Here is a 57,671-nt window from a genome sequence, read left to right as displayed (position 1 = left end):
CCCTGCACCTGGTCGGAGCCGGCCTGGACGACAACGTGCGCGGGCTGGCCGCCTGGCGGCACTACGACCGCGGCCGCATGAGGTATCCGCCGGTACGGGCGACTGGTCTGCACCGGGTGCGCGCGTCCGCCCTTCGGGACGATGGCCGAGCGGCTGGTCGCTCCCTTCCGGGCGGGGGTTCCGGCGGCGGGGGCGGAACCACTCGCGATCGCCGCGGGAGCGACGACCGTGTCGCCGGCCCAGGACGGGCCCGGCACCCGGGCTGCCCTCGCCGCGCTGGGGCGCAACGCGAGGACACCGAGGCGAACACGGCCTACGTGTAGGTCGGTTCGCTCGCGGGCCTGGAGGCGTCGCTGCCCGCGGACCTGCTGCGCAGCCGGCGAATCCGGATCACCGGGAGCGGCGTCGGATCGCGGTCAGCCGGGGAGACGCTCGCCGAGGCGCCCGAAGCCATGGCCCGCTTCGCCGACGGGTCCCTGCAACTGCCCTGCACCGCGTTCCCGCTGAGCCCGGTCGGTGAGGCACGGGCACACACCGGCCGCAGCCGCGCCGTCGTCGTGCCGGATCGAGTCATCCATCTGTCAGAACGTGATCGGAGAAAGGTAAGCCATGCAGAAGAGGGCACTAGTGGTGGGGCTCGGGATCGCGGGGATGTCCGCGGCGATCGGGCTGCGCCGGGCCGGTTGGACGCCGGTGATCGTCGAACGGGCACCCGAGCGACGTACCGGGGGCTACTTCATCTTCATGTTCCCGCAGGGTGTGCAGGCCGCGGCCGACCTGGGGATCGCCGACCACCTGCACACCCGCAACCCGGAATGGCGACCGGGCGGGAACTCGTGGTCGGTGGATCGCCGGGGCAGGCGGAAGCCGGTGCTGGGATTGCTGGACGCGCCCAGCGGGCTGGCAGCGGTGCTGCGCAGCGACATCGAGGCCGCGTTATGGCAGGGCATCACCGGCGACGGGACCGAGGACGCGGTCGAGGTGCGGTTCGCGACCACTCCGGTCGAGATCACCGAGGGCGCCGGCGGGGTGCGGGTCCTGCTCGAGGACGCCGGCACCGGGAAGCAGTACCGCGAGGACTTCGATCTCGTGGTCGGCGCGGACGGGATGCGTTCGAGCGTGCGCCGGATGGTGTTCGGTCCGGACGAGGACTACCTGACGAACTGGAAGGCGATGATCTGCGCGTTCCAGATGAAGGAGCAGGTGCCCACCTACGAGGCGAGCGACAGCATCATCGTCTCGCGCCCCAAGCGTGCGATGTGGGTGTTCGGACTCGCCGACCACGCGCCCTGCGCGTGGCTGACCTACCGCACCGAGGGCATCCCGGACCGGTTCGCCGGGCCGTCGATCGAGCAGGTGCGCGCGGCCTTCTCCGGGATGGACGACGACCCCGTGGTGCGCCACGTCCTGGACTCCCTCGAGCAGGCCCCTGACCACGTGTTCGACTCGATCCACCAGGTGAAGCTGGACCGGTGGAGCAAGGGGCGGGTCGTGCTGGTGGGGGACGCGGCCTGGTGCATGAACACCTACTCGGCCATGGGCTCCTCGTCCTCGCTGCGCGGCGGCGCCGCACTGGGCGTGGCCCTGCGGGAGCACCCCGGCGACCTCGCCGCCGCTCTGGACGCCTGGGAGTCCGGCCTGCGTCCCTACATCACCAGCCAGCGGCGCTCCGCACGGATCAAGCAACAGCGGTTCGTACCGTCCAGCCGCCCGGTCCAGGTGCTGGTTTCGGGCGTTCTCGATGTGATCCGCAGGGTCGTCCATCGCCGGCTGGCTGCGGAATTCACCGCGGCGGCGGCCGCTGCCCCGTCCGGCACGGCGCGGTGACGGCCATGCGGAAGAGGGCGTTGGTGGTGGGGCTCGGGATCGCGGGGATGTCCGCGGCGATCGGGCTGCGCCGGGCCGGCTGGACGCCGGTGATCGTCGAACGGGCGCCCGAGCGGCGCACCGGGGGCTACTTCGTCGGGCTGTTCCCGGAGGGTGTGCAGGCCGCGGTCGACCTGGGGATCGCCGACCACCTGCACACCCGCAACCCGGAACGGGCGGCCGGCACGAATGTGTGGTCGGTGGACCGCCGGGGCAGGCGCGGGCCGGCTCTGGGGTTCCTGGACCAGCCCGGAGGGCCGGCAGCGGTGCTGCGCGGCGACATCGAGGCCGCGCTGTGGCAGAGCATCACGGGTGTCGAGGTGCGGTTCGCGACCACTCCGGTCGCGATCACCGAGGGTCCCGCCGAGGTGCGGGTCCTGCTCGAGAACGCCGACACCGGTGCCCGGTACCGCGAGAGCTTCGACCTGGTGGTCGGCGCGGACGGGATGCGCTCGAGCGTGCGCCGGATCGTGTTCGGTCCGCACGAGGACCACCTGACCACGTGGAACGCGATGATCTGCGCCTTCCAGTTGAAGGAGCAGGTGCCCACGTACGAGGCGAGCGACAGCGTCATCATCGCGCGCGCCAAGCGGGCGGTGTGGGTGTTCGGGCTCGCCGACCACGCGCCCACCGCGCTGCTGACCTACCGGACGAGGGACATCCAGAAGCAGTTCAGCGGGTCGCGGGTCGAGCGGCTGCGCGCGGTCTTCTCCGGGATGGACGACCCCGTGGTGCGCCACGTCCTGGACTCCCTGGAAGAGGCCCCTGACCACGTGTTCGACTCGGTGCACCAGGTGCGGATGGCGCGGTGGAGTACGGGGCGGGTCGTGCTGGTGGGGGACGCGGCCTGGTGCATGAACCTCTACTCGGGCATGGGCGCCACGTCCTCGCTGCGCGGCGGTGCCGCACTGGGCGCGGCCCTGCGGGAGCACCCCGACGACCTCGCCGCCGCCCTGGACGCCTGGGAGTCCGGGCTGCGCCCGTTCATCACCAAGCACCAGCGCACCGCGCGGCTCAAGCAGCAGATGTTCGTCCCGTCCAGCCGTCGGGCCGAGGCGCTGCGCTCGGTCCTCGTCGGTCTGGCCCGCAGGATCCGTGGCCGCCGGCCGGCGACGGAGGCGGGCGGGCCGCAGGCCATGGCGCGGTCCGGCACGTCGCGGTGACGACGGTGCCCGCACCGACGAGGGACGATGCGTGTCGCCGGAGCCTGGTGCGCTGCGGGCACCGTGGTGGCCGGGGGGGGGGGGCTCGCGCCCCTGCTCGTGACGGATCCGGCCCCGCCGATGATGCCGGGGAGGCTCGGTCTGATCCTCTTCCTGCTCGTGGGCGTCCGGCCCACGGTGCCGCCCTGGCCGTCGCGCTCGGCGGTGCCTGCCTGGCCGATGTCGGCCTGCCGCGGGCCGGGCCGGGGTGTTCGGTCCGGTGGCCTTGGACCCGACCGTCTCCCGTCCCATCGGCACACCCGCCGTCCCGCAGAAATCGGACCAGCATGACGAGGAGACATCCGTATCGGCGTCAGCAGCCGTAAATTATTTACGCTCACTCTTATGCACGGTCTCGCACCTCAGGCCTGCGCGCCCTTATTTCCTGTCCCCCCGATCATTTCCCCGAGGGAAGAGGGTAGTTCCCGGGGCGACGCGTATCGAGAAATGAAAAGAACAAGCCAAGCGTAGGTCGCCGGGTGGCGTCATTTTCACGCGGCGTGCACCGGTCGGCCGTACCGGCCCCGACGCGCAAAATGCCGGGGTCATACAGGCCACCGGTGACTCCGGCGCGGCCTCGGCGCAACCCCAATGCCATTGCGGAAAACCGCCGTTGACAATCTCGGGGCCATGCTTTTAGCGTGAATATCGCATACCGGCAGGCGAAACGCCCGTCAATTTTGATGCGCCACGGCAAGTCCTCGTCGGCCGGCCGGTACCCCCCCCAAAAAGAGGAGTCAGAGAATGCTGTCCAGGAAACTGCGTATCGCCCTTCCGGTAGCCGCGGCCGCAGTCATGGCCGCCGTCATACCGACCGGAGCAGCACACGCCATCGACAAGGTCAACTGCGGCCCGTCCGACTATCTGCGAGCCGATGTGCACGGCCAGACCTGGGACGGCGGATCCTTCGACTTGAGTTTCTGCTTCGCCAACAAGGGCACCTACAACTTCGAAGAGAGCGGGCCGGGCGTCGCCGTGTGGGTCGACAAGATCTCCACCGGAAACAACAGGGTCAAGTACCACGATGTGAACGGGGCAACCGTCACCTACCCCAAGCACTACGTCATCACCTTCCCCAACAGGCCGCCCCACGTCGACTGGATCGAAATCCTGTAACGGAGTGGCCTGTCGCTGCCGGCTTCGCTCACCCGCTACCCGGCAGCGGTACCCGTTCAGTGTGAAGTCGTGCGACACCGGGCCGCCTTGGCCTCGCGCTTTCGCGAGTGCGCCTTCATGGAACACGCGCGCCGTCGATGGGCGCTGAAGAACCCCCTGATCGCTGGAAAGAGCGAGGAACTCCTCCTGTGCATGCCCAGTCGGCATGCACAGGGTTGGTTGACATCACCGTCGCGTCATCGGGCGGGCTGATGCGGCAGCCGAACCGGACGGTGCCGGAGACCTCCCGGAACGAGGGAACGGCCGGACATCCGGCTACGAGAAGCACGACGCCCCGCCAGAGGGGGTCGGCCGGCAACGTCCGTAACAGAGCGCGACGCAAGGCTGTGCTCACCGAGTATTGATCGACCCGAACTGATGACAACCCAGGTGTGCCGCCGAATCGAGGACGGTACTGCGGCACGCTCATCGAGAAACGAGGAGAAATTGCTGAAATCGATGGTGCGCAAGAACCTGGCCATTGGGCTGGTGATCACGGCCGTCATCACGACGCTGTCGGTGGTCATGGCGGACGACGGCAGCAAGATGGAAGAATTCAGGATGTCGCTGATGGTGGGCTTTTTGGTGACGGGGGCGGTGACCGGGGGTACCTGGTTGCTGCAGCGGAAACGTTCGGCACCGTGACGGGCGTTGGAGCACCGGCCCCGCACCTGCCGGCGCTCCAACGGCATCACCTTGTCAGTGAACCTCCTTCATTCTGTGGTGACCGGTGAAACAGGCTGGTCAGCGACTGTGATGACGAAGCAGGCTCACGTCCCTTCCGGTGGTGCAGGCGATCCATTCGTTGTGGAGTTCGGCGAGGACCGCGGTCGCGAGGCGAAGGACGTTGTCGACCGGACGATCGACGTGTCTGCCGTCGGTCGGCACACTGGCTTCAGGACCTGGTCCTGGAGGTGGTCGTGGGACGTCGAGCGAGCGCGTTCGTCCGGCCGGCGAGTATGGAGGAAGGCCGCGAGCCGCAGCGGATCAACAAGCCTCTGAGGTGATCAACCGCTTGAGGCAGTCACGGCCGACATGCGGAACGCGGCCACCAGCCGGCTGCTGTCCGCGGCCCGGGTTGCCACGACGACGTGGCTCGGTTCGACGCCGTGCAGCGGGACGGTGGTGAGGTCGGGTCGGGTGCCGCCGGTGTGCAGGGCGGCCGGGACGATGGCCACGGCCTGCCCGGCGGCGATGTGTTCGAGCTTGTCCTCGATGGTCTCGACCGAGGGCCCGTCGGGTGCGGGGCGGCCTCCCGGCCGCGGGTCGACGCGCCAGTACGCGTCCCATTCCGGATCCGGGAAGCGGGGGATCGGCTCGCCCTCGATGTCGTCGAGCGTGACCGACTCCTTGCCCGCCAGCCGGTGTCCGACCGGTACGAGCAGCAGCTTCGGCTCGTCGTAGAGGACCGTCACGTCCAGGCCGTCGGTCTGCAGCGGTAGCCGGGTGATCGCCGCGTCGACCCGCCGGTCGAGCAGGGCCTGGCGCGGCTCGTTCCACTTCAGGTGCAGCGTGCGTACATCGGCGTCGGGGTGTCTGTGCCGCAGGTTCCGCACCACCGGGGTGACGATCAGGCCCGCGGTGTAGCCGACGGTGATCCGGGTAGGCCGCGCGGCGGCCCGGGCGGCGGCCGTGGCCTGCTGGGCCGAGCGCACCAAGGCGCGTGCGTGGGGGAGGAACGCCTCTCCCGCTTCGGTGAGCCGCGTGCCTTGTCGCGTGCGGTCGAAAAGCCGCGCACCCACCTGGGCCTCGAGCCGGCTGATCTGCCGGCTCAGCGACGGCTGCGCGATGTGCAGTTCGGCCGCGGCCCGGCCGTAGTGCAGATGTGACGCGACGGTGGTGAAGTAGCGCACCAGCCGAAGGTCGAGATCCGTCATGCCTGAATGCTATGACGTGATCCGGAACAGGTCTTTGATGACCGAGAACCTGTGTCCCTACCGTGAGACACATGGCAAACGACGATGAAATCGCGGTCCGGCGCTTCTACGAGGCACTCTCCACCGGTGACAGCACCCTGGCCGACGATGCCCTCGCCGCCGGCTGGGAGGCCGTCCCGCCCCTGCGCACCGGGGGCGGCCCAGAGGGATGGAAGGCGAGCATCGCCCACCTCCGTGGGGTGTTCGGTGACCTGACTGTCGAGATCGAGCACGTCGTCGTGAACGGGGACATGGTCGCAGTGCGGGCGGTCAGCCGCGGGAAGCACACCGGCGAGCTGCTCGGCGTCGAGGGCACCGGCCGCGAGGTCGAGTTCCGGGCGGCCGACTTCCACCAGGTGGTCGATGGCCGCATCGTGCGGACCTGGCACCTGGAGGACTACTTCTCGATCGCCACCCAGATCGGACTGGAGTTCACCCGTGGCGCTTGACGGAAAGACGGCGGTGGTGACCGGGGCGGCCCGGGGCATCGGATACGCATACTGCCGACGGCTCGCCGCGGACGGCGCGCACGTGGTCGCCGTCGACATCGACGACCCGGTGAACGCCGTGACCCGCACGGTCCCCGACCGGTACGGGCGCTGCGACATCCTCGTCAACCATGCCGGCATCTTCCCCTTCACCGACCTCGAACACTTGTCGATCGAGCTGTGGCGCAAGGCGCAGGCGGTCAACGTCGAGTCGATCCTGCTCTTCGCTCGGGCGTTCGCGCCGGGGACGCGGGCCGCGGGGTGGGGGCGCATCGTCAATACCGGCTCGGGCATCACCCTGACCCGGAACCGCGACCTGGCGTACATGACCAGCAAGGGCACCGTGCACGTGCTGACCCGGGCGCTCGCCGACGAACTCGGCGACAGCGGCATCACGGTCAACGCGACAGCACCCGGCCTGGTGGCGACCCAGGGCTTCCTGGCCCGGGCCCAACGGCCCGACCACCGATGAGGTGTTCGCCCGTGTGACGGCCTCGCAGACCATCAAGCGCCGGTCGGTCGCGGCGGACCTCGGCAACGCCCTGGGCTTCCTGGTCTCCGACGACGCCGACTTCATCACGGGCCAGATCCTGCACGTCGACGGCGGCGTGACACGTACGGGAGCCTGACATGCTCGAAGCCATCGCACGGGCGGCTCCCCTGACAGCCGCGACGGCCGGCGTGCCAGGTCCGGTAAGGCCGGCGGCGGGGTCGTACGTGAAGGGGCCCGCCCTCTGGAGCGGATGACGTACGGGGGCCACGACGCGTCGTCAGCGAAGACGCCGAGGGCGGCGCGGGCGCGCGTGTACGGCCGCCGGGCAGCTCCCGGCCTTCGACGGGGCGAGGAAGGCCGCGTGATACGCCTCGGCGTCGCCATCCACGAGTGCCTGTCGAACCGGGCCCGGGTCACGCACGTCAGCTACGCCGCGAGGACATTCGCCCGGCTCCCGGGAACTGCATACGCCGGCGCAGACGCCTGTCGGCCGGCCTGCTCCGCCGGCGGGTCCGTACCGGCGACTCCGCCTGAACCGGCTGCTCGCCCACTGGTCCGACGGCTTCCCCCTCGACCTTGGCCGAAGCCGTACGCGGCCCTTGGCGCGGGGCGGGGTCCGACCAGCTTCTCGCCGACAGGCCAGGACGGCGGGGAATGAACCCGGTCGGCTCATGGTTGCCGTAACCGAATCCGATTCGGATAGTGGAAGGACAACCATGACCGACTCCTCGCGGCGGGACGCACTCCTGGAAGCCCGCTACGGACAGCAGGCGACGCCGGTGAACATCATCTGGAACGAGCAGATCGAAGCGCTGCTCGCGCACCGCTCGGTGCGCGCGTTCACCGACGAACCGCTGCCCGAAGGCGCTCTGGAGACGGTGGTGGCGGCCGCCCAGTCGGCGTCCACGTCGTCGAACCTTCACCAGTGGAGTCTCGTGGCCGTCTCGGACCCGGAGACGAAGGCCGAGCTCGCGAGGCTGACACACGGTGTGGAGTTCACCGGGTTCGACTTCGTCGCCCAGGCCCCCAGCGTGCTGCTGTGGGTGGCGGACATGTCGCGCAGCCACGCGATCAGCGTCGAGCAGGGCGCCGAGCCCGTCGTCACCGACTACGTCGACGCCTTCCTGATGGCGTCGATCGACGCGGCCCTGGCCGCCCAGAACGGTCTCGTCGCGGCAGAGGCGATCGGCCTGGGAGGCGTGTACCTGGGCTCGCTGCGCAACCACGCCAAGGAGCTCGCCGACCTGATCGGACTTCCCGCGTACGCCTACGTCGTATTCGGCATGGCCATCGGCACCCCGGACCCGCACCGCCCCAGCGCGGTGCATCCCCGCCCGGCGCAGGACGTCGTGCTGCACCGCGAGCGCTACCGGACACGGCCGACCAAGGAGTGGATCGAGGACTACGAGACCGCGTTCAAGGACTTCCGCGCCGAGTACGGACTGCGTGACAAGACGTGGAGCCACTCCGTCGTGGTGGGCACAAGCCTGGATTACATGGACGGGCGTGAGAACCTGCGTCGTACGCTGGAGGAGCGCGGCTACCTGCTGCGCTGAAGGGCATTCGACGGGAAGTGGGGGCGCCGGGCGTGGCCAGGCCGAAGACGCCGCTGTTGTCCGCCGCACGGATCGCGGACGGCGCGATCGAACTCGCCGACCGCACCGGTGACATCCAGATGACTCAGCTGGCCCGGCACCTCGGCGTCGCCCCGTCCTCCCTCTACTCCCACGTCACAGGCCGGGCGAAGGTCATCGACCTCGCCCGGCTGCGGATGCTGGAACGCATGGAACCCCTCGGCCCCGCGCACGACTGGCGCGAAGCCGTGGCCAACCTCCTGCGCCGGCTCACCACCCTGTACGCCAGACACCGGCGCATCCTGCCGCTCCTGTCCACCACCGCAATGGCCTGCGACCGTTCCCTCGCGGTTTACGAGCCGATGTTCGCCGCACTGATCGAAGGGGGCTTCCGGCGAGACCAGCTGCGCCTGGTCGTCGCCATGGTCGAGTTCCAGGCGTTCGGTCTCGCCCAGGGACTGCCGGCACCGGCCATGTCCGACCACATCCGCGAGACCCTTCCCGCCTACACCGCATCAGTGGACCACTCGCGCTACGACCTGGCCACCGCGACCGAGTTCTCCGTGGCCATGGTCATCGGCGGGCTGGAAGCGATCCGGGCCCACCCCGACGGGCCGTGACACACTCCGGCACACGACGGACGAGCTCCTTGGGCGGCCCTCCCCGCAGGCACTGAGGGAGGCTTCTCGGGCTGTCCGACGTCGCCGAGGGCTGTGGTCCGACGCGGGTGCACAAGACGGTCTGGGCCCGCGGCTTCCACCGTGCGGCGCGGGCAGCTGCGCTGGGGGCGCGGTTGCCGGGCGTGGCCGGCGAGACCGGCCAGTTGAGGTCCGCGCCGGTGACGGGCAGCGAGACGAGGCCGGCGTCGGGCTCGATACCGCCCCGGGGCGACAGAGCGACGCCCAGGCCGTGACGGACGAAGTCGGCACCGGCACCGATGGCGGTGATCTCGATGGTGACGTGGCGTCGAAGCCCGGCCGCGGTGAACGCGCGATCCGTCACCCTCGTTGAGCTGAAGCTGTTCACTCTGCACACCGCCGAAGACCATGGCGCCGAGCCTGCCGTTGCCGATCGGCAGCGCCCGGAGCCATTCGCTCGCCGCGCTCGTGTACCACAGGCGCAGCGGGCCCGCGGCCAGGGGCCGGTCCGCCTCGGCCGGGGCGTCGGCAGGAGAGGCGGCGTGCGCGGTCGTGGCGGAGCCGGCGCCGGTGAGGGCACCAGCGGCCACGCCCGTGGCGGAGAGGGCCAGGAAATGTCCGCGATTCGTATGAGGAGTCATGGTGCGCTCCTGGGTCGGGACGCCGCAGAACGGCGCCGGGAAGAGGGGGGACCGGGTCGCCCGAGTTCCGGTCGGCTGCCGTGGACGGGGCGTCGGGGAAGAGGTGTCCGCGAAGAGGCGTGCCCGTCCGTTGCGCGAGAAGCTGTTGTCCCACTCCGCTCCAGGGCCCGAAGCGGAGTGGGACAACAACTTCTGAGCACGCGTATGACGGATCGCCCGCGGGGGTTCGCGCTCCTCGTCCGCGGCCGGTCAGACGTTGATGAGGTCGAACGACTCGGAGGGGCCGATCGTTGTGCGGTTGGCGATGAGCGGGGCGGTTCCGGCGTTCCCGGCGCTGACGTACAGGTTGTTGGCCTGTGCGCGCAGGCTGGTGGTGCCGTCGGTGTTGTTCACGCGCTGGAAGGTCTCCCAGGGGCCGACGGCGGTGCGGTTGGCGATGAGCGCGTTGGCACCGGCGTTCTCGGCGCAGACGTATCGGCCGTTGACGCGGGCGCGCAGTGCGACGGCGCCTCCGCCGAGGTCGAGCAGGTCGAATCGTTCCCAGTCGCCGATGGCGGTGCGGTTGGCGATGAGTGGGTCGGCTCCGGCGTTCTCCGCGCAGACGTACTGGTTGTCGGCCCGGGAGCGGAGGCTGACGATCCGCCCGGTGGGGAGGGGGGTGAGGACGGCTTCCCAGGTGGTGGTGCTGGTGTTGGAGGTGGCGTCGGCGGGGAGGCGGTCGCGGGCGGCGGTGTCGGCGTAGAGACTCCAGCGCATCCAGTCCACGTAGGTGGCGACGGTCTGGGTGTGGTTGTAGCCGCTCCATATGTACTGGTCGTGGCCCGTGCCGCGGTGGGTGAGGAACGCCTTGGGCGCGGGCAGTTCCCCGTAGGCCTGGCGCGCGGAGGAGTACTGGCAGATGGGGTCCTGATCGCCGTGGACGAACAGGACGTTGGCCGTGACCGTGGTGCTGGGGTTGCCCATGTCGACACAGGCGAAGGGCGCGGCGGCGACTATCCGGCTGTCCGGCCAGGCGGTCAGCAGCCCGTGGGTGGTCATGCCACCCAGCGAGTGACCCGCGACGCCGACGCCGGTGGTGGTGTCGAGGTGCCCGGCGAACGGGTCGCCGGCCGTGGTGTTGAGGGCGAGGGTGTTGGTGATGACCTGGGAGACATCCATGGACTGGTTTCCGTTGTAGACGTCCTGGATGTTGCCCGAGGTGCCGCTGGAGGTGGTGGGGAAGACGGGTGCGGGGACGACGAATCCGGCCTCGGCCAGGGGCCGGACCAGCGGTGCGTAGCTCTCCGGGTTGCCGCCGAGGCCGTGGCTGAACTCGCAGATGGGGAAGACGCCGCCCGCGATGGGGGCGTTGACGACGGGATTGCCGCCCGGGGTGCCGGTGGCGGGGTAGAAGATCCGGGTGGTCAGCCGACGGCTGCCGCGGCTCCAGGCGTACTCCCTCACCCCGATGGCGAAGCGCTGGGTCGGCGCGGCTGTCGGGGCGAGCGAGGATGCCGTTGCCGCGGTGGTGCCGTACGCATGGACGGCGGCCACGGCTCCGGCTGCGCCCAGTCCCAGGAAGGTACGCCTGTTCATGGCCATGTTGTGCTCCTTGTCGGATGGTGCGGGTGGACAGGGGAGTTCCGGGGCGGCGGGTCTGCCAGGAGGCGAGTGGGCCCGCGGGCCCGCGGGGTTGAAGCCCTCGTCGGTGGAAATGCGCCGGCTTCCACCAACGGAGAGCGGAGCCGCCCGGCCGATCGCGTCTGCTCTCACAGGCGGGTAGCCGTATCGGGCGACCGTTTCCAGCAGGGAGAGCAGGTGGTGGCGAGGCCGGGACGGCAGGGGAGTCGGGCGTAGTCGCCGCCGTCCGGGTTTCAGACCCGGGTAAAGGAGCTGGACGTTCAGGGGCCGATGGTCATGGTCCGGTCGGTGAAGCCGGTGTACGCCGGACTCCGTGCGCCGGCGGCGCCGACGAGGTGGAGAGCGCCATGACGCGCCACGTTGGCCGTGTGCGCGGTCCGGGCGGCGATGACATCGTGTGACGGCGTGTGATGTTACCCATGGGATTCCTCTTCTGTGTTCGCGCTGGCGCTGAAGTGCGGAAGGCGGCGATCAGTGGAGGTGTACGGGCGGGCGACGCGTGCTGGTGGACCACGGCCCGGAGTCCAGCCGTGTCGGGGGCGGCTCTTGACCGACGCTGGAACCGATGTGAGCGATCGTCTCTTGGGACGTCCCACCGGCCCGCCTGACGATTGTTCGATATATCGTTCAATGTTCGCCGACCTGAACGGAGAGTAGGTTGGGGCTGACGAGGTGTCAATCGCGGGATGTGGCGCCTTACGGTCACATTTTGCGCGGCTCTGAGGCGACGTTCGAATAGACCGCTCTTGAGCGGAGCGTGAGGAGCTACGAAATACCAACGAAATCCGAAGCGGGAGCCGACGATGCGGGAGATGGTCACCGGTTCATCGGCGCTCCCGCAGGGTGTCACTTCCGAAACTCAACGAAATCGACCTTCCCGCTCGCTGTCCGAAACTGTTCCACGCCAGGAAGGGGAGGCTCCGGACCGCTCTGCGGTCGGCTGCGGCGATCGGCTGATCCGGAACGAGGGATTGCGCCTGCCGCCTGCTGCGGCTGCCCACCATACGAGCCCGGGCCGCCGGCACGATCGTCCGGGCCGAACGCGAGGGCCTTGTCCTGCACGGGTTTTCTCGCCGAGTCGCTGATGGCCGAGTGCGAGGACCGGGATCGGTGTCGGGCCGAACACCGCATCCGGGCGGCTCACTTCCCCCGCGAGAAGTCGCTGCGGGAGTCCGACTGCAGCGTCAATCCGAACGTTGATCCTGCGGTCATCCGCAATCCCGCCACCTGCGAGTGGATCGCCAAGGGTCACCCGCTGTGTCTGATCGGGGACTCCGGCACGGGCAAGTCGCACCTGTTGATCGCGCTGGGCGCCGCGGCCGACATGACGGCTCACGGTCTCGTAATGCGCACGTCTCGCTACCTGACCACGTGCACCGACGCACTCCACGCCCTGAGGTGTCCCAAGGGCCTGGTCTTCCGGCGGGCGGCCAAGCCCAATTCCCAAGAGTGAGGCGTGGCAGGGACATCTTCTCGAGCCTGTTCCAGGGGCGTTCCGCCGCGTAAGCAGGGAAGGCCCTGGCAGCGCTGAAAGTTACGAGCTCGCTGGTCGGGGCCCACTTTCCTGGTACTCGATGATGTTGACCGCGAGCCCGCCGCGTTTGGTCTCCTTGTGCTTGACCCTCATGTCGGCGTGGTCCATGCCGTTCGAGTGAGAGGGCGCAGGCATCGCTCTCACGGCAATGGTCAAACGGGTCCGTTTGCATGTTGAGGTGTCGTGCCCCTTGCCTCCAAGGGGCACGACACCACGACGGTCAGATGTCCCGGAAGGGAGCAGCGGACGCTGTGACCTGCGGTGTCTGGCCGTCGCAAGTCGTTGACCTGTGCGAATGCCTTTTCGGTTGTTTCAGGCTCGTACTGGCTCATGCGGCCGGAAGTCCCAGGAAAGTCCCAGAGGACTCCCACGGGCAGGAGCCGCTCTTTCGACATCTGTACAGGCATGCGAGTGCGCTGTGGGCCGGTGATCGTGGATCGGCGGTCTGACCCGAATGGACGCTGGGGTTGAAAGGGTGGGCTGACAGCGGGCGTTGATGGTGCTGCATCCTCGTCATGAGGTACGCGGACGGCGCAGCGCCGCCGCCACCGCCTCCCGTGCCGTGGCGGCCCGCGCGAGAACGCCTCCGCCCGTGAAACCTGCGCCGACCGTGTACCGGCCGGTGTCGTGCGAGGACGGGGAAACCGTCCTTTACCGCCACGGCTCGGAGCACCACGGTGAGGGCGCCTCAAGTCGTGATGCCGGGACACGGAACGACCGAACCAGGGTGCGCAGCCACACCTTCCGATGGCGCCGTGGTCACCGGAGGACGGCGGACCTCTGCCCTCGTCGGTGTTCCACCCTCAAGGCCCGGTCTCCGGCGCCCGGACCGGAATCTCTCGATCGCAGGGCCAAGGGCCTCGGACACTGGCATAGTTGGGGCCATGGGGGATTTTGTGGAGTTCACCTTCGACGACGGCCAGACGGTGCTGCTGGAAGTCTTTCCCAGTCCGCTGGCCGACTCCGGCGCGGCCGGTGCGACGCCCGGTTCCGCGCCGCTCGTGCCCGTCGCGGGTGCGGGCAGCGGGCGAGTGGCGCGGGCGGCCCGCGGGGCGCTGCGGCAGGTCCTGCAGCCGCTGGTCCCGGTGCTGCAGTCGGTGCACGAGACGGTGTCCGCCATGGACCGACGGCCCCACCAGCTCACCGTGGACCTGGGCGTCAAGGTGGGTAATGACCTGACGCTCGGCATCGTCGCCAACAAGGGCGAGGCGAGCCTCACCGTGTCCGCGACCTGGAACCTCGAAGCCCCCGCGCCGACGGAGTAACCGTGCGCCGGCAGCAGGACGACGATCCGGACGGGTGTGTCCGCCGGGCCTGGGTCACCGTCCACGCCCGGGGTGCGTCCAGGACGGGCCTGGGGGCGGGCGTGGTCGTCGCTGACGGGTTCCTGCTGACCTGCGCCCATGTGGTCAACGCGGCTCTCGGCAGGGACAAGTGGGAGTCCGCCGTGCCGACGGCGGCGGAGATGCTCTGGGTCACGGTGTCCTTCCCGTGCCTCGGCAGCGATCAGCACCCGGTGGAACTGGTCAGCTGGCTGGCTCCCGAGCCTTCGGACGGGCACTGGTGGGAAGGCGACCTCGCCCTGCTGAGGGTCGATCTCCGGGACCCGGGGCTCAGCCCGGCGCCCGTGCGCGAAACACCCGGCCGGTGGCTGTCGACCTGGTACGCCAACGGGGCTCCACGCTCGCTCGTGGACGTCTATGTGCAGGCGAGCATGGGGCCCTGGTACATGCTGGACCCGGGCTACGCTCCGCTGGAGATCGAGCCGGGTCATAGCGGAGCACCCCTGTGGGACCGGGAACGCGGCTGCGTGACGGGCCTGGTGGTGTCCACCGAACCCGACCGACCCCGCTCGTATGCCATCAAGGCATCCCGGATGGTGGAGCTGCTCCACTCCACGGGTGTATTCCCTGCAGGGACTACGGCACCGTCCGACCCCAGGACACGAGCCCGGCGCCGTGAGATGGCCGATGCCCTCGACGGACTCCCCGACGGCAAGCTGGAGCGTTGCGCCGTCCGCGTCGGCAACGCCCTCGGCCTCTCTTGGACCCCGGGAACCGGTGCTGAACTCGCCGATGCGGCCCTGGGCCACCCCCGGGGGATACCGGCCCTGCTCAGTACGCTCACCTCGTTCGAGGCAGTGGCCCTGCGGGTCCGGGAGGCCGCCGCGAAGCTCGGCCCCGTGCGCCTGCTCACTCAGGAGGAATACGACGACCTCGAGGACCTGCTCGGCCCGGCCGCGTATCCGGAGACGTGCGCGGCGGCCCGCCGTGCCGTGCCGCACCTGTCGTTCACCCATGCAGGGCAGGCCGGCGTCGGGGCGCTGGTGGAGGACTTGGAGGACCGCGCGAGCGAACCCGGCGTCGTGCCGCCTCTGATCCAGGTGATCGAGGAGGTGGCCGCGTCCCGGCGGGACGGCGGGGACCTCCTGCGGGAATGGTCGCAGAGCGTCATCACCCGCCTGGGCGTCAGCCCGGACGCCATGGCGCAGTGCCGCTGGTCCGCCAAGTCCCGTGCCGCCTCCCGGACCGCACGGCCGGTGCTGCGGGTGTGGCTGTGGCCGCAGCCCGACGCCGACGCCTTCCACTACGACATCCGCCTCTACGACCACGACGCGCACGAGGAGCCGGCGAGGACCTGGACGGACGGGGACGCCCTACGCGACCGCGACGAACTGTGTGCCGCGCTCTCCGACGCCGTCGACGACCTCGACCAGTACGAGGATTCGACAGGCGTGGAGTTCCTGCTGGAGGAAGGCTTCTTCCACCTGGCGGTGGATCGCCTGCCGACCCGCGCGGGATCCCTGGGGACGCGCCCCATCGGGCTGGACCGGGCGGTGGTTCTGCGCGGGCAGAACGTATCGCGCAGTGGTGCCCGGAAGACCCGCTGGGAGCACGGCCGCAGCACCGTGGCGGAACCCTACGTCCTGCACGAGCTGCACTCGGCGAACGGCACCCTGTCGAAGCGGAGCGAGATCGCCTGCGTCATCGCCTGCTGTCCGCCCGACCAGCGCGACGGCACGTTGGCCCTGTGCCGCTACCTGGGCGTTCCCGTGGTCCTGTGGCACCGGGCCGCCCACGGTCCGGACACGGCCGAGGCGCTGCGGGCCGTCGTCCACGACGACTGGCCGCACAGCCTCCGTGAACAGGTCAGACAGCAGCGCGCCGAAGCACTGCACGACACCCTGCACATGGGCGCTCATCTGGCCCTGCTGTGGGAGGACCCGAGCTGGTCGCCGCCCCGGCGGAGGCTGGCCAACCCGACCAGGCGGGAAGGAGGCGCCGCGTGAACAGCGGACGCCCGCAGGAACGGCTCTTCCGCGGCGACGGCGGCACGTACGACGACTCCGTACGGCTGCCCGAACCCCCGCCGTGGCGACGGCCGCGGCAGGACGGCGAGGCCGAGCGGACGCGGCCGTATCTCATCGGCGACGAAGAGGTAGAGGTGGTCAACGCCGCTCTGCGGCTGCGCCGCCCCCTGCTGGTCAGCGGCTCTCCCGGCACCGGCAAGTCGTCGCTCGCCCACGCCGTGGCGGCGGAACTCGGACTCGGGCCGGTCCTGGTCTGGCCGGTGAACACCCGCTCCACGCTCACGGACTCCCTCTACCGCTACGACGCGATCGGACGGCTGCGCGAGCAGCGCGACGGTACGGACGACATCGGCAGCTTCGTACGCCTGGGGCCCCTGGGGACCGCGCTGGCCACCCAGCACGAGGGGCGACCGCGGCTGCTGCTGATCGACGAGTTGGACAAGAGCGACCTGGACCTGCCCAACGACCTGCTGTTCGTCCTGGAGGAAGGCGAGTTCACCGTTCCCGAGCTGGCCCGCCTGCCCGAGGACCAGGCCGAGGTCGCCGTCCATGTGCAGGGCTCGCAGAAGAAGGTGTGGGTGCGGCAGGGCGCCGTCCGCTGCCGGGACTTCCCCTTCGTCGTGATCACCAGCAACGGCGAACGGGAGTTCCCGGCGGCCTTCCTGCGCCGCTGCGTCCGGCTGAAACTGCCGGAGCCCAGTCCCGAACAGCTCGAAGACATCGTACGGGCGCACTTCGCCCAGGACCTGCCGCAACTCCAGGCACAGTGGCCGCGGGTGCGGGAACTCATCCGGACCTTCACCGACCGGCGCAGCATCGGCGGCCTCGCCACCGACCAACTGCTGCACGCCGTCCACCTGCTCCAGCAGGGCGTCCATCCCGAATCGGAGCACCTCAGGGAGGCGGTGCTGCGTGAGCTCAGGAGTGGCGGGGTCCGGTGAGCCGGACGGACTCCGGGTCGCACACCTGTACGCCGCGCTGTGCGGCGCCGGAGTGGAGCTCTCGCCCAGAGAACTGAGCGACGCGCTCTGGCTCGCCCTGCACACACCGCCGAGCCCGGCCGGGGCCGGGACAGCGGAGTCAGCTCCGGTGCCCCGGCCCGCACCCGCCTCCGTCCCGCGGCCGGAGCCGCGGGAACCGGATGCCGGCCGGGCCGCCCCGGGCGCATCCCGGCGCCCGGTCCACGCGTTCACCCGCGCCCGCGGCGGCGGTGCCCCCGGCGCGCCCCTCCGCATCCCCGGAGTCCGGGGCCTGCGCCATCCGCTGGGCGTCGTCCGGGGTCTGCGCGCCCTCAAGCGAAGAGTGCCGTCCCCGCACCGGCAGGAGCTGGACGAGACCGCCACTGCCGAGGCCATCGCCGACAGCGGCGTCCTCGACGCCGTGCTCCGCCCCGCTCGAGACCGCTGGCTCCACCTCCTGCTGGCCGTGGACGACGGCCCGTCCCTGCGGGTGTGGCGCGACACGGTCGGTGAACTGGCCGACGCGCTCACCGGCTCAGGCATCTTCCGGTCCGTCCGCGTGAGCCCGCTCGACGCGTCCGCCCTCCTCACCGGCGACCCGACTGCCGTGCTGGCCGTGACCGACGGGGTCGCCGACCACTGGTACGACGGATCCGCCCACCGGCGGCTCGCCGCCCTGGCCCGCAGGGCACCGACCGCCGTGCTCCACCTGCTCCCGACCCGGTTGTGGAACGGGACCGGGCTGGCGGCCGAACCCGCGATCGTCCGGACGACCGGTCCCGCACCGCCCAACAGTCTGCTCGCCATGTACGAGCTGCCGCTCCCGGACGATTCGGGCCCCCGGCCCGGACTCCCCGTGCCCGTGCTCGAACTGGAGGAGCTGAGCCTGCGGCCCTGGGCCGACCTGATCGCCTCGCACGGTGGTATGGCCGCACTGCGCGTCATCGACGCGGAGAGCCCTCCCGGGCCCGACGGCGACGGCTGCGCCGGCATCACCGCCGGCACCGCCACTGATCGCGTACGGACGTTCCGGGCGACGGCCTCGCCGTCCGCCTACGAACTGGCCGGCCACCTGGCGGCCGTCGATCCGCTGACACTCCCCGTCATGCGGCTGGTCCAGGCCGCCGCCCTGCCCGACAGCAACCCGGTCTGTCTGGCCGAGGTCATGCTGAGCGGCCTCCTGCATGTGGACGCTCCGCTGAACGGCCACGACGTTTTCGCCTTCGCGCCGGAGGTCCGCGGGGTGCTCCGCACAGTGGTCAGGGCCGGTTCGGCACAGCGCACGGTCGACGCGGTGAGCGACTTCATCGTCCCGCGGCTCGGCCGCACCCCGGACTTCCCCGCGGTCATCGCGGACCGGACGGGCACGCTCAGTCTGCCGAGGGGCGGGAATCCGCTCGCGGAGCTGGCGTCCACGGGCGAGCCGTACGGCGGAGGCGGCCCGGGGGACGGGGGCCGGGGCACGGAGCCGTTGCCACGGGGCACGCACAACCTGCCCGAGCGCCGTACCGTGCGGTGGGTCCCCGACCTCCAACGCGATGTGGACTGGGTGGAAGAGACACTGGCCGGCCAAAGCGGTTCCAGGGCGGCGGCGCTCTGCGGGCCCGCCGGGTCGGACAAGACCACCGTCGCGCTGGAGTACGCCCACCGTCACCTGCGGGACCACACCCTGGTGTGGTGGATCGACGCACGCGAGCCGGGCGGTGTGGAGAGCGGCGTCGCGGGCATCACGCACGCCCTGTTCCCGGAGTCCGCCTCCGGCCCGGCGGGCACCGACGCCACCGACCGGGCCCTGCGGTGGCTCGAGTCCCACCCCGGCTGGCTGCTCGTCCTCGACCACGTCACGGACCCCGGAAAGGTGACGGAACTCCAAGGCCGCGTCGGGGCGTACGGGCATCTTCTGGTGACCGCCCGCACCTACGCCCGGCAATGGGCGGCGCTTCCGGTACGCGACCTGACGTCCGCCCACCGCGGCCGGCACGACCCCCTCACCGGTCTGAGGGACGAACCCACGCTTCGTGCGCAGCTGTCCGGCCTGCTGTGCGCCGATCCGGGTGCGGACGACGGCGGACCCGACCACGCACACCTGCGTGCTCCCTCGGAGGATCCGGACACCGAGCAGCGGGGGCTGGCCGTCGTCCTCTGCTCCCTCGACGGTCTGAAGAATGTAAACGACCGGTTCGGTCGTGCCGCCGGTGACGCCGTTCTCGTCGAGATGGCCCGTCGGCTGCGCGACGCCGTACGGGACGACGACACCGTCGCCCGGGTCGGCGGCGACGTGTTCGCGGTCCTCGCGGGCGGGCTGGACCGGTCCGGAGCCACGAACCTCGCCGTACGTCTGCGCGGTGAGGTCCTTCCGCCGATCCGGGTGGATGGACAGGCCGTCAGGGTCGGTGCCTCCACCGCCGTCGTATGGGCGCAGTGCGGCTCGGCACCGGAGCGGATCATCGACTCCGCCCGCGGGGAAATCCTCGCACGCGCCCGAGGACTGAGCCTGTTGCTGCGCCTGACCGAAGTCCTGTGCGCCTTGACGTGCATGAAGGAGGCCCGGGGCCGGGCGTTGTTCGCTCGTGTCCTCGCGGATCAGCTGGGCCGCCCGATCCACCTGCGGGGCCTGAGGCAGCGCGAGGACGTCGTGGCTCTGGTGCGCGCCGCGTTGGCGGTGGCGGGCGGGGAGAACCTCCTCGTCGCCGCCGTACGGATCTTCGAAGGGGATGCGCCCGGTCGCGAGGTGCAGCGACTGTTCGACGAAACCGGCGGCCCGCCTCCGGACGTGTCACGGACGGAGACGGGCGGACCGGGACGCGCACAGGACTCCCTCGCGCTTGTGGCGGACCTGGTCACCGCCCTGTGCGAACTGACGTGCACGCAGGGCGTGGAAGAACGGGCGCAGTTCGCCGCTCTGCTGGGTGACCTGCTGGGCCGCCCGGTGGAGGTACTGGGTGTCAGGCAGCGTGAGGACGTCGTGGCCCTGGTGCATGCAGCGCTGAGTACGGCGGGCGGGGGACACACCCTGGCCGACGTGGTGCGGATCCTTGAGGGGGTGCCGGCGGCCGACGAGGTTGCACGCCGGATCACCGCCGCACCCGACCCCCCGGTCCCCAGGATGCTCTCGGCCCCGGAGGAGGACGGGGCACGGGCCCTCCTGCGGGCAGCCACCGCCGAACTGCCCGCGGCCCGCCTGCGAGACGTACTCGTCCACGACCTGAGCGGTCTCCGCCTGCCCGTCGGCCTTTCCCCCGAGCAGCTCTTCGCGTACACGCTGGAGCTGACCGCACAACCGGACGGCCTGCCCCCCGCCGTGCTGCTCGTCGAGTGCGCGGCCAGGCTCGCCCCATCGCCGGAACACCGCTCCGCCCTGGCGGCCTGGACCGGTACCTGGGCCGCGAACGCGGGACTGTCCGAGGCCCTGCGGCGCCGTCGGGCGGCGGCGAACCGTGCCTGACCGCTTCCGCCCGGAGGCGCCGCTGCGCACCGGATGTCGGCAAGTCGCCTGTCGGCTCGCGGCCGGCGTGCTAGCTTCACTCGCCGGACAGGTGTACCGGCTCCGCGGGGAAGGTCGGTGAAGTCGTCGGCAGCATGGAGGAGTTCGAGAGCAGGACGGGTCTGGCCCTGCTGTCCGGTCTGGCCGAGGCACTGGGCGACCTTCCATGTCTGGAGGACGCACCGGGACGGCGGATGTTCGCCGAGGTGCTCGCGCAGCAGCTGGGCGTCGGCATCGACCTCCGCGGCATGAAGTTGCGTGAGGACGTCGTCTCGCTGGTCCGGACCGCGTTGAGCGTGCCCGGGGGCGAGCGGGTGCTCGTGTCGGTGGTGCAGGTCTTCGAGGGAACAGCGACCGCGGACGCATTGGATCGGCTGATCGAGCCCGTGGCCGGTCCGGCCGACCCGGCGCCGCACCGGTACGGACCCTTGTTCCCCCGAGACGTGGCGACCGCCCGTGCCCTCCTGGACGAGGTGATGGACGAGTTGTCGTGGACCGGCCTTCGCGACGGGCTCGCGGGTGAGACGGGCCTCGACCTCCCCACCGGTCTGTCCCCCGCACAACTCCTGTCCCTCCTGCTGGAGTGGAACACGCAGCCCGACGGTCTGCCCCCCGCCGTCCTGCTCATGGAGCACGCGGCTGCGTCGGTGCGTTCCCCGGACCGCCGCGGGGCCCTGTCCGCCTGGGCGGAGGACTGGGCGAGCCGGACTGGCCTGCTCCGTGAACTCGAACACCGGCGGACCGTTCGCGCCGGCACCCGGGGCGACCCCTCCATCCCCCGGTGCCTCCTCCTGGCGGTCGAGCCCGCCCGTGACGGCACGGGAGATGTCGTCGTCCGCCCCTGGGTCAACACGGTCCCCGGTCGCTGGAACCCCCTGCCCGCCGAGCCGGTGACGACCACCCTCGACGGCCTCGGCCCGGCGGTCGAACTGGCGCTGCGACACATGGCACGCCTTTCACCCCTCTCGCAGGAGCCGTCCACCGGCTTCGCGTCACCGCCGCCGTACGTCGAGTTCGTCCTTCCGTACGACCTGCTCAACCACGATGTGGCCGGGCTGGCGTTCCGTACCGGAGGCGGCAGGCCGCTGCCCCTCGGGGTGGAGTACGGCGTGCACCTGCGCAGCCTGGAGCGCATGCGCACTGACGACGTCCTGGTGCGGCGCCAGTGGCGCGAACGGTGGCGCGCCCTGCAGACGCACGGAGTCAGTGTGTACGAATGGCAGGAGGCCGACGCCCGGCGACAGGACGAATGGCAAGCCGGTCTGGCAAGCGAGCCCAGTCACACCGCGGCCGTACTCGACGCACCGGGCTCGCCCTCCGCGATGGCCGCTCTCAAGGCGGCCATCGCGGAGGGCATCGGAGTCGCGCTCTGGGACCGCCGGGGGCATTTCCCACCCGAGCGCAGGGAGGTGGTCACGGCCGTCTTCGCCGCCGTCCCGACGCCCGCCCAGGTCCCCGTGGCCATTCACCGCCTCAGACGGCAGGCCGAACTCCGCCGTGACGGCCCGCTCCTGATGGGCAGGAGCATCGCCTTCTTCTGGGACGATCCCAACCGGCTCGTCGATATCTACGAGACCGAGGCGGGCGTCGACATGGACATCATCGACAGCGAGGAGAGCGAGGCATGAGCGGGACGACATCGACGGACGGGCGGGCCTGGCGGGTGTTCCACGCCACCGGCTCCGCCCCTGCCGGCCCGGCTCGCGTCCTGCCGGACGCACCGCCCTGGCGCAGGTTCCGCGGCGGGCCGCTGCTTCCTTCGCCTCCTGACGACGAGGAGGCCGCACGCCGCCGTCTCGGGCATGTGGACCCCGTGTCACAGCTCGACGAGGAGACCATCGACGTCGTCAACGCGGCCCTCCTGCTGCGCCGCCCCCTGCTCGTCACCGGCCCGCCCGGGGTCGGCAAGTCCACTCTGGGCTACCTGATCGCCCGTGAACTGGGTCTTGGACGGGTGCTGGAGTGGAGCATCGTCAGCCGCACCACTCTGCGCGGCGGCCTGTACGAGCACGACGCCCTGGGCCGTGCTCAGGCCATCGCCGCCTGGCGGGCCGGCCACCAGCTGCCCCTGGGACCCGCGGGGCCCGATCCGGGCGACGACGGCCAGTCGCTGCCGGCTCTGGGCGACTTCATCACCCTGGGGCCGTTGGGAACCGCACTCCTGCCCTACGGACGCCCGCGTGTCCTGCTCGTCGACGAACTCGACAAGAGCGATATCGACCTGCCCAACGACCTGTTGCACGTGCTGGAGAACGGCAGTTACGAGATTCCGGAACTGGTGCGCCATCCGGACGCCCTCGCGCGGGTGCACACCAGCGACCCGGGGCTGCACGCCGAGGTGAGGAACGGGCGGGTCGAGTGCCGGGAATTCCCCGTCGTGGTGATCACCAGCAACGGCGAGCGCGAGTTCCCGGCGGCCTTCCGCCGGCGCTGCCTCCCCCTGGAGATGAGGACTCCCTCCCGGGAGCAGCTGCTCGCCATGGTGGAGAGCCACTTCAGGGCACTGCCGTCGGACGCCGAGGACCTGATCGACCTCTTCGTCCAACGGGTCCGGTCGGGTGGGACGCACTCGTTGGACCAGTTGCTCAACGCGGTCCAACTGACCACGGAAGGCGCCCTCCAAGGAGACGGCACGCGACGCCATCTCGTCGAGATGCTGCTGCGGGACCTGACGAAAGGCCGATGAATGAACGGCCTTCCACGCGAGCGCGCGCCAGGTCCGGAGGAAGAGGAACCGGCCGGGGCGGCAGCCGCCGAGCAGCCGCTTGGGCAGCCGGCGCCTTCCGAGGGGGACCTGCCGGGTGCCGCTCCGCACTGGCACGAGCTGGCCGACGCCCTCTGGCTGGCCGCCCAGTGGAGCCGTGCCGGGCGCACCGCTCCGGAATCGTCCGCGCCGGTGGACGACGACTGGGCGGCCGACGCGCCGCCGCCGGCCGCCGTCCCGCCGCCCGATGCCGGGCGGCAGCCCGTGAGCGACGACTCCGCTCCCGGCGCCGCGCCCACCAGGCCGGTCCTCGCCCCGGAAGGCCGGGGCCCCCTCCTCGTCGAGTCCCCCCTCCTGCCCGGAGCGGGGTTCTCGGAGTCCGATCGGCCGGCCCGGCGTTCCGCGCTGTTGTCCCGCTCCTTGCACCGGCTCGGGCGACGGGTGGAGTCCCGCCACGAGCTGCTGCTGGACGAGGAACTCACCGCCGAGCGGATGGTCGCCGACGAGCTGTGGATACCGTCGCTCAGGCCGGGACGGGCCAGGGCCTTCCACCTGGTCGTCCTCGTCGATGACGGCCCCACGATGGCCATCTGGCAGCAGGAGACGGCTGCCCTGTCGACCGCCGCCGAGCACAGCGGGGCCTTCCGCTCCCTGCGCACCGTCCGACTGAACGTGCCCGGGGCCGGCGCACCGACGCTGCGCTGGAGCGCGGCAGGAAGGACCGCGGACCTGGGGGAGATCGTCAACGGCAGGCAGGACCGGATGTTCCTGATCGTCACCGACGGCCTCGGACCCGGCTGGGCCGCTCCGTCCGCCGACCACCTGCTCCGGCTCCTGGGCCACGCGGGCCCCACCGCCCTGCTCCACCTGCTGCCTCCGCACCTGCGGCGCCGCTCCTCCCTTCATCCTCATGACGCGGTTCTGGAATCAGGGGGATTCGGCGCCACGAACCGGGGCCTTTTCCTCGGACCGCCGCCCAGCGGACCGGATCCGCTACGGCCTCTGCCGCAGGTCGGCGGCGAGGCCCTGGTCGTACCCGTCCTGTCCATGAAGCCCGGTTCCCTTGCTGCATGGGCCGACCTGGTCGTCGGGGAACGGGGCGTACGCCGTGCCCTTCCCGCTGTCGTGGCCGGATCGCTGCACAAGGGGAAACCCGCTCCCGGGCTGCGGCCCCCGCGGTTCCCCCGCGCCGCGCACGACGCCGTGCGCACCTTCCTCACACTGGCTACGCCGTCCGCCCGCCGGCTCGCCGCCCACCTGGCGGCGGTCCCTTTCGAGTTCGACCTGATCCAGCAGCTGCGCGGCCGGATGATGCCGGACACCACGGCGGAGCACCTTGCGGAGATCCTCATGGGCGGGCTGATCGACTGGAACGACGCCGACGCGGGTCGGCCCGAGTTCGCCGACGGTGTGCGCCAGGCGTTGCTCGCCACGACGACGCGCACGCAACTGGCCAGAGTCGTCGGCACCCTCGCAGAACTTCCCGCGGCAGGAGAGCAGGGGGCCGCCTTGCGCGCGGCCCTGTACGACCCGTCGGGAGCCGCGCTGCCCGATCCGGGCGCCCGGGGATGGCGCCAGTCGGAACTCGCGGTGATGCGGGCGCTGGGAGGCGTACACGCGCAGCGGGCCCGCCGGATCCAGGCCGCCGGTGCCACCGACGCAGTCGCGGGGGCGGCGGCAGGGGCGGTCGTGGGTTCACCGCCGCCCGCGGAGCGACTCCGTACGGACGCGTTCTCGGAGCTTGGGGAGCCGGCCGACGAGGCCGCGGTGATGTCGTCGGGCACCGAGGAGACCGAGCGGTCACCGGCGCCCGCCGTCACGGTGAACATCCCCCTGCGGAACCTGGGGTTCGTGGGCCGGGCGGCCCAGCTCCGGGCGCTGGCGGACCGGCTCGCGACGCAGGACACCGTGTGCCTGCTCCCGGACGCCGTCCACGGGTCCGGTGCCGTGGGCACCTCCGAGCTGGCCCTCGAATACGTCTACCGGCATCTGCCCGAATACGACCTCGTCTGCTGGATCCCTGCCCAGCGGGACGGCCTCGTCCTGACGGCTTTCGCCGATCTGGCGGCCGTGCTGGGTGTCGACGAGGCGGACCGCGGCGCTCTTTCCGTCGACTCGACCGTGCCCGCCGTGCTCCGGGCACTGCGCACCGGCACTCCGTACCACCGTTGGCTGCTGGTCTTCGACAACGCCGAGGACGTCGAGGCGGTACGCCGTCACCTGCCCGCCGACGGACGCGGAAAGGTACTCGTCACCTCCCGTGACCGCGAGTGGGAGCGGGTGGCCGCCCCGGTGACGTTGAGCGTCTTCGAGCGCGAGGAGTCGGTCGCACTGCTCCGGAACCACGTGCCCGCACTCCCGGCCGAGGACGCCGACCGCCTCGCCGAGGCCCTGGGCGATCAGCCCCTCGCCCTGGAACAGGCGGGCGCCTGGCTGGAGGACACCGGGCTGGGGGCTGACGTCTACCTCGGGCTGTTCCAGCGGCACCTCGTGGCCGTCGGTGCGCTCGATCCGGATCCCGACCGGCCATCCGCCCCGGCCGCGGCCTGGAACGCGTCACTGGAGTGGCTCGGGGAGACGCACCCGGACGCGCGTCGGCTGCTCGACCGCTGCGCGGTCATGGCTCCCGAACCGATCCCGCTGGGCCTGCTGCACGCGGGCCGGCCCGTCGGCGCCACGCCGGAGGACGACCGGCCGGGCGACCCGGTGGGGCAGGTCCGTGCCGTCCGCGCACTGGGCAGGCTCGCCCTGGTCAAGGTCGACCATCGGACCCACACCCTGCGGCTGCACCGGCTCCTGCACACGCTGCTGCTGGCCCGGATGACCACCGAGCAGCGCGAGCGGACGCGCGAGACCGCTCACCGGCTGCTGGCGGCGGCCAGGCCCGGCCACTACGCCACGCCGCAGGAATGGCCCGCCTACCGGTCATTGCTGCCACACCTACTCGCCTCGCAGGCGGTGACCAGCACCGACCCGCGGGTTCGGGCCTTCGTCCACGACACCGTGCGGTTCCTGCACCACCGCGGTGACCTCAAGGGTGCCACCGCCCTCGGTGAGCAGGCCCGGACCGCCTGGCCGACGGCCTCCGGCGAGGAGAACGGCGAGGTCGTACGCATGACGAAGACCTACGCGATGCTGCTGCGGCGGGCCGGCCGGATCGCCGAGTCTGCGCCGCTCACCGAGAACGCGCTGGAGGTGTCGCGCCGGATCGCGGCGGACTCCGAGGAACTGGTCGACTCCCTGTGCGAACTGGCCGACACCCGGCGCCACCAGGGCCGGTTCCGGGAGGCACGGGACCTCGGTGAGGAGGCCACCGAACTGGCCCGGTCCCTGTTCGGCGACGAGGCTCCCCTCGCGCTGCGGGCCACCCACGACTGGGGCATCGGCCTGCGGCTGTGCGGACAGTACGCCCAAGCCCTGCCGTTGGACCAGGAGAACGCCCGGCGATGCGGACTGCTCTTCCGGTCCAGCGACCCCCTCACCTTCGAGAGCCTCAACGCGGTCGCCGCCGACATGCGGGAGAGCGGCGACTACCCCGGCGCCCGCGCCTTCCAGGAGGGCCTCTACCGCTGGGCGCGCTCCGAACTCGGCGAGGAACACCCGCTCGCCCTGCGCACCGCCGGCCACCTCGCGGTCTGCCGGCGTCGGGACGGCGCACTCGCCGAGGCCGCCCTGCTCTCCGAGGAGACACTGGGACGCTGCACCGACCGCTACGGCCCCGATCACCCTGAGTCGCTCTCGGCCGCGATCGGCGCGGCCGTCGACAGACGTCTCGCCGGAGACCTCGACCGGTCCCGCCGACTGGACGAGACGACCGCACAGCGCCTCGCCGCACGCTTGGGTGAGGATCACCTGTGCACCCTGGTGGCGCGAGCCCATCTGGCGGCCGGTATGCGTGCGCTCGGCCTCGTCGACCAGGCCCGGGAAATGGAGGACGACGTCTCACACCGGCTGGAGACGACACTGGGTCCCCGCCACACGGCGACGCTGACCCTCGCGATCGGCAGGTCCAACACCGCCTACACGAACCTGGAGTTCGAGCGGGCGCGCGAGATCGATGAGGTCAACCTGCGGCTGCTGGCCGAGGTCGCGGGCGAACGACACCCGTTGACGCTGTCCTGCACTACCAACCTCGCCCTCGACCTCCGAGGGCTGGGCCGGGGCGCCGAGGCCGACGAGCTGCAACGCACGGCCATGGAGGGATTCAGCGCTGTCGTCCGGGCAGACCACCCCTGGCTCACGGCGGCCCGGCAGCGGCGACGCATCGAGTGCGACCTGGCCTACATACCCTTGTAGCCCGGTTCCTCCCGGCATCAGGTGACCGTCCGGTACCCGTGCCCGCCGCAACGCCGGCGGACACGGCAGGGCACGGCTGGCGGCGGCGTGGCGGGCCGGCCCGCCCTCGGTATCGGCTGTTCTCCCACCGCTGTGGCCGCCGCCCGCCAGGAGCATGCCGCCCCCGGCCCCCGCGTCTGCGCCTTCGTCCGGGGAAGCTGTCCGGCCCGGGTGGCCCCGAGGTGGTCAGGAAGCCGCCACGACGCGGAAGGCGAGGCACACGACGGGAGTGTCGTCCTCGACCGGCATGCCTTCGCGCTCCCAGAAGCGGCGGTGGCCGTCGCGCCACTCATCGAGGGAGGCATCGCCCTCGTCCTCGGCGGCAGCGTGTTCCCACGTGACCTCGGTGAAAGACGTCTGCTCCATCCCCGTGATCTCTACGGTGGCGATCGCGCGGCCGTCGTTGTCGAGGAGGGCCATCCGCTCGCCGACGAATTCGAGGCCCTCGGTCTCCTCGACGTACTCGTCCAGAAGCCCCGTCGTGACGGTCTTCCGTCCGGCCAGGACCAGGGAGTTCAGCCGAACCCGCAGTTCGTCCGGGGTACCGAGTTCCATCGCGCGTATGCCGTCGACTCGCGGCCACATCGCTCATCGCCCCACTCGGTCGTCCGCACGCCGGGCGTGGGTCGCTTCGAATTGATCATTATGCGCCTCCGGCGAACCGCCCAGCCTCCCATGCCTCGTGGAGCGCATGGGGCGCGGGCACCGCACCGTCTCCGCGCGACCTGCTCGGCCACGTGGTGGCGTGCCCACGTCCCGACGAGCCAGGGGATCGAGCCGCCGAACCGGCCCTGGTAGTGCTTGGTCAGGTGGATTCGCCGGTGGCGTGTCCGTTTGGCCGGGTGTCTGAGCGTGACGGCAAGGCAGTAAGCCGAGAACCCGGCCCGACCTGTCCTCGTCCATGAGTTGCTCAGGTCGACACCCGTCCGGGAACCCACCACACGCAGTGACGGGCAATCCGTCCCCCGGTTCCTGAGACCGGCAGTCTCCCGACTTGGCCCAAAAGTTCCTGAGAAGTCCCACAGACGAAGCCGAGTCCCCTCCTGGCTGGCATACGTGCAGGTCAGAAGGGGATTCGCGCTACCTTTTCTTAGAGCTTTCAGATGTCCCGGAAGATCTCGATCTGCGCCCCGATCGAGTTCAGCCGCTCCGCCAGGTCCTCGTACCCGCGGTTGATGACGTACACGTTGCGCAGGACCGACGTGCCCTCCGCCGCCATCATCGCCAGCAGGACCACCACGGCCGGGCGCAGCGCCGGCGGGCACATCATCTCGGCGGCGCGCCAGCGGGTCGGGCCCTCGACCAGGACGCGGTGCGGGTCGAGGAGCTGGAGGCGGCCGCCGAGGCGGTTGAGGTCGGTCAGGTAGATGGCGCGGTTGTCGTAGACCCAGTCGTGGATGAGGGTCTGACCCTGGGCCACCGCCGCGATCGCCGCGAAGAACGGGACGTTGTCGATGTTCAGGCCCGGGAACGGCATCGGGTGGATCTTGTCGATCGGCGCCTCCAGCTTGGAGGGGCGGACGGTGAGGTCCACCAGGCGCGTACGGCCGTTGTCGGCGAAGTACTCCGGCGTGCGGTCGTGGTCGAGGCCCATCTCCTCCAGGACCGCCAGCTCGATCTCCAGGAACTCGATGGGGACCCGGCGGACCGTCAGTTCCGACTCCGTCACCACGGCCGCGGCCACCAGGCTCATCGCCTCGACCGGGTCCTCGGAGGGGGAGTAGTCCACGTCGGCGTCGATGGTGGGCACGCCGTGCACGGTGAGCGTGGTGGTGCCGATGCCGTCGACCTTGACGCCCAGCGCCTCCAGGAAGAAGCACAGGTCCTGGACCATGTAGTTGGAGGACGCGTTGCGGATGACGGTGGTGCCGTCGTGCCGGGCGGCGGCGAGCAGCGCGTTCTCGGTGACGGTGTCCCCGCGCTCGGTCAGCACGATCGGGCGGCCGGGGGCGACGGAGCGGTCGACCACCGCGTGGTACTGGCCCTCCGTCGCGGCGATGTCCAGGCCGAACCGGCGCAGCGCGATCATGTGCGGCTCGACGGTGCGCGTCCCGAGGTCGCAGCCGCCGGCGTACGGCAGCATGAAGCGGTCCAGGCGGTGCAGCAGCGGGCCGAGGAACATGATGATGGAGCGGGTGCGACGGGCGGCGTCCGCGTCGATGGACGCGAGGTCCAGCTCGGCCGGCGGCACGATCTCCAGGTCGACGCCGTCGTTGATCCAGCGGGTGCGTACGCCGATGGAGTTCAGCACCTCCAGGAGGCGGTAGACCTCCTCGATGCGGGCGACGCGGCGCAGCACGGTGCGCCCCTTGTTGAGCAGCGAGGCGCACAGCAGTGCCACGCACGCGTTCTTGCTCGTCTTGACGTCGATGGCGCCGGAGAGCCGGCGGCCGCCCACCACGCGCAGGTGCATCGGCCCGGCGTAGCCCAGCGAGACGATCTCGCTGTCCAGGGCCTCGCCGATCCGGGCGATCATCTCAAGGCTGATGTTCTGGTTGCCGCGCTCGATCCGATTGACGGCGCTCTGGCTGGTGTTGAGCGCCTCGGCGAGCTGGGCCTGTGTCCACCCGCGGTGCTGCCGGGCGTCACGGATGAGCTTGCCGATGCGTACGAGGTAGTCGTCTGACATGAGGATGAGGTTATCTCAGATATGAGATGGCACCTCTTGGGGGGTCCGTTCGGGTGATGGTCGGGTGATGTGACGTCAGTATCCCCTGGTGCGGCGGGTCCGGCGGGTCCGGCGCCATCCGAAAGGTCCGGGCAAATCCATCGATGTCGTACGACGTCCCGTACTGCTGCGGGTGTACCGGGGGCCGTTCCTGCCGCCGGTGGTGATGGACCACGACCGCTTGTTGATGTTCAGCCGTACCCCCGGGAGGATCCGAAAGCTCTTGCGAAACGTGAGCGGCATTCCTGTGCCCTTTCCTTCCCGTCCCGAACTGACTCCGTCTCAGTCGGTTACCCCGTCCGGGCGCAAAGATGGCGCCGGACCGCGGGGCGGCGGAGGGTGGGGGTGGCGCACCGGGCCGAGTCCGGCGAGCCGGGCGCGCCGGGCCGGGCGGGCCGGGCCCGGGCATGACCATTCGGCCCTTGTGTACTAGAGTTATCTCGACATCGAGATATCTGCCGAGGCGCACCGCAGCCGCCACCCTGGTAAGGGCTACCTAACTTAGCCTTACCTTAGCGGATAGGCCAGGGCGGCGTGGCGGCAGGATGCGGTGGTACGCGCACATCAATGAAGGAGACTGTCGTGTCGGCGAACAGCTTCGACGCCCGCAGCACGCTGCAGGTGGGCGACGAGTCGTACGAGATCTTCCGGCTGGACAAGGTCGAGGGCTCCGCGCGCCTTCCCTACAGCCTGAAGGTGCTGCTGGAGAACCTGCTCCGCACCGAGGACGGCGCGAACATCACCGCCGACCACATCCGCGCCCTGGGCGGCTGGGACTCCCAGGCCCAGCCGTCGCAGGAGATCCAGTTCACGCCGGCCCGCGTGATCATGCAGGACTTCACCGGCGTGCCCTGCGTCGTGGACCTCGCCACCATGCGTGAGGCCGTCAAGGAGCTGGGCGGCGACCCGAACAAGATCAACCCGCTCTCCCCGGCCGAGATGGTCATCGACCACTCCGTCATCGCCGACAAGTTCGGCACCAACGACGCCTTCAAGCAGAACGTCGACCTGGAGTACGGCCGCAACCGCGAGCGCTACCAGTTCCTGCGCTGGGGCCAGACCGCCTTCGACGACTTCAAGGTCGTCCCGCCCGGCACCGGCATCGTCCACCAGGTGAACATCGAGCACCTGGCCCGTGTCGTCATGGTCCGTGACGGCAAGGCCTACCCCGACACCCTGGTCGGCACCGACTCGCACACCACCATGGTCAACGGCCTCGGCGTCCTCGGCTGGGGCGTCGGCGGCATCGAGGCCGAGGCCGCCATGCTCGGCCAGCCGGTCTCCATGCTGATCCCGCGCGTCGTCGGCTTCAAGCTCACCGGCGAGCTCAAGCCCGGCACCACCGCCACCGACCTCGTGCTCACCATCACCGAGATGCTGCGCAAGCACGGCGTCGTCGGCAAGTTCGTCGAGTTCTACGGCGAGGGCGTGGCGGCCACGAGCCTCGCCAACCGCGCCACCATCGGCAACATGTCGCCGGAGTTCGGCTCCACCGCCGCGATCTTCCCGATCGACGACGAGACCCTGAACTACATGCGCCTGACCGGCCGCAGCGACCAGCAGGTCGCGCTGGTCGAGGCGTACGCCAAGGAGCAGGGCCTCTGGCTGGACCCGCAGGCCGAGCCGGACTTCTCCGAGAAGCTGGAGCTCGACCTCTCCACGGTCGTGCCCTCCATCGCCGGTCCCAAGCGCCCGCAGGACCGCATCGTCCTCGCCGACGCCAAGGCCCAGTTCGCCCAGGACGTGCGCAACTACGTCAAGGACGGCGGCGACGTCGACGAGGCGAGCAAGGAGTCCTTCCCGGCCTCCGACGCCCCGGCCATCTCCAACGGCGCCCCCTCCCACCCGGTCGAGGTCACCGCCGCCGACGGCACGACCTACACGCTCGACCACGGCGCCGTGACCGTCGCCGCGATCACCTCCTGCACCAACACCTCCAACCCGTACGTCATGGTCGCCGCCGCCCTGGTGGCCAAGAAGGCGGTGGAGAAGGGCCTGACCCGCAAGCCGTGGGTCAAGACCACCCTCGCCCCGGGCTCCAAGGTCGTCACCGACTACTTCGAGAAGGCGGGCCTGACCCCGTACCTCGACAAGGTCGGCTTCAACCTGGTCGGTTACGGCTGCACCACCTGCATCGGCAACTCCGGCCCGCTGCCGGAGGAGGTCTCCAAGGCGGTCAACGAGCACGACCTCGCGGTCACCTCGGTGCTCTCCGGCAACCGCAACTTCGAGGGCCGGATCAACCCCGACGTCAAGATGAACTACCTGGCGTCCCCGCCGCTGGTGGTCGCCTACGCGATCGCCGGTTCCATGAAGGTGGACATCACCCGCGAGGCCCTCGGGTACGACCAGGACAACAACCCGGTCTTCCTGAAGGACATCTGGCCCTCCGAGGCCGAGGTCAACGACGTCGTCGCCAACGCGATCGGCGAGGACATGTTCTCCAAGTCCTACGCCGACGTCTTCGCCGGTGACGCCCAGTGGCAGGCGCTGCCCATCCCGACCGGCGACACCTTCGAGTGGGACGGCGAGTCCACCTACGTGCGCAAGCCCCCGTACTTCGAGGGCATGGGCATGGAGCCGGCCCCGGTCGAGGACATCGCCGGCGCCCGTGTGCTCGCCAAGCTGGGCGACTCGGTCACCACCGACCACATCTCCCCGGCCGGCGCCATCAAGGCCGACACCCCGGCCGGCAAGTACCTCACGGAGCACGGCATCGAGCGCCGCGACTTCAACAGCTACGGCTCGCGCCGCGGCAACCACGAGGTCATGATCCGCGGCACGTTCGCCAACATCCGCCTGCGCAACCAGATCGCGCCGGGCACCGAGGGCGGCTACACCCGCGACTTCACGCAGGCGGACGGCCCGGTGTCGTTCATCTACGACGCCTCCCGCAACTACATCGAGCAGGGCATCCCGCTGGTCGTCCTGGCCGGCAAGGAGTACGGCTCCGGCTCGTCCCGCGACTGGGCCGCCAAGGGCACCGCGCTGCTCGGCGTCAAGGCCGTCATCGCCGAGTCCTACGAGCGCATCCACCGCTCGAACCTCATCGGCATGGGCGTCCTGCCGCTCCAGTTCCCGGAGGGCCACACCGCCGAGTCCCTCGGCCTGACCGGCGAGGAGACCCTCTCCGTCTCCGGCGTCACCGAGCTGAACGACGGCACCACCCCGCGCACGGTGAAGGTCACCACCGACACGGGCGTCGAGTTCGACGCGGTCGTCCGCATCGACACCCCCGGTGAGGCCGACTACTACCGCAACGGCGGCATCCTGCAGTACGTGCTTCGCCAGCTTGTCGGCTCTTGACCTGACGTGAACGAGCGCCCTGCCCCTGCATCTCGCGGGGAGCGGGGCACTCGCGCTCGACGGGGCGGGAAGACGCGTCCGCGACCGTGATCGCACGCGATCTCTTCCCGGAAGCGGAGCCGCGCGTCCTACGACGACGAAGAACCCCGCCCCTGGTACCAGGGGCGGGGTTCTTCTGTCCTTGCGAGCGTATGGCGAACGAGCGCCGCCAGGCGCACACGGGTGTGGTGGGAGCCCCCTCACGAGCGGGCGACCTGCCCGTTGCCCTTCATGGGCAGGGACTCCCACCACGAACAGCCCCGGTCGGCTCATGGCGTTCGTTGCCTTCGAGTGTCGGGGTTTCGTGCCGACCTCGTGGTGTGCGGGCCGGCTGTATGTCTCGCCGGTGGCGAGGATTCTGCCGACAGGGACGCGCCGGGTCGCGCGGGCGGCACCGCGCGGTCCTTCCAGCCGGGCATCCGTGTCGCGGTACCGGAGGCGTCCTCGCGGATGCGCCACAGGGCGCGCTGCCCGGCCGGATCGGTGACGATCCTCGCGTCCAGGGCGTCGGCGACCCGGACGGTCCGCTCCACCACGAGCACGGCCTCGCGTCCGCGGCGTCCCGAGGGGCCCACGATCCCGACGGGCACCCGCCGGTGGTCGGAGGCGTCCATGGTGAACAACGTCCGCATACCGCGATCGAAACCGACATCACCTTGCACGGACGGCGCCATGCAGCGCTCCCTCCAACTCCTGGGCGTCCATGGGGTCAGGGTGCCCGGGAGTTGGAGGGAGCGCTGCATGGCGTGCTGTGCGATACGGGCTACTTGCTCTCGTAGCCCGTATCGCCTGCGAGACGCTCGATGTCTTCTCTCGCCTTCTCCATCTCGTCCGCGATGGCGTCGTCGGCGCTCTCGGAGAAGATCCGGTCGCGTTCCTTCACAGGAAGGCCCTGGCAGTGCGGCGGGAGGCTGGTGCTGAGTTCGGTGCCGTCGGCAACGGCGGCCTCGACCTGCGCCGTCGACTCCTCGCGGCACTTGGCCGCGTCCGGGCGGACGGGGCCGGTGCTGAGGAAGTACGCGGCCAGGGCGACGGCGACGAGCAGGGCGGCGGCCACCGCGCCCGCTGTCTTCGGGTGGGTTCGGACGGTCTGTGTCAGGGAGTGCATGGCGTCCTCGGTCAGGTGAAGCTGAGGAACGGATTCAGGTCGCCGTTCCAGACGATGCTGACGTAGGCGTTGGTATTGGTCTTGCTGGGGTTGTAGAGCCGCATGTTCCCGGTGGCTGTCTCACGTGCCCACATGTCGGGGATGCCGTCGCCGCTGGTGTCGGGGATGACCACGATGCTGTTGATGTTGGCCTCGGTCCAGCCGGTGCCGAACAGGGCGTCGGCGCCGTCGCGCGAGTTGGCACCCAGCGCGAGGGAGACCGGGGCGACGGAGCCTTCGCCGGCCGTACCGGGCTTGCCGTGCCGCAGGTAGATGTTGCCGCTGGACAAGTTGCGCCACAGCAGGTCCGGGGTCTTGTCCAGGTCGAAGTCGGCGACGGCGAGCACGTCACGCGTGGACCAGCCGGAGTCGCTGGTGAGCTGGATCGCGTCGGTGAAGGCGCCGGCGGTGTATCCGCCCAGGAACCACAGCTGTCCGCCGTCGGTGACGACCATCAGATCGGGTTCGCCGTCCCCCGTGACGTCTCCTGCGGTGCGCATCTCACCCCAGGTGGCGGGATCGGGAGCGTTGTCGGGCAGGAGCACGCGGATGCGTTCGTCGATGTTGACGGCGCCGTACCCGTCGCCCTGGTAGATCCAGAGCTTGCCGTCGGGCGTACGGGCGACGATGTCGGTGAGGCCGTCACCAGGGTAGTAGTCGTCCCACTTGGAGATCAGGGCGTGCTTCTTGCTGGTGGCGGTGGAGTTCGGGTCGTAGAAGTGGCCGGACGGGTTCTGCTCGCCCTTACCGTTGTACGAGGCGGCCATGTTGGTGTAGAGGTCACCGGCGGCTTCGCCCGGGTAGGTCCACAGGCTGCCGTTGCTCCACAGACCGACCAGATCGGGATAGGTGTCGCCGGTGAGGTCGCCAGGGGCGTCGGCGGAGCGGCCGGAAGGTATGTACGTCTTGATTTCCGAAGCCTTCGAGAAGTTGCCGACCGCGTCGCGGGCGTAACCCTTCAGGAAGATCGGTCCGGCCGAGGGCGACTTGAGGGTGACGGTGATGGGTTCGCCCTTGGAGGCCCGGGTGACCGATTCGATGAGGTGGCCTTCGACGGCGTCCCGGTCGATGCGGAAGGTCTGTCCGCTGGCCGGGTCATCGAGGTAGATGTAGGTGAAGTTCCCGCTGTTGAAGCTGATGACGTAGCCGGTGGTGGACGGGCCGGAGCTGAGGGTGACGGTGCCGGAGGTGCCGTGTGGAGCGTTGACCGCCCAGTTGGTGCCGGCGGCGTTGGCCTGCGGGAAGTCGGTGGAGGTCATCGTGGGTGCCGCGGGTGCGGTGTTGTCGACCGTGAAGCGGCAGGGCTCGGTGCCGTTCGGCCAGAAGGTGGACACGGCGCCTTCGGTGTCCTCGGCGCGGACGTCCCAGGAGTATGTCTTGCCGTCGGCGAGTTGCGTCGAGGGCACGGTGACGGACGCGGTCTGGGTTCTGCTGCCTCCGGTGCCCGTGACGACCCTGTCGAGAATCTTCGTGGTGGCGCCGGTCTCCCACAGGCGGAAGCGCATGCCCTTGAGGTTGCTGTCGTAGTCGGTGGCCTCGGCCCTGAGCACGACATCGGTCAGGCCGATGACCTCCTCGCCGATGACGGTGTTGCACACGCCGGGCGTGATGTCGCCGTCGACCGGCTGGTTGGGCGGCCGGTTGAAGCTGATCGTCAGGACCGCGCTGCTGGCGCTGTACTTGCGCCAGGTGTACGTGGAGGTCTCGGTGCTCGCGCGAAGCCCCAGGGTGAGCGAGCCCCACTTCTTGTTCGCCGCGTCCTGCGCTCCGGACTTGACGTCGTAGCCGACGTAGGCGTCGTCGCAGCCGTATTTCTCGTTGCCGTGTGCGTAGGACTTGGCGTCCAACTGGCGCGCCCAGGAAGGCTGGTTGTTCCAGGTGGTGGAGGTCGAGATCCCGCCGGTCAGCCACAGCTCGATCTGCCGGGGTTCGGTGCAGGACCACGAGTGCGTGTTCTTGATCTTCCAGCTCGCCGACAGGACGGTCGAGCCGTGGATGCTGCTGGAGATGCCCATCTTCCAGAACGACCGGGCGAGGCCGCGGTCCTGGGACTCGTAGCCGACCCGCGCCTCGCTCGTGCCGCCTGAGTAGTTGGTGCCGTTGTAGTAGTTGGAGTTGGGATGGGGCTTGTACGCGATCGTCCAGCCCTTCTCCTGCAGTTCGAGCGTGGGGTCGATGAACACGGGAAAGCGGACTTTCCCGGCGTCGGCCTTCTTGCCGGTCAGCAGGCCCGTCGCCGCCGCGTCGAGCTTGAGGGTGGCCTGCCCGGTTCCGCCGCCGTCCAAGGAGGCGGGCAGCACGGCACTGGCCGTTCCCGGCTCGGGACCGGTCAGCCCGGTCAGAGCGAAGGTGGTCTTGGCGGTGGTGGTGTCGGTGTACGGCTCGGCGGTCGGGTCCTCGGGGTTCGTCACGCCCGCCGAGTCCCAGGCGAGCGGGGTCGGGATGGCACCGACGGGCTTGCCGTCAGCGGCGTCCGTGATGGTCACGCCACCGGTGGTGGTGTCGAGGGCGAATTCGGCCGTGTCGGAGCGCAGACCGTAGGACACGGTCCGCAGGGCCTCCTGCCGGGCGGCCTCTTCGTTCTTGACGATGAGCAGCTGGCCGAAGCCGCCTTCCTCGCGTGCCACGAGCAGCAGGTCCACGCCGGGTAGCACCTCGCGGTACAGCGCCCGGTTGCCTTCGACGACCGGCTCGGGCAGCGTGCCCGGCCAGGTGTACGTGATCTCGTGTCCCTTGTAGGCCACCGATGCCAGGAACGACTCCTTCGGCGCCGACTCCCGTGAGGCGGTACGGGTGGTGGCCTCATGGGCCGTCGGGCGCCATACGGCCGGGCGCACCGCGCCACTGGAGCTGCTGTCCGAGCCGGACGGCGTCGCAGCCGTACGACCGGAGCCGCGCGAGGCGGCCGGCGTCGCAGCCGCCGCGAACTCGACCTCGCCGGGCGTGTTCACGGGCCGCAGCCGCGTGCCGTCCTTGCTGCGCCGCAGGTCCGCGTCGATGTCCTCCCAGCTGCCGTCGGCACGCTGCGCCCGTACGGGAACGGCATGGATCTCGGAGCGCCAGGTGCCGTTCGGCAGGGCGAAGGTGCGGGATGTCGGCGTGGTCTCGGTGCCGACCACGACCTCCTTCTTCTGCGACCGCGCCTTCTCCATCGCCTCGGCCGCCGTCAACGGACCCGAGGACCCCTTGGCCCGAGGGGCCACGGCACCGCGCTCCCACGGTGTCCAGACGAGCAGCCCGGCCACCAGCGCCACGCAGAGCAGCGCGGCGTAGGAGGCGAACCGGGCGTGCTTGCCTGCGGCGAAGCGGAAGAACGCGGATGGCTGAGCAGACACGACGGCAGGCTCCCCGGGAACACGGCTGGCTAGATGCCAAGGACCCGCCAGGCAGCGGCGATTACCTCGCTGACCTGGGGCGTCTTAGGCATGAGTGCGCGCAAGCTATGCGGCGGCGGCGGCAGTTGTCGAGCTGACGCCTTGAGATCAACTCGTGATCAATGACCTGACCTTCACCAACAGTGACGACCGTTTTGCCTGCCTTCGCTGTCAACTGGTTCGTATGGCGCGTGCGTTGTGAACTGTTCTCGCGGATTGTCGTCTATCGCGGACATGCAGGAGTTTGCGGCCCTAAGAGGATGATTTCCGGGGCGACAACTGTGTCCTTGCTGTGATGGATCACTGTGCGTCAGCTGTGCCTACCGGGGTGAAATGGTGAAGGCTCCCGTGCTCGGTGCGTGGACGTCCCGTCCCGTGCCGGTTCTGTTCCGTTTGCGCCGGCGCGCCCAAGGCGGGCGTGAGGTGGGGGAGTTGCGAGATGCGTCGTCGGGTGGGGCTGTCCTGGTCCGGACGGGGGCGGCTGGCCGTCACGGCCGCGGGCCGTGAGAACCGTCGGCACCGGCGGGCGGCACTGGTCGTGCTGCTGTCGTCCGTGCTGACCATCACCTCGCTGACGGGCACGGCTGTGGCGATCCCCGGCCCCGGCATGGACCGCACGTCGAACGCGAACGTGGACCTGCCCGAGCCGGACAAGGCGTCCGTCGTGGACCTGGACACGGATGAGCCGACATCGCTCTCGCGTCCGGTCGATGTGCCGGTCGAGGAGTATGTCCCCGCGCATGTGACGCCATGGCAGGCCGCGGCCGACCAGACCGCTGACCTGACCGGTGTCACCGAGGGCCAGACGGTGCCGGTGGGGACCACACCGGTCCGCCTGGGCGTGCCAGAGGGGCAGGACCCGGCCGCCCTGGCGGGAACGTGGCACGTCGACCTCGCCTCGGTCACCGCCTCCACGCAGGCCAACGTGCCGGGCATGCTGATGTCCGTCACCCCGCCGGCCGGGGTGGACCCGGCCGCTTCGGTGGCGGTGGAGGTCGACCACACCGAGTTCGCCGACCTGTTCGGCACTCAGGCGGCCGACCGGTTCCGGCTCACCCTGCTCGAAGGCTGCTCCCTGCCGGACACCTCGACCCTGGACTGCCCCACCGACGACGGCCTGGCCACCCAGACCGTCTCCGCCGGCGAGGACGACCCCACGGCGACGCTCGTAGAGCTGCCGTCGAGCGTGGAGGTCACCCGGCCGGCGAAGGGTGCTCGCACGACTGATGCGGGAGCCAAGGAGAAGAAGCGGCAGCTGACCGGCGTGGTGCCGGTCGCGAAGCTGATCGGGGCCGCCGGGCAGGCGGCAGGGCAGCGGTCGATCGAGCCGGGCACGGGTGAGAAGTCCCCGAAGGCCGGTGCGACCGATGAGCCGAAGAAGACCGAAGACTCGAAGAAGACCGAAGACTCGAAGAAGACCGAAGACTCGAAGAAGACCGAAGACTCGAAGAAGACCGAAGACTCGGGGAAGACCGGTGGCCCGTCCTCCTCGGCCACACCTCAGGAGCCGCTGACGTCCGGGGAGTCCTCGAGCCCGGAGGCCACGAGCCCCCCTGAGAGCACCAACACCGCGGAGTCGGCCACCTCCGCCTCGGCCGGGGTGAAGCCCGCCTCGTTCACCTCGGCCAAGATGGCCGAGCCGCTGGCGAGCACGTCGGCCGGAGTCCTCGGCGCCCTCGACATGGGCGCGTCGCAGAGCGGTGACTTCACCGCCACGCCTCTGTCGTCCTCCGGTGACTGGGCGAGCGGCTCGTCCTCGGGCGCCTTCACCTATGCGTACGACATCCAGCCGCCCGAGGTTCCCGGCGGTCTGATGCCGAAGGTCGGCCTGTCGTACTCCTCGCAGGCCGTGGACGGGCGCACCAGCGCATCGAACAACCAGGCCTCCTGGATCGGCGACGGCTGGGACTACCAGCCGGGCTCGATCACCCGCCGCTATGTGAACTGCAAGCAGGACGCCAAGACCAACTCCGGCGCCAACAACGCCAATCACCCCACGCACGACCTGTGCTACGGCTCGAACAACGCCACGATGACGCTGAGCGGCCAGACGGTCAGCCTCGTATGGGAGTCGGGCAAGGGCTGGACCACGTCCTCCGGTGACGGCTCCAAGGTGGAGCTGCTCAAGGACACCGCGCTCGGCAACGGTGACGCGGACGGCGAGTACTGGAAGGTCACTACCCGCGACGGCACCCAGTACTTCTTCGGCCGCAACCGCCTTCCCGGCTGGAGCGACGGCAAGCCCGAGACCGAATCGGTGTTCACCGTGCCCGTCTTCGGCAACCACGCGGGCGAGCCCTGCTACAAGTCCGGGGACTTCAAGAACTCGTTCTGCCAGCAGGCCTGGCAGTGGAACCTCGACTACGTCGTGGACCCCTCCGGCAACGCCATGACCCTGTGGTGGCAGGCGGAGACCAACCGGTACGCGAAGGACTGGCAGTTCAAGAAGCCCGTCTCCTACGAGCGCGGCGGCTATCTGCGCCACATCGACTACGGGCTGCGCTCCGACGCCCTCTTCGGCGAGGCGCCCGCGCGCGTCAGCTTCACCGTCGAGGAGCGCTGCTTCGCCGAGGGCTCGCTGGCCTGCACCGAAGCCAACTTCACCTCCAAGGACCCGGGCGACTACCGCATCTGGTACGACACCCCCGTATCGCTGCAGTGCAAGACGACCGGCGACTGCTGGAACGCCGCACCCTCGTTCTTCACCCGCAAGCGCCTGGACAAGATCTCCCTCACCGCACAGCGCACGGCCGGCTCGGGCCGTGCCACGGTCGACGTCTACCAGCTCAAGCAGTCCTTCCCGACGATGACGACCGGCGCCAACACCGCCCTGTGGCTGGAGTCGATCCAGCGCACCGGCTACGGGCCGGGTGGCATCGCGGGCGGCAAGTACAAGTCGCTGCCCCCGGTCACCTTCCAGGCCTCCCCGGACTACATGCCCAACCGCGTCCTGCGCGGCGCCGACGACCCGCGCCCCGGCTTCGCCCGCCAGCGCATCGGCCGGGTCGTCAACGAGTACGGCGGCGAGAGCGTCGTCACGTACTCCAAGCCGACCGGTGCCTGCGCGAACGGTGAGGGCCTGCCGACGCAGGAGCACAACACGGGCCTGTGCTATCCGGTGGCCTGGCATCCGGACCCGTCGGTCGACGACGAGATCGACTGGTTCCACAAGTACGTCGTCACCCAGGTCGAGGAACTTCCCGCGGTCTCCGGCGCGACCGCGACCTCGACGGCGTACGAGTACGGCACGCCGGCCTGGCAGCTCGCCGAGTCGGAGTTCTCCAAGAAATCGACGCGTACGTGGGCGAAGTTCGCCGGATTCGACACGGTGACCACGTTCACCGGCGCCGACGACACGGCGACCTCGGCGAAGCGCTCGAAGTCGATGACCCGCTTCTACCGCGGGCTCGGCACGGGCGTCACCGTCCAGGACATCGCGGGCGGCGACATCGGCCCCGACCACGAGGCGTTCGCCGGTCGTATCGCGGAACAGGTCGACTACCCCTCGGCGACCGCGGACCCGGTGACGGGGTGGATCAGCCGCACCACGAGCAAGCTGTCCGCGACCGAACTGGCGCGCCGCTCGCTCGGTGACGGTCTGAAGGACCTGATCGCCTGGCGGGTCGTGGAGACCGGAGACCACTCCTGGACCAAGTCCTCCGGCACCGGCGACGACGAGCGTGAAATCCGCGAGGTCGTCTCCAGCACCGCCTACAACGCCGACGGCTTCCCCACCCAGGTGGAGATGCTGGGCGACACCGGCAAGACCGGCGACGAGTCGTGCACCCGCACCGAGTATGTCGCCGACACCGACAAGCACCTGCTCGGTCTGACCAAGCAGATCCTGACGTCCCCGACCACGTGCGCGGCCGCCACGTTCGGCACGCTCACCTCGCTGACCGGCGCGTCCCGCGTCGCCTACGACGGCGGCGCCTACGGCGCCGCGCCGACGCGCGGCCTGCCGACCGAGACGTGGACGCTGAAGGGCGACGGCTCCGGCTTCACCTCGGGCGGCACCACCGGCTACGACGCGCTCGGCCGCACGGTCAAGACCACCCAGCCCGGCCAGACCGCATCCGCGACGATCACGTACGAGCCGGCCGTCGGCATGCCGTTCAAGGTGACCGAGACCAACGAACTCGGCCACACCTCCGTGCAGACGGTGGAGCCCGGCCGAGGGGCCAGCCTGACCACCACCGACGCCAACGGCCACACCAGCAAGGCCGTCTACGACGAGCTGGGCCGCGTGGTGCAGGCGTGGGGTCCGGGCCGGGAGCCCGCCACCGACAAGGTCCCCGACCTGCAGGTCGAATACCGTCTGCAGGTGGGCGAGCCCACCGCCGTCATCTCCCGCACCCGCGCCCACGAGGACCGGGTGGAGACCTCGGTCACCCTCTTCGACGGCCTGGGCCGGGTACGCCAGACCCAGGAGCCCGCGACCGGCCAGGGCCGCCTGATCACCGACACCCTGTACAACGCCTCGGGCGAGGTGTGGAAGACCAACAACGCCTATCTCGCCGAAGGCGAGCCCGAGCCGGTCCTGTTCTTCCCCAAGACGGCCGGCGAAGTACCGAACGCCACCCGCTACACGTATGACGGTTCGGGCCGCGTCCTGACGGAGACCCCCGTCCTGGGCGGCACGGACGCGGAAAGCCGCCGCACCGTCTACGAGTACGGCCTCGACCACTCCACGGTCGTCAACCCGTACGGCATCTCTTCCTACCGGACCTGGACCGACGCCCTCGGGCGCACCAGCCGCGTCGACACCTTCACCGACACCACCCGCACCGCCTTCGAGTCGATCCGCTTCACCTACGACTCCCGCGGCCGGCTGGCCGAGGCGCAGCAGGACGACGGCACGGCCTGGACGTGGAAGTACGACACCATCGGCCGCGTCGTGGAGTCCACCGACCCGGACACCGGCACCACCAAGGTCACGTACGACGACCTCAACCGGCCCGTCACCAGCACGGACGCCCGCGGCAAGACGGTCTGGACGGGCTACGACATCCTGTCCCGCCCCACCCTGACCCGCGAGAACTCCTCCGTGGGCAAGCTGCTCGGGGCGTACTCCTACGACCAGGCCGGCGGCGGCATCGGCATGCCGTACACGGCACTGCGCTACACCGACACCGGCAACGCGGCGCAGACGATGATCAGCGCCTACAACAACGCCTACCAGCCGACGGTCACGTCCACCGCGCTGCCGAAGGACCTGGCCGACCAGTACGGCCTGGAGTACCGCTACACGTACACCCAGACCTACACCGACACCGGACTGCCGCACTCCACGCGGCTGCCCGCGGTGGGCACGCTGCCCGCCGAGGAGGTCATCACCCGCTACGACGAGGAGGGCCTGGCCGAGTCCGTCTCCGGACACGACTGGTACGGCTCTCAGACGCTGTACTCCCCGTACGGACAGGTGCTGCGCTCCACCCTGGGCGACAACCCCTACCGGGTGTGGTCCACCACCTCGTACGACGAGGCCTCGGGCGAGCTGACCAGCATGCAGACCTGGCGTGAGCAGACCGGCACGGACGGCGCGGCCACCGGCAACAAGGTCTCGGACACGTCCTACACCTACGACGCCGCGGGGAACGTCACCTCCGTCCGGCAGGGCGCCGCGGGCATCCGCGAACGCCAGTGCTTCCGCTACGACCCCGTCGGCCGCCTCAACGAGGCGTGGACGTCCGCCGACCAGACCGCCTGCAAGGCGGGCGGCGCGACCGCCGCCGCCGACGTGGCGAAGGGGGAGGACGGCTCGGGCTACTGGACCGACTACGCCTACGCCGGACTGTCCGCGGAACGCACCTCGATGGTCGAACACGACCTGACGGGTGACACGGCCAAGGACACGAGGACCACCTACGGCTACGGCGCGGGAGAGGCCGGACCGCACGCGCTGACCTCGCTGGTGCGTGAGTACACGACCGAGGCGGGTGCGCAGGTCAAGCAGACTCTGCAGCGGATCTACGACCAGTCGGGCAACACGACACAGGTCACCGGCGACACCGGTGACGCCCAGACCCTGACCTGGACGTACGACGGTCTCCCGGAGACGGTCTCCGGCCAGGGCACGAACGGCAAGACCGCCTACGTGACGCCCTCCGGCGCCTGCCTCGACCTGCAGACCGGCTGGGCGAAGAACGACCAGCCGCTGCAGACCTACCCGTGCAACAACACCCCGGCACAGAAGTTCACCTTCGTGCCCGACGACCCGACGACCGCCCCCGACACCGGCAGCCTGAGGGTGATGGGCGACTGGTGCGCCACCCCGGCCGGATCGACGGCCGGAGCGGCGGTCGGTGTCCGCCCGTGCGCCGGTACGGCGGACCAGAAGCTCGTCAGGGACGACGCCGGACACTTCAAGCACGCCGCGTCCGGACTGTGCCTGGCGGTCAAGGACGGTTCGACCGCGTCCGGTACCGACCTGGTGCTGGCCGCATGCAACGACACCTCCCAGGCCCAGTCCTTCACCGCACAGGCCGAGGCCCGCTACATCTACGCCCCGGGCGGCGCACGGCTGCTGACCCTGAAGGGTGACCAAGCCACCCTGCACCTCGGCGAGGCCGAGCTGTCGGTCCGGGCCGGCGGCGGAATGGTCGACGTCCAGCGGACCTACGCCGTACCGGGCGGCAGCATCCTGCGCGAGGCGACCGGAAGTTACACGCCCGGCTACTCCAACCTGTCCGCGATCACCTACGACCACCAGGGCACCCCCTACGCGGAGGTCGCGCTCCGGGAAGGGATGGAGACCCGCGTCCGCAAGACCGACCCGTTCGGCGGGGAACGCCTGGCCGGTGGGACGGCGTCGCGCGCGACGACCCACCAGGGCTTCCTGGGTGCCTCCCGCGACGACGCCACCGGCTACACCATGCTCGGCGCGCGTCTGTACGACCCGGTGGCAGGCCGCTTCCTGTCCGCCGACCCGGTCCTGGACCTGGCCGACCCGATGCAGCGCGGCGGCTACGCCTACGCGCACAACAACCCCGTCACCTACAGCGACCCGACCGGCCTGTCCGTCTCCCTCTCGCAGAAGGAGATCGAACTCGCCCTGGCGGGTGCCGGACTCTCGTCGGCGATGGTGGCCGCGGCCAAGGGCGACCTCAACCGGTCCATGTCCTCCGTCGTCATCTCCGCGGCCGGATCGATCCTGCGGGACTTCCTCGGCATCGACGCGATCATGGGCTGTATCGGCGGTTCCATCTGGTCCTGCGCCGAGGTCGTCCTGGATCTCGTCCCCTGGTACAAGGTCCTCTCCCTCACCAAGAAGATCTACTCCGCGGTCAAGAAGGTCTTCTCCGCGGTCAGTGCCTGGCGCAAGGCCAAGGAGCAGGCGAAGAAGGTCATCGCCAAGGCCAACGCGGCCATCGACAAGGCGAAGAAGGAGAAGAAGAAGCGCGAGGAGGCGCGCAAGAAGGCCGCACAGAAAAAGAAGAAACAGGCCGCGCAGAAGAAACAGACAACCAGTAATCGCGCCTCCCACAGCGCCCGCAAAACCGGCAACGGAAAACAGAAGTCGTCCCAGGCATCCGCCGCACCACGCTCCTCGGCGGCAGCGTCCTCCGGCGCCGGCAAAGCGAAGCCCTCCGCAGGCGGCGGAAGCGGCTCGAGCAAGGGCGGCTCCACCGGTGCCTCCTCCCGCTCCAACGGCGGCGCCAGCGGAGGCGGCGACGGCAAAGCCGGCGGTGGGGACGATGGGCGCACGCTGAACTTGGGCGCGGGGGACAACCCGATGCCCGGTGCGACAAACGTGGACCTCAACCCCGGTCATCCGGATGTCATGCAGGCTGACGCGAACAACTTGCCTTTCGATGACGGAACGTTCAACGTCGCACACGCGGTCAACCCATATGGCTTCAACCCGGTGAGTGGCGAAACGGCTCGAGTCATGGCTCGGGGTGGCACCCTGGTGGTGTCGGCGGCCAAGCGGAACAAGTTCAGAAAGGCAAGTGAGGACGCCATGCGGGAAGCCGGGTTCGAGCTGATCGGCCAAGGGACCGGGGTCCATCCAGATCACATGTTCGGGACGATGAGGCGTGCCGATGGTGGCGCGATCGATCCAAGTGGCACCGCCTATGAGTGGCGCATGTACCGGAGGCTGTGACTGTGAACGTTGAGGACGTCATGCACTTCCTTGTCGAGCATCGGGCTGCGAACGTCACTCCTGGGTATGTCGCAGAGCAGCTCCTTTCGATGTCCTGGATCATCGAAGCCGAGGACGGGAGGCGCATCATCGAGGTAGGCAGACAGTGGCTGTCGTCGGATGACCCGTTCCGTGTGGCCGTGGCGATCGGCCTTGAGAGCGAAACGTATCTGGCTGACTCATGGGAGGAGATCAGCGCATTGGCTGAACCTCTCAAGGAGAAGTTCCCCTCGATGGCGGCCGATGTGGACGCGTGGATGAGAAGGGCCGAGGCCTCCTACACGCGGTTGAAGGAGGGCTCCTTCTTTCAGCACGGTGGGGGCGAAGACGCATGACTGGTCGATGATCAGCGCGGAGCGGAATCGGCCGGGCACGGGCTCGCGGAAAGTGACCGTCCGTGCAGGTATCCGGTACGGCGATGCCGCTCGCAGCGGCGAGCACGTGGGGGTGCGCGGTGTCGGCGCTGTGGACGGCCGAGCGGAACGGGCAGTAGGACGTTCGCGCGAGGCCGGCCTCCGCCTCACCCCGTTCAGCTCCCGCCAGATCTTCCGCGCCCCGTAGACACGGTAGTTGTCGGTGTGGACCTGGCGGATCAGCTTCTTGAGTTCCGTGTCCCGCACGGTACGGACGGACGGGACGGCCAGTCGTTTCTTGTGGGCGCAATAGGTGGAAGGGGCGATCTTGCAGTCGTGCTCGGCCGCAAAGAAACTCGCCGCCGCCTTCAGGATCTCGTTCGCCCGCTTCGGCTCGGCGACCATGCGCACTGCGCGACGGCGGAGCTCAAGCGGGCAGCGGGAAGGTCGTGCCATGACTCGACCCTTCTCGAACTGGACGCAGACGACGTCGAACCGGTCCGGTCCCGGTGCCCCCGCCGCGTCCGTCCCGGCCCCTGCGCCCCCGCCGCGCTCGTGTCCGCGACCGTCCCCCCGCCCGCGGGGCCCCCGGCCGAGCGTACGAACGGCACATGGGACGACGACAGCTCCCCCGGCCCCCTCCTCCGCCCGACCGAGGCCCTCATCGCCCTCCCGCGCGTACGGGACCCGCAGGCCCGGATCCGGTTCGCGGTCCTCCTCGGCGAGGAACCGGGCCGCCACGTCGATCCGCGGGGCGTCCGCCTCCGCGAGGACGCCGTCGCGATCGCCCGCGCCGTCCAGAAGGCGCCGCGTGGAGACGCCGTCCTGACGAGACCGGTCTTCCTCCTCGAAGGCGGCGAAGTCGCCCGGAACCTCCGACGGGTGATCGACGGCAACGGCTGACCCACCACACGACTCCGGGGCGCAGCAACCGTTTACAAGCGCGCTGCCTCGCGCTACCGTCCCCTCACGGACGAGGTGGGAGCGCTCCCACGCTCAGGCGGACCGGAACCCGCCGCCGGGACACTCCCACCTCGCCCCTCCACGCACCCCTGCATGATCCGTCAACCCCACAGCCGCGGACAGGTGTGTCATGATCACAACTAGACCGGGGAGCGAGGCGGCTCCCCGAACAGCGCTCCCCACCCGCACCCGAGCCCTCTTCCTCGTCCTGGTCTCCCTGCTCGCCACCGTCCCGGCCGTCGGCCTGGTCGTGACGGCGGGCGGTGCGGCGGAAGCCCACGGCACGCCGATGAAGCCCGGCAGCCGCACCTTCCTGTGCTGGCAGGACGCGTTGACCGACACCGGCGAGATCAAGCCGGTCAACCCGGCCTGCAGGGCCGCCGCCCAGGTCGGCGGCACCACCCCCTTCTACAACTGGTTCTCCGTCCTGCGCTCCGACGGCGCCGGCCGCACCCGCGGCTTCGTGCCCGACGGGGAGCTGTGCAGCGGCGGGAACACCAACTTCACCGGATTCGACACGCCCGGCGCCGACTGGCCGCTCACCCATCTCACCTCGGGCGCGACCGTCGACTTCTCCTACAACGCCTGGGCCGCGCACCCCGGTTGGTTCCACGTCTACGTCACCGAGGACGGCTTCGACCCGACGCGGGCCCTCACCTGGGCCGACATGGAGGAGGAGCCCTTCCTCTCCGTCGACCACCCGCCGCTCAACGGGTCCCCGGGCAGCGTCGAGGCCGACTACCGCTGGAGCGGACAGCTCCCGGAGGGCAAGTCCGGCCGGCACGTCATCTACATGGTCTGGCAGCGCTCGGACAGCCAGGAGACCTTCTACTCCTGCTCGGACGTCGTCTTCGACGGCGGCAACGGCGAGGTGACCGGCGTCAAGGACCCCGGCGACCCGACCGGCCCCGACCCCGACCCCGTTCCTGGGGAGTGCACCGCCACCCGCGGCACCACGGGCAGTTGGAGCGGCGGCCACCAGTCCGAGGTGACCGTCACCAACAGCGGTGACGTGCCGATGCTGGGCTGGATGGTCGACTGGACCCTCCCGGCCGGCCAGAGCGTCGACAGCCTCTGGAACGGCGACGCCACCTACGACGGCCAGGACGTGATGGTCCACAACGCCGGCCACAACGGCTCCCTCGATCCGGGGGAGAGCGCCACGTTCGGCTATGTGGTCTCCGGCCCGGGCGGTGACGGTACGACGACCCTGTCCTGCCGGGTCGGCTGAACCGTCCCGTGGGCGGCCCCGGTGGCGTGTCCGGTCGTCGTCGGTGCCGCCCGCGCACCCCGTCAGTCACCCAGCAGCGAAGCCAGCCACTCCAGTTGGCGCCGTACATGCACCGCGTCCCCGCCCTCGTGCCCGTTGAAGGGATAGGCGTGGAGCACCTTGGCCGGATCGCCGGCCGTGCGTTCCGCGTACCGGTTGAACGCCGCGTACGCCCCGCTCGGCGGACAGACCATGTCGCGCAGCCCGACCCCGAAGTGGGCCGGGGCGTGCGCGCGCCGGGCGAAGGACACGCCCTCGACGTAGGAGAGGGTGCGGTAGGCGGCCTCCTCGGCGCCCCGGTGCACCGAGAGATAGGCGGTGATCTCGCCGTACGGGGGCACGTCGGTGAGGTCCAGGGCGCGGTGGATGCCGCACAGCAGCGGGGCGGTGACCAGGAGCGCCGCCAGATCCGGTACGAGGCCCGCCACGGCCAGCGCGAGTCCGCCCCCCTGGCTGTTGCCCACGGCCGCGACGCGGCCGGCGTCCACCCCGGGCAGCGCGCGTACGGCGGCCACCGCGCGCACCGCGTCGGTGATCAGCCGGCGGTAGTGGTAGTCCCTCGGGTCGAGCAGACCGCGGACCGCCGGACCGGGGCCGCCCGGCGCCAGGGCGTGCGGGTCGGGGGTGTCGCCGCCGCAGCCGTACTGGTCGCCCTGGCCGCGGTTGTCCATCAGCAGATGCGCGTACCCGGCGTTCACCCAGGTCAGCCGCTCGTGCGGAAGCCCACGCCCGCGTCCGTAACCCGCGAACTCCACCACCGCCGGAAGGGGTTCGGCCACGTTCGCGGGGAGGCTGAACCAGGCGCGCACCGGATCGCCGGCGAAGCCGCGGAACGTCACGTCCCAGGTCTCGGTGAGCCGCAGCCCGTTCTCCACCGGCCTCACCGAGACCAGCGGATCCCCCTCGGCCGACGCCTCCTTCAGCGTGCGCTCCCAGAACGCGTCGAAGTCGGCCGGTTCCTCGATGTCCGGGCGGTGGCGCTCCAGTTCAGCCGGAGGCAGGTCGAACGCGGGCACGGGGCACCTCGCAGAGTCGAATCGGAGTCGAACGGGCAGTACGGCCGATCGTTGCGGGCGCGCACCAGAAAGTTTTGGGGACGTTAACAGATCAAGTCCCTTTTCCACAGCCGTTCGTACCGGACCCGTCGCCGCCGCGACCTCTTGAATTTCCGGCGTGCACCACCCATTGACACCGCTTACTGCTGCTCATAGGTTGCCGCGAAGTTACCGGTAAGGGCGCGAAACTTTCGGTTCGACGCCCTACGCACGGGAGGCCTGAGCAATGAGCACCTCCACGACGTCGGCTCCACCGCCGGGCACGCAGGACCCGCCGCCGACGAAGAAACCCCCACGGCGCACGCGTTCACCCGCACGCACCGGCTGGCGGCGCGCACTGCGCAAGGACTGGCAGTTGTACTCGCTGGCCGTGCTGCCGCTGCTGTTCTTCCTGGTGTTCCGCTATCTGCCGATGATCGGCAACGTGATCGCGTTCCGCCGGTTCGAGCCGGGCGGTTCGGTCTTCGGCGAGTACTGGGTGGGACTGCGCTACGTCGAGATGTTCCTGTCCGACCCGACCTTCTGGCAGGTGTTCAGGAACACCCTGTGGATGGGCGGACTCACGCTCGTCTTCTGCTTCCCGATCCCGATCGTCCTCGCCCTGCTGCTGAACGAGGTGCGCAGGAATTCCCTGAAGCGCTTCGTGCAGTCGGTGTCGTACCTGCCGCACTTCCTGTCGATCGTGATCGTCGCAGGCATCACGCTGCAGATGCTCGCCACGGACGGTCCGATCAACCATGTCCTCGGCTGGTTCGGGCACGACCCGATCCGGTTCATCCAGGAACCCGACTGGTTCCGCACCATCTACGTCGGCTCGGAGATCTGGCAGACCGCCGGCTGGGGCACGATCCTCTACCTCGCCGCGCTCACCACCATCGACGAGGACCTGTACGAGGCCGCCCGCATCGACGGCGCCAACCGCTGGCAGCAGATCTGGCACGTCACCCTGCCCGGCATCCGCCCCACCATGATCACGCTGCTGATCCTCAACATCGGCACGTTCATGGCCGTCGGCTTCGAGAAGGTCCTGTTGCTCTACAACCCGCTGACATATCCCACCGCCGACGTGATCTCCACCTACCTCTACCGGACCGGTGTGGAGTCCAACAGCTTCAGCTACGCCGCCGCGATCGGCCTGTTCGAGGCGGTCATCGGCCTGGTGCTCATCACCTCGGCCAACCAGCTGTCGCGCCGCACCGTGGGGACGAGCCTGTGGTGAGCGTCAACCGGCCGACCCGCGGCTACCGCGTCTTCCAGGGCGTCAACGGCGTGATCCTCACCCTCGTCGTGCTGGTGACGCTGTACCCCTTCGTCAACATCATCGCCCGCTCGTTCAGCGGGGAGCAGCACATCCGCGCCGGTGAGGTGACGCTGTGGCCCAAGGGCTTCAACCTCACCACGTACGAGATCGTCTTCAACGACTCGATGTTCTGGCGCAACTACGGCAACACCGTCTTCTACACGGTGGTCTCCACCGCCGTCGCGATGGTGCTGACCACCTGCTACGCCTACGTCCTGTCGAAGAAGAACCTCAAGGGGCGCGGCGCCCTGGTCGGGATCGCCGTCTTCACCATGTTCTTCACCGGCGGCCTGATCCCCAACTACGTCCTGATCACCAGCCTCGGCCTGAAGAACAGCGTGTGGGCGATCGCCCTGCCGAACGCGATCAGCGTCTTCAACCTGCTGGTGATGAAGGCCTTCTTCGAGAGCCTGCCGTCGGAACTGGAGGAGGCCGCGCAGATCGACGGCCTCAGTACGTACGGCATCCTGCTGCGGATCGTGCTGCCGCTGTCGAAGGCGGTCGTCGCGACCATGATCCTCTTCTACGCGGTGTCCTTCTGGAACTCCTGGTTCTCGGCGTTCCTCTACATGGACCGCACCGAGTTGATGCCGGTCACGGTCTATCTGCGCAACCTGCTCGCGGGTGCCACGGGAGGCACCGGCGCCGGCGCGGCCACCGAGCAGCTCACCCAGGTCAACGCGAACATCCAGTCGGTCACGATCGTGCTCACCTCGCTGCCGATCCTCTGCCTCTACCCGTTCGTGCAGCGCTACTTCGTCTCGGGCGTGATGCTCGGCGCGGTCAAGGGCTGATCACCGCACCACCCCCTCTCCACCGACTCGCGAACGCACCAAGGGAGTTCCCGTGAAGAACACCGGACAGCTTTCCCGGCGCCAGCTCCTCGGCGCCGCCGGATTCATCGGCCTGGCCGCCCTCACCGGCTGCGGCAGCGGCGGTGACGGCGGCGGCGAGGCCAAGGACCTGTCGAAGAAGCGCGACGGCGCCATGAAGGACTACCAGGCCGGCCAGCAGTTCAAGGCCACCAAGCCGCTGTCCTTCTCCGTCCTGCACAACAACAACCCGAACTACCCGATGAAGGACGACTGGCTGTTCTGGAAGGAGGTCACCCGGCGCACCGGCATCACCTTCAAGGCCACCCCGGTCCCGCTGAGCGACTACGAGAAGAAGCGCAGCCTGCTCATCGGCGCGGGCGACGCCCCGCTCCTCATCCCCAAGACCTACCCGGGCCAGGAGAGCGCGTTCGTCTCCTCCGGGGCGATCCTCCCGGTCAGCGAGTACGTGGACCTGATGCCCAACTTCCGGGACAAGGTGAAGAGATGGAACCTCCAGCCGGAGGTCGACTCACTGCGCCAGTCCGACGGCAACTACTACCTGCTGCCCGGACTGCACGAGAAGGTCAAGCAGGGCTACTCGCTGTCCTTCCGCACCGACGTCCTGGACAAGCACGGCCTGAGCCTGCCCGCCACCTGGGACGAGGTGTACCAGACCTTCAAGGCGCTCAAGGAGGAGTACCCCGACCGCTACCCGTTCACCGACCGCTGGAGCACCAACACCCCGTTCCCCGCCGGAGCCCTGTTCCAGTACCTCGGCCAGGCGTACGGAGTCCGGGCCGGCTGGTCGTACCAGAACACGAGCTGGGACGCCAAGGCGCAGAAGTTCGCCTTCACCGGTGCCACGGACGCCTTCCGCCAGGTCGTCGAGTACCTGCACAAGCTGGTCGCCGAGAAGCTGATGGACCCCGAGAGCTTCACCCAGACCGACGACGAGGCGGTCAGGAAGCTGCTGGCGGAGAAGTCCTTCGCGATCAGCGCCAACCCGCAGGAGCTGGTGCAGAACTACCGCTACAACCTGGAGAAGCAGGTCAAGGGTGCCACCATCGAGATGATCCCGGTGCCGCTCGGACCCGCCGGGCCGGTGGTCATGGGCGGGGCCCGCCTGGAGAACGGCGTGATGATCTCCAGCAAGGCCCTGGACGGTGACGACTTCGTCGCCCTGATGCAGTTCGTGGACTGGCTCTGGTACTCCGACGCAGGTCAAGAGCTGTGCAAGTGGGGCGTGGAGAACACCACCTTCACCCGCTCGGGACCCGGACAGTACGAACTCAAGCCCGGCATCAGCCTCATGGGCTCCGATCCGGACGCCCCGAAGGACCTCCAGAAGGACTTCGGCTTCTACAACGGCGTCTTCGCCTACGGCGGCAGCTGGGCCCTGGTCTCCTCCTCCTTCAGCCCCGACGAGAAGAAGTTCACCGACGCCATGGCCCAGCGCGAGGCGCTGCCCACCGACCCGCCGCACCCGCTGCGCGCCGAGGAGCAGGAGCAGGCCACCCTCTGGGACACCCCGCTGAAGGACCACGTCACCCAGAACGCCCTCCAGTTCGTCCTCGGCAAGCGCCCGCTCTCCGAGTGGGACGACTACGTCAAGGAGCTGAAGGCCAAGAACATGGACCGGCTCATCGAGCTGCACAACCAGGCCTACGAGCGGTTCAAGAAGGAGAACGCGTGATCCGCGTCCCCGACGTGCCGAACGGCCGGCTGCCCGACGCCTGGCGGGCCTGCGTCGGCACCGGCCGCCTCGATCTCGCCCTGCGCCGCGACTACCAGGACTCCCTCGCCCTGCTCCAGCGCGACATCGGCTTCCGGTACCTGCGCGGCCACGGCCTGCTCAGCGACGGCCTGGGCATCCACCGCCCCTACGAGTGGCAGGGCGCCCGCCGCACCCACCACTCGTTCACCTACCTCGACCAGGTGCTCGACGCCTGCCTCGCCCTCGGCATCCGCCCCTTCCTCGAACTCGGCTTCATGCCGAGCGCCATGGCCTCGGGGGAGGAGACGGTGTTCTGGTGGAAGGGCAACATCACCCCGCCCGCCGACGAGAAGGAGTGGACGGGCCTGGTCCGCGCCACCCTCTCCCACCTCGTCGACCGCTACGGCGCCGACGAGGTGCGCACCTGGCCCGTCGAGGTGTGGAACGAGCCCAACCTGACCGCCTTCTGGCTGAACGCCGACGAACAGGCCTACCACCGGCTGTACGAGGCGACCGCGCACGCCGTGAAGGAGGTGGACGCCGAGCTGAAGGTGGGCGGCCCGGCGGTCTCGCCCGGCGCCGACGGCTGGCTGGAGCGGTTCGCCGAGTTCGCCGAACGCCGGGACGTACCCGTCGACTTCGTCTCCCGGCACGCCTACAGCTCCGGACCCGCCCAGCACGTCCCGTTCGTCGTCCACCAGACCCTCGCCCCGGCGAGCGACCTCCTCGACCAGTTCGCCGAGCCACGCCGGTCCCTCGAGGGCACCCGGCTGGCGGGCCTGCCCGTCCACATCACCGAGTTCAACTCCTCCTACCGCCCCGACAACCCCGTCCACGACACCGCCTTCCACGCCGCCTACCTCGCCCCGGTGGTGGCGGCCGGCGGCGACCACGCCGACTCCTTCTCCTACTGGACGTTCAGCGACGTCTTCGAGGAGACCGGCATCCCGACCGCGCTCTTCCACGGCGGCTTCGGCCTCCTCACCCACCGCCAACTGCGCAAACCCACCTACCACCTGTACGCCTTCATGTCCCGCATGGGGGAGGAGCAACTGGCGCGGGGCGACGACCACCTGGTGACCCGGCACGCCGATGGCCGGGTCACCGTCCTCGCCTGGGCCCCCGTCGACCCGACGGGACGGACACCCGGCCCGGACCGGCACACCCTGCGCCTGTCCCTGCCGGTCGGCACCGCCCCGCGCGGCGAGGCGTTCGTCCGCCGCTCCTCGGTCGACGAGGAGCGCGGCAACGCGTACACCGCCTGGCGGCACATGGGCGGCCCCCGCTCCCCGAAGCCCGGACAGCTCGACGTCCTGCACGAGGCCTCCGAACCGGCCCGCGCCCACCACCGGCTGCCGGTCGAGGACGGCCGCGCCGACCTCGACCTCACCCTGGCCCGCCACGAGATCACCCTCGTCGAGCTGACCCCGGTCGACGACGAGACACCGCCCTGGTGGGACGAGCGGCGGCTGCTCGGCCGGGAGGTGCCGTGAGCACCGTACGGGCCGACGCGTTCGGCACCGGGACGCTGTCCCGGGCCGCCGCGCTGATCCACACGCTCGTCACCGTCGAGGCCCTGCTGCTGCTCACCGCGGCGCCGGGCCTCGCCGGCCTCTTCCTGCTCGAACCCGCCCCCGCCAACCTGCCCCTAGCCGCCCTCTGCCTGCTGCCCCTGGGCCCGGCCTCCGCCGCCACCCTCTACGCCCTGCACCACCGCAGCCGCGACCTCACCGACCTCCACCCGGCCCGCGACTTCCTGCGCGGCTGGCGGCTGGGCGCCGTGCCCGTGCTGAAGCTGTGGGCACCGCTCCTCGCCTGGCTCACGGTGATCGCCTTCACCCTCACCCACTTCTCCGCCACCGGACTCCCCGGCTGGTGGGCGGCGCTCCTCGCGCTGATCGGCACGGGCTCCCTCCTGTGGGGCGCGCACGCCCTGGTCCTCACCACCCTGTTCACCTTCCGCACCCGCGACACCGCCCGCCTCGCCGCCTACTTCCTGCTGCGGCACCCCCGCGCCACCCTGGGCGCCCTCTCGCTGCTGATCCTGACGGCCGTCGGCACCGCCCTGCTCACCGAGGCCCTGCCCGTCCTGCTCGCCGCCCCCCTGCTGCTGTCCCTGCTGCACAGCAGCCGCCCGGTGATCGCCGAGACCCAGGAGGACTTCACCGCATGACCCCGCCCCGCACCCCGAAGATCCCCTACGGCGGCGACTACAACCCCGAGCAGTGGCCGGAGGAGGTGTGGGACGAGGACCACCGCCTGTTCACCCGGGCCGGGATCGACACGCTCACCGTCGGCGTCTTCTCCTGGTCCCTCACCCAACCCGCCGAGGACACCTACGACTTCACCGCCTTGGACCGCGTCCTCGAGCGCGCCGCCGCCGAGGGCCGCCGGGTCTGCCTCGCCACCGGCACCGCCGCCCTCCCGCCCTGGCTGGCGAAGCGCCACCCGGAGGTCAACCGCACCGACTTCGAGGGCCGCCGCCACCGCTACGGCCAGCGCCACAACTTCTGCCCCGGCTCACCGGCGTACCGGCGCGCCGCCACCGCCCTGGCCGGCCGCCTCGCCGAACGGTACGCGGGCCATCCCGCCGTACTCGCCTGGCACATCAACAACGAGTACGGCGGCGCCTGCTACTGCGACCTGTGCGCCGACGCCTTCCGCGCCTGGCTGCGCGAGCGCCACGGCACCCTGGACGCCCTCAACGACGCCTGGTGGACGACGTTCTGGTCGCACCGCTACACCGACTGGGACCAGATCGAGCCGCCCAGCGCCCTCACCGAGCACTGGCGCGGCCCCGACCACACCGCCTTCCAGGGCATCACCCTGGACTACCACCGCTTCACCACCGACGCCCTGCTCGGCTGCTTCCTCGCCGAGAAGGAGGCGATCCGCGCCCATGACCCGGACACGCCCGTCACCACCAACTTCATGGGCATGTTCCGCCCGCTCGACTACCACCGCTGGGCGCCCCACCTCGACTTCGCGTCCTGGGACAGCTACCCGCCCCTGGACGCACCGCCCACCGTCGCCGCCCTCGCCCACGACCTGATGCGCGGACTCAAGGACGGCGCCCCCTTCTGGCTGATGGAGCAGACCCCGTCCACCACCGCCTGCCGCGACGTCAACCCGCTGCGCCGCCCCGGCGAACTGCGCCTGGCCACCTACCAGGCCATCGCCCACGGCGCGGACGCCGCGCTCTACTTCCAGATGCGCGCCTCACGCGGCGCCTGCGAGAAGTACCACGGCGCGGTCATCGGCCACGCCGGCCGCGACGACACCCGCGTCTTCCGGGAGGTCGCCGAGGTGGGGGAGGAGCTGGAAACCCTGGGCGGCGCGACGCTCGGCGCCCGCACCCCCGCCCGCACCGCCCTCCTCTTCGACTGGGACAGCTGGTGGGCCCTGGAGATGTCCGACGGCCCCTCCCGGCTGGTCCGCTACCAGGAGGTGGCGCACACCTACTACCGGGCCGCCCGCCAGGCCGGCGCCGACGTGGACGTCGTCCCGGTCACCGCCGACCTCACCCCGTACGACGTGGTCCTCGCCCCCGTGCTGCACATGGTCAAGGGCGACCTGGCGGCCCGCCTGGAGGCCGTCACCGC

General features: G+C 70.2%; 36 protein-coding genes and 4 pseudogenes (1 of these 40 running past the window's edge). 28 read left to right on the top strand and 12 right to left on the bottom strand.

Translation table 11 applies throughout. The features are described from left to right. Nucleotides 1-609: 609 nt before the first annotated feature. The 4 genes from ACZ62B_RS13475 (at nucleotide 610) to ACZ62B_RS13460 (ending at nucleotide 4,868) form a co-directional block, all read left to right on the top strand. Complete coding sequence (locus tag ACZ62B_RS13475) at nucleotides 610-1,827, top strand: FAD-dependent monooxygenase (RefSeq protein ID WP_469690326.1); 1,218 nt, start codon at nucleotides 610-612, stop codon at nucleotides 1,825-1,827. Nucleotides 1,828-1,832: 5 nt separating this feature from the next. Continuing rightward, nucleotides 1,833-3,029, top strand: coding sequence for an FAD-dependent monooxygenase (locus ACZ62B_RS13470; protein WP_469690324.1), 1,197 nt, complete (start codon nucleotides 1,833-1,835; stop codon nucleotides 3,027-3,029). A gap of 783 nt (nucleotides 3,030-3,812) precedes the next feature. Beyond that, nucleotides 3,813-4,184 (top strand): beta/gamma crystallin domain-containing protein, encoded by a 372-nt coding sequence (locus tag ACZ62B_RS13465; RefSeq protein WP_469690323.1) that lies wholly within the window; start codon nucleotides 3,813-3,815, stop codon nucleotides 4,182-4,184. A gap of 417 nt (nucleotides 4,185-4,601) precedes the next feature. Then, complete coding sequence (locus ACZ62B_RS13460) at nucleotides 4,602-4,868, top strand: hypothetical protein (RefSeq protein WP_344564364.1); 267 nt, start codon at nucleotides 4,602-4,604, stop codon at nucleotides 4,866-4,868. Between the two features lie 362 nt (nucleotides 4,869-5,230). On the opposite strand, the gene ACZ62B_RS13455 is transcribed toward ACZ62B_RS13460, so the two are convergent. Next, nucleotides 5,231-6,100 (bottom strand): LysR family transcriptional regulator, encoded by an 870-nt coding sequence (locus ACZ62B_RS13455; protein ID WP_469690319.1) that lies wholly within the window; start codon nucleotides 6,098-6,100, stop codon nucleotides 5,231-5,233. A gap of 71 nt (nucleotides 6,101-6,171) precedes the next feature. Between ACZ62B_RS13455 and ACZ62B_RS13450 the strand changes: the two genes are divergently transcribed. The 5 genes from ACZ62B_RS13450 (at nucleotide 6,172) to ACZ62B_RS13430 (ending at nucleotide 9,314) form a co-directional block, all read left to right on the top strand. Further along, nucleotides 6,172-6,588 (top strand): ester cyclase, encoded by a 417-nt coding sequence (locus ACZ62B_RS13450; protein WP_344564369.1) that lies wholly within the window; start codon nucleotides 6,172-6,174, stop codon nucleotides 6,586-6,588. Further along, nucleotides 6,578-7,099, top strand: coding sequence for an SDR family NAD(P)-dependent oxidoreductase (locus ACZ62B_RS13445; RefSeq protein ID WP_468879311.1), 522 nt, complete (start codon nucleotides 6,578-6,580; stop codon nucleotides 7,097-7,099). Before ACZ62B_RS13450 ends, ACZ62B_RS13445 begins: the two co-directional genes overlap by 11 nt. A gap of 13 nt (nucleotides 7,100-7,112) precedes the next feature. After that, nucleotides 7,113-7,256, top strand: a complete 144-nt coding sequence (locus tag ACZ62B_RS13440) for an SDR family oxidoreductase (protein ID WP_344564373.1) — start codon at nucleotides 7,113-7,115, stop codon at nucleotides 7,254-7,256. Between the two features lie 580 nt (nucleotides 7,257-7,836). Beyond that, nucleotides 7,837-8,676, top strand: a complete 840-nt coding sequence (locus tag ACZ62B_RS13435) for an NADPH-dependent oxidoreductase (RefSeq protein WP_344564375.1) — start codon at nucleotides 7,837-7,839, stop codon at nucleotides 8,674-8,676. 32 nt (nucleotides 8,677-8,708) lie between these two features. Beyond that, nucleotides 8,709-9,314, top strand: coding sequence for a TetR/AcrR family transcriptional regulator (locus tag ACZ62B_RS13430; RefSeq protein WP_344564377.1), 606 nt, complete (start codon nucleotides 8,709-8,711; stop codon nucleotides 9,312-9,314). On the opposite strand, the gene ACZ62B_RS13425 is transcribed toward ACZ62B_RS13430, so the two are convergent. The 3 genes and pseudogenes from ACZ62B_RS13425 to ACZ62B_RS13415 all read right to left on the bottom strand — a co-directional run bounded on the left by ACZ62B_RS13425 (nucleotide 9,268) and on the right by ACZ62B_RS13415 (nucleotide 11,554). After that, nucleotides 9,268-9,696: a LysR substrate-binding domain-containing protein gene (locus ACZ62B_RS13425; protein WP_468879307.1), complete on the bottom strand. Its 429-nt coding sequence runs from the start codon at nucleotides 9,694-9,696 to the stop codon at nucleotides 9,268-9,270. The two genes, ACZ62B_RS13430 and ACZ62B_RS13425, sit on opposite strands and share 47 nt — an antisense overlap. A gap of 55 nt (nucleotides 9,697-9,751) precedes the next feature. Beyond that, nucleotides 9,752-9,973: pseudogene (locus ACZ62B_RS13420) on the bottom strand (hypothetical protein); the annotation flags it as partial. Nucleotides 9,974-10,222: 249 nt separating this feature from the next. Further along, nucleotides 10,223-11,554: an alpha/beta hydrolase gene (locus ACZ62B_RS13415; protein ID WP_344564381.1), complete on the bottom strand. Its 1,332-nt coding sequence runs from the start codon at nucleotides 11,552-11,554 to the stop codon at nucleotides 10,223-10,225. Between the two features lie 1,008 nt (nucleotides 11,555-12,562). Between ACZ62B_RS13415 and ACZ62B_RS13410 the strand changes: the two are divergent. The 8 genes and pseudogenes from ACZ62B_RS13410 to fxsT all read left to right on the top strand — a co-directional run. Continuing rightward, nucleotides 12,563-12,929, top strand: a pseudogene (locus ACZ62B_RS13410) (ATP-binding protein); the annotation flags it as partial. A 1,082-nt stretch (nucleotides 12,930-14,011) separates the two neighbouring features. After that, on the top strand, nucleotides 14,012-14,392 hold the full coding sequence (locus ACZ62B_RS13405; protein WP_344564383.1) for a CU044_2847 family protein: 381 nt from the start codon (nucleotides 14,012-14,014) through the stop codon (nucleotides 14,390-14,392). Nucleotides 14,393-14,394: 2 nt separating this feature from the next. Then, the gene (locus tag ACZ62B_RS13400) at nucleotides 14,395-16,416 is read left to right on the top strand and encodes a VMAP-C domain-containing protein (protein WP_344564385.1); all 2,022 of its coding nucleotides are present in this window, start codon (nucleotides 14,395-14,397) and stop codon (nucleotides 16,414-16,416) included. Continuing rightward, complete coding sequence (locus ACZ62B_RS13395) at nucleotides 16,413-17,378, top strand: AAA family ATPase (RefSeq protein WP_344564387.1); 966 nt, start codon at nucleotides 16,413-16,415, stop codon at nucleotides 17,376-17,378. The genes ACZ62B_RS13400 and ACZ62B_RS13395 overlap by 4 nt, the downstream gene beginning before the upstream one ends. Continuing rightward, nucleotides 17,350-20,841 (top strand): SAV_2336 N-terminal domain-related protein, encoded by a 3,492-nt coding sequence (locus tag ACZ62B_RS13390; RefSeq protein ID WP_468890116.1) that lies wholly within the window; start codon nucleotides 17,350-17,352, stop codon nucleotides 20,839-20,841. Before ACZ62B_RS13395 ends, ACZ62B_RS13390 begins: the two co-directional genes overlap by 29 nt. A gap of 134 nt (nucleotides 20,842-20,975) precedes the next feature. Then, the gene (locus ACZ62B_RS13385) at nucleotides 20,976-22,508 is read left to right on the top strand and encodes a VMAP-C domain-containing protein (protein WP_468890114.1); all 1,533 of its coding nucleotides are present in this window, start codon (nucleotides 20,976-20,978) and stop codon (nucleotides 22,506-22,508) included. Further along, a complete protein-coding gene (locus ACZ62B_RS13380) occupies nucleotides 22,505-23,566 on the top strand; it encodes a MoxR family ATPase (RefSeq protein ID WP_344564393.1) in 1,062 nt (353 codons plus the stop codon). The genes ACZ62B_RS13385 and ACZ62B_RS13380 overlap by 4 nt, the downstream gene beginning before the upstream one ends. Beyond that, complete coding sequence (gene fxsT / locus ACZ62B_RS13375; protein ID WP_344564395.1) at nucleotides 23,567-27,880, top strand: FxSxx-COOH system tetratricopeptide repeat protein; 4,314 nt, start codon at nucleotides 23,567-23,569, stop codon at nucleotides 27,878-27,880. It abuts the gene before it with no gap. A 225-nt stretch (nucleotides 27,881-28,105) separates the two neighbouring features. On the opposite strand, the gene ACZ62B_RS13370 is transcribed toward fxsT, so the two are convergent. From ACZ62B_RS13370 to ACZ62B_RS13360, 3 genes are all read right to left on the bottom strand, one after another. After that, entirely contained in the window at nucleotides 28,106-28,474 is a 369-nt protein-coding gene (locus ACZ62B_RS13370; RefSeq protein WP_344564397.1) for an ASCH domain-containing protein, read from the bottom strand. 544 nt (nucleotides 28,475-29,018) lie between these two features. Continuing rightward, nucleotides 29,019-30,548, bottom strand: coding sequence for a UDP-N-acetylglucosamine 1-carboxyvinyltransferase (locus tag ACZ62B_RS13365; protein WP_344564399.1), 1,530 nt, complete (start codon nucleotides 30,546-30,548; stop codon nucleotides 29,019-29,021). 75 nt (nucleotides 30,549-30,623) lie between these two features. Beyond that, the gene (locus ACZ62B_RS13360) at nucleotides 30,624-30,830 is read right to left on the bottom strand and encodes a DUF4236 domain-containing protein (RefSeq protein ID WP_344564401.1); all 207 of its coding nucleotides are present in this window, start codon (nucleotides 30,828-30,830) and stop codon (nucleotides 30,624-30,626) included. Nucleotides 30,831-31,169: 339 nt separating this feature from the next. On the opposite strand from ACZ62B_RS13360, the gene acnA reads away from it, so the two are divergent. Continuing rightward, on the top strand, nucleotides 31,170-33,893 hold the full coding sequence (acnA, locus tag ACZ62B_RS13355) for an aconitate hydratase AcnA (protein WP_344564403.1): 2,724 nt from the start codon (nucleotides 31,170-31,172) through the stop codon (nucleotides 33,891-33,893). Nucleotides 33,894-34,297: 404 nt separating this feature from the next. Here the strand turns inward: acnA and ACZ62B_RS13350 are convergent. The 3 genes and pseudogenes from ACZ62B_RS13350 to ACZ62B_RS13340 all read right to left on the bottom strand — a co-directional run. Continuing rightward, nucleotides 34,298-34,606 (bottom strand): annotated as a pseudogene (locus ACZ62B_RS13350) (hypothetical protein); the annotation flags it as partial. 89 nt (nucleotides 34,607-34,695) lie between these two features. Further along, nucleotides 34,696-35,040, bottom strand: coding sequence for a hypothetical protein (locus ACZ62B_RS13345; protein WP_344564405.1), 345 nt, complete (start codon nucleotides 35,038-35,040; stop codon nucleotides 34,696-34,698). 11 nt (nucleotides 35,041-35,051) lie between these two features. Further along, entirely contained in the window at nucleotides 35,052-38,414 is a 3,363-nt protein-coding gene (locus tag ACZ62B_RS13340; RefSeq protein WP_469690309.1) for an FG-GAP-like repeat-containing protein, read from the bottom strand. 478 nt (nucleotides 38,415-38,892) lie between these two features. Here ACZ62B_RS13340 and ACZ62B_RS13335 point away from each other — a divergent pair, with 478 nt between their 5' ends. Continuing rightward, a complete protein-coding gene (locus tag ACZ62B_RS13335) occupies nucleotides 38,893-46,560 on the top strand; it encodes an RHS repeat-associated core domain-containing protein (protein ID WP_469690307.1) in 7,668 nt (2,555 codons plus the stop codon). 2 nt (nucleotides 46,561-46,562) lie between these two features. Further along, the gene (locus tag ACZ62B_RS13330) at nucleotides 46,563-46,934 is read left to right on the top strand and encodes a hypothetical protein (protein WP_344564411.1); all 372 of its coding nucleotides are present in this window, start codon (nucleotides 46,563-46,565) and stop codon (nucleotides 46,932-46,934) included. 204 nt (nucleotides 46,935-47,138) lie between these two features. Here the strand turns inward: ACZ62B_RS13330 and ACZ62B_RS13325 are convergent. Then, nucleotides 47,139-47,357, bottom strand: a pseudogene (locus ACZ62B_RS13325) (IS3 family transposase); the annotation flags it as partial. A 150-nt stretch (nucleotides 47,358-47,507) separates the two neighbouring features. Here ACZ62B_RS13325 and ACZ62B_RS13320 point away from each other — a divergent pair. Both ACZ62B_RS13320 and ACZ62B_RS13315 read left to right on the top strand, forming a co-directional pair. Next, entirely contained in the window at nucleotides 47,508-47,855 is a 348-nt protein-coding gene (locus ACZ62B_RS13320; protein ID WP_468720173.1) for an effector-associated domain 2-containing protein, read from the top strand. 190 nt (nucleotides 47,856-48,045) lie between these two features. Continuing rightward, complete coding sequence (locus ACZ62B_RS13315) at nucleotides 48,046-49,146, top strand: lytic polysaccharide monooxygenase auxiliary activity family 9 protein (RefSeq protein WP_468720175.1); 1,101 nt, start codon at nucleotides 48,046-48,048, stop codon at nucleotides 49,144-49,146. Between the two features lie 62 nt (nucleotides 49,147-49,208). On the opposite strand, the gene ACZ62B_RS13310 is transcribed toward ACZ62B_RS13315, so the two are convergent. Then, on the bottom strand, nucleotides 49,209-50,201 hold the full coding sequence (locus ACZ62B_RS13310; protein WP_468720177.1) for an acetylxylan esterase: 993 nt from the start codon (nucleotides 50,199-50,201) through the stop codon (nucleotides 49,209-49,211). A gap of 265 nt (nucleotides 50,202-50,466) precedes the next feature. Here ACZ62B_RS13310 and ACZ62B_RS13305 point away from each other — a divergent pair, with 265 nt between their 5' ends. The 6 genes in view from ACZ62B_RS13305 to ACZ62B_RS13280 are tightly spaced (at most 52 nt apart) and all read left to right on the top strand, a layout consistent with a single transcriptional unit that may run on beyond the window. Beyond that, a complete protein-coding gene (locus ACZ62B_RS13305) occupies nucleotides 50,467-51,459 on the top strand; it encodes an ABC transporter permease (RefSeq protein WP_085573832.1) in 993 nt (330 codons plus the stop codon). Beyond that, nucleotides 51,453-52,334: a carbohydrate ABC transporter permease gene (locus ACZ62B_RS13300; RefSeq protein ID WP_344564420.1), complete on the top strand. Its 882-nt coding sequence runs from the start codon at nucleotides 51,453-51,455 to the stop codon at nucleotides 52,332-52,334. Before ACZ62B_RS13305 ends, ACZ62B_RS13300 begins: the two co-directional genes overlap by 7 nt. Before the next feature lie 52 nt (nucleotides 52,335-52,386). After that, on the top strand, nucleotides 52,387-54,048 hold the full coding sequence (locus ACZ62B_RS13295) for an ABC transporter substrate-binding protein (RefSeq protein ID WP_344564422.1): 1,662 nt from the start codon (nucleotides 52,387-52,389) through the stop codon (nucleotides 54,046-54,048). Continuing rightward, entirely contained in the window at nucleotides 54,045-55,562 is a 1,518-nt protein-coding gene (locus ACZ62B_RS13290) for a GH39 family glycosyl hydrolase (protein WP_469690299.1), read from the top strand. The genes ACZ62B_RS13295 and ACZ62B_RS13290 overlap by 4 nt, the downstream gene beginning before the upstream one ends. Then, on the top strand, nucleotides 55,559-56,242 hold the full coding sequence (locus ACZ62B_RS13285) for a YesL family protein (protein ID WP_469690296.1): 684 nt from the start codon (nucleotides 55,559-55,561) through the stop codon (nucleotides 56,240-56,242). Before ACZ62B_RS13290 ends, ACZ62B_RS13285 begins: the two co-directional genes overlap by 4 nt. Further along, on the top strand, nucleotides 56,239-57,671 hold the 5' portion of the coding sequence (locus tag ACZ62B_RS13280) for a beta-galactosidase (protein ID WP_469690294.1). The gene runs 586 nt beyond the window's last position; 1,433 of the gene's 2,019 nt are visible here — the first part of the coding sequence; its start codon is at nucleotides 56,239-56,241; the stop codon falls past the right edge of the window. Before ACZ62B_RS13285 ends, ACZ62B_RS13280 begins: the two co-directional genes overlap by 4 nt.

The organism is Streptomyces sp. NPDC053426 (genome assembly GCF_055585405.1).
Note: the sequence above shows the minus strand (reverse complement) of the source record. Positions and strands in the feature narration are given on the sequence as shown.

What these genes read in the sequence shown, in the direction of transcription:
- ACZ62B_RS13405 (WP_344564383.1), top strand. Translation starts at nt 14,012, where the DNA reads ATGGGGGATTTTGTGGAGTTCACCTTCGACGACGGCCAGACGGTGCTG.
- ACZ62B_RS13450 (WP_344564369.1), top strand. Translation starts at nt 6,172, where the DNA reads ATGGCAAACGACGATGAAATCGCGGTCCGGCGCTTCTACGAGGCACTC.
- ACZ62B_RS13435 (WP_344564375.1), top strand. Translation starts at nt 7,837, where the DNA reads ATGACCGACTCCTCGCGGCGGGACGCACTCCTGGAAGCCCGCTACGGA.
- ACZ62B_RS13470 (WP_469690324.1), top strand. Translation starts at nt 1,833, where the DNA reads ATGCGGAAGAGGGCGTTGGTGGTGGGGCTCGGGATCGCGGGGATGTCC.
- ACZ62B_RS13475 (WP_469690326.1), top strand. Translation starts at nt 610, where the DNA reads ATGCAGAAGAGGGCACTAGTGGTGGGGCTCGGGATCGCGGGGATGTCC.
- ACZ62B_RS13345 (WP_344564405.1), bottom strand. Translation starts at nt 35,040, where the DNA reads ATGCACTCCCTGACACAGACCGTCCGAACCCACCCGAAGACAGCGGGC.
- ACZ62B_RS13360 (WP_344564401.1), bottom strand. Translation starts at nt 30,830, where the DNA reads ATGCCGCTCACGTTTCGCAAGAGCTTTCGGATCCTCCCGGGGGTACGG.
- ACZ62B_RS13380 (WP_344564393.1), top strand. Translation starts at nt 22,505, where the DNA reads ATGAGCGGGACGACATCGACGGACGGGCGGGCCTGGCGGGTGTTCCAC.
- ACZ62B_RS13370 (WP_344564397.1), bottom strand. Translation starts at nt 28,474, where the DNA reads ATGGAACTCGGTACCCCGGACGAACTGCGGGTTCGGCTGAACTCCCTG.
- ACZ62B_RS13455 (WP_469690319.1), bottom strand. Translation starts at nt 6,100, where the DNA reads ATGACGGATCTCGACCTTCGGCTGGTGCGCTACTTCACCACCGTCGCG.
- ACZ62B_RS13315 (WP_468720175.1), top strand. Translation starts at nt 48,046, where the DNA reads ATGATCACAACTAGACCGGGGAGCGAGGCGGCTCCCCGAACAGCGCTC.
- ACZ62B_RS13385 (WP_468890114.1), top strand. Translation starts at nt 20,976, where the DNA reads ATGGAGGAGTTCGAGAGCAGGACGGGTCTGGCCCTGCTGTCCGGTCTG.
- ACZ62B_RS13465 (WP_469690323.1), top strand. Translation starts at nt 3,813, where the DNA reads ATGCTGTCCAGGAAACTGCGTATCGCCCTTCCGGTAGCCGCGGCCGCA.
- ACZ62B_RS13415 (WP_344564381.1), bottom strand. Translation starts at nt 11,554, where the DNA reads ATGGCCATGAACAGGCGTACCTTCCTGGGACTGGGCGCAGCCGGAGCC.
- ACZ62B_RS13365 (WP_344564399.1), bottom strand. Translation starts at nt 30,548, where the DNA reads ATGTCAGACGACTACCTCGTACGCATCGGCAAGCTCATCCGTGACGCC.
- fxsT (WP_344564395.1), top strand. Translation starts at nt 23,567, where the DNA reads ATGAACGGCCTTCCACGCGAGCGCGCGCCAGGTCCGGAGGAAGAGGAA.
- ACZ62B_RS13335 (WP_469690307.1), top strand. Translation starts at nt 38,893, where the DNA reads ATGCGTCGTCGGGTGGGGCTGTCCTGGTCCGGACGGGGGCGGCTGGCC.
- ACZ62B_RS13305 (WP_085573832.1), top strand. Translation starts at nt 50,467, where the DNA reads ATGAGCACCTCCACGACGTCGGCTCCACCGCCGGGCACGCAGGACCCG.
- ACZ62B_RS13460 (WP_344564364.1), top strand. Translation starts at nt 4,602, where the DNA reads ATGACAACCCAGGTGTGCCGCCGAATCGAGGACGGTACTGCGGCACGC.